60 protein-coding genes and 3 pseudogenes (2 of these 63 running past the window's edge) are annotated in these 57,671 nt (G+C 35.4%); 41 read left to right on the top strand and 22 right to left on the bottom strand.

What is annotated here, in order from left to right; genetic code table 11:
- From B5P40_RS07705 to B5P40_RS07665, 8 genes and pseudogenes are all read left to right on the top strand, one after another.
- A protein-coding gene (locus B5P40_RS07705) for a sulfate/molybdate ABC transporter ATP-binding protein (RefSeq protein ID WP_113709057.1) crosses the window boundary here: on the top strand, positions 1–531 show its final stretch. The gene continues 543 nt to the left of window position 1, outside the view; only the last 531 of its 1,074 coding nucleotides appear in the window; its start codon lies beyond the left edge, outside the window; it ends in the stop codon at positions 529–531.
- Between the two features lie 246 nt (positions 532–777).
- A pseudogene (locus tag B5P40_RS34340) lies at positions 778–921 on the top strand (Wall associated protein); the annotation flags it as partial.
- Between the two features lie 85 nt (positions 922–1,006).
- Complete coding sequence (locus B5P40_RS07695) at positions 1,007–1,936, top strand: hypothetical protein (RefSeq protein WP_113709056.1); 930 nt, start codon at positions 1,007–1,009, stop codon at positions 1,934–1,936.
- Positions 1,937–2,190: 254 nt separating this feature from the next.
- Positions 2,191–2,673: a WapI family immunity protein gene (locus tag B5P40_RS07690; RefSeq protein WP_113709055.1), complete on the top strand. Its 483-nt coding sequence runs from the start codon at positions 2,191–2,193 to the stop codon at positions 2,671–2,673.
- A gap of 110 nt (positions 2,674–2,783) precedes the next feature.
- Positions 2,784–3,632, top strand: coding sequence for a hypothetical protein (locus B5P40_RS07685; protein WP_113709054.1), 849 nt, complete (start codon positions 2,784–2,786; stop codon positions 3,630–3,632).
- 716 nt (positions 3,633–4,348) lie between these two features.
- Positions 4,349–4,528 carry a hypothetical protein gene (locus tag B5P40_RS07675; RefSeq protein WP_206772092.1) on the top strand — a complete coding sequence of 60 codons (180 nt, stop codon included), beginning with the start codon at positions 4,349–4,351 and terminating at the stop codon, positions 4,526–4,528.
- Positions 4,529–4,723: 195 nt separating this feature from the next.
- Complete coding sequence (locus B5P40_RS07670; RefSeq protein ID WP_113709051.1) at positions 4,724–5,830, top strand: metallophosphoesterase; 1,107 nt, start codon at positions 4,724–4,726, stop codon at positions 5,828–5,830.
- Between the two features lie 239 nt (positions 5,831–6,069).
- Entirely contained in the window at positions 6,070–7,047 is a 978-nt protein-coding gene (locus B5P40_RS07665) for an HD domain-containing protein (protein WP_113709050.1), read from the top strand.
- A 43-nt stretch (positions 7,048–7,090) separates the two neighbouring features.
- On the opposite strand, the gene B5P40_RS07660 is transcribed toward B5P40_RS07665, so the two are convergent.
- Together B5P40_RS07660 and B5P40_RS07655 are read right to left on the bottom strand one after the other, a co-directional pair.
- The gene (locus B5P40_RS07660; protein WP_113709049.1) at positions 7,091–8,215 is read right to left on the bottom strand and encodes an anti-sigma factor; all 1,125 of its coding nucleotides are present in this window, start codon (positions 8,213–8,215) and stop codon (positions 7,091–7,093) included.
- A gap of 5 nt (positions 8,216–8,220) precedes the next feature.
- Complete coding sequence (locus tag B5P40_RS07655; RefSeq protein WP_113709048.1) at positions 8,221–8,706, bottom strand: RNA polymerase sigma factor; 486 nt, start codon at positions 8,704–8,706, stop codon at positions 8,221–8,223.
- A gap of 135 nt (positions 8,707–8,841) precedes the next feature.
- Between B5P40_RS07655 and B5P40_RS07645 the strand changes: the two genes are divergently transcribed.
- Positions 8,842–9,744 (top strand): AraC family transcriptional regulator, encoded by a 903-nt coding sequence (locus B5P40_RS07645; protein ID WP_113709047.1) that lies wholly within the window; start codon positions 8,842–8,844, stop codon positions 9,742–9,744.
- 162 nt (positions 9,745–9,906) lie between these two features.
- On the opposite strand, the gene B5P40_RS07640 is transcribed toward B5P40_RS07645, so the two are convergent.
- Together B5P40_RS07640 and B5P40_RS07635 are read right to left on the bottom strand one after the other, a co-directional pair.
- Complete coding sequence (locus B5P40_RS07640) at positions 9,907–11,643, bottom strand: ATP-binding response regulator (protein WP_113709046.1); 1,737 nt, start codon at positions 11,641–11,643, stop codon at positions 9,907–9,909.
- A 9-nt stretch (positions 11,644–11,652) separates the two neighbouring features.
- Positions 11,653–12,357, bottom strand: a complete 705-nt coding sequence (locus B5P40_RS07635) for a response regulator transcription factor (RefSeq protein WP_113709045.1) — start codon at positions 12,355–12,357, stop codon at positions 11,653–11,655.
- 140 nt (positions 12,358–12,497) lie between these two features.
- Here B5P40_RS07635 and B5P40_RS07630 point away from each other — a divergent pair, with 140 nt between their 5' ends.
- The 11 genes from B5P40_RS07630 to aceA all read left to right on the top strand — a co-directional run bounded on the left by B5P40_RS07630 (position 12,498) and on the right by aceA (position 22,853).
- Positions 12,498–13,346: a CPBP family intramembrane glutamic endopeptidase gene (locus tag B5P40_RS07630; protein WP_113709044.1), complete on the top strand. Its 849-nt coding sequence runs from the start codon at positions 12,498–12,500 to the stop codon at positions 13,344–13,346.
- 1 nt (position 13,347) lies between these two features.
- Positions 13,348–13,704: a hypothetical protein gene (locus B5P40_RS07625; protein WP_113709043.1), complete on the top strand. Its 357-nt coding sequence runs from the start codon at positions 13,348–13,350 to the stop codon at positions 13,702–13,704.
- Between the two features lie 31 nt (positions 13,705–13,735).
- Positions 13,736–14,035, top strand: a complete 300-nt coding sequence (locus B5P40_RS07620) for a DUF2101 family protein (protein ID WP_002201425.1) — start codon at positions 13,736–13,738, stop codon at positions 14,033–14,035.
- A 242-nt stretch (positions 14,036–14,277) separates the two neighbouring features.
- Entirely contained in the window at positions 14,278–15,543 is a 1,266-nt protein-coding gene (locus tag B5P40_RS07615) for a M48 family metallopeptidase (RefSeq protein ID WP_113709042.1), read from the top strand.
- 96 nt (positions 15,544–15,639) lie between these two features.
- The gene (locus tag B5P40_RS07610) at positions 15,640–16,548 is read left to right on the top strand and encodes a DMT family transporter (RefSeq protein WP_002140789.1); all 909 of its coding nucleotides are present in this window, start codon (positions 15,640–15,642) and stop codon (positions 16,546–16,548) included.
- Positions 16,549–16,625: 77 nt separating this feature from the next.
- Positions 16,626–17,303, top strand: coding sequence for an S-layer homology domain-containing protein (locus B5P40_RS07605; protein WP_113709041.1), 678 nt, complete (start codon positions 16,626–16,628; stop codon positions 17,301–17,303).
- Positions 17,304–17,378: 75 nt separating this feature from the next.
- On the top strand, positions 17,379–17,543 hold the full coding sequence (locus B5P40_RS07600) for an S-layer homology domain-containing protein (protein WP_080784638.1): 165 nt from the start codon (positions 17,379–17,381) through the stop codon (positions 17,541–17,543).
- Between the two features lie 388 nt (positions 17,544–17,931).
- Positions 17,932–18,582: an S-layer homology domain-containing protein gene (locus B5P40_RS07590; RefSeq protein ID WP_002011291.1), complete on the top strand. Its 651-nt coding sequence runs from the start codon at positions 17,932–17,934 to the stop codon at positions 18,580–18,582.
- A 362-nt stretch (positions 18,583–18,944) separates the two neighbouring features.
- Complete coding sequence (locus B5P40_RS07585) at positions 18,945–19,619, top strand: S-layer homology domain-containing protein (protein WP_002064191.1); 675 nt, start codon at positions 18,945–18,947, stop codon at positions 19,617–19,619.
- A gap of 341 nt (positions 19,620–19,960) precedes the next feature.
- A complete protein-coding gene (gene aceB, locus B5P40_RS07580; RefSeq protein WP_002166160.1) occupies positions 19,961–21,550 on the top strand; it encodes a malate synthase A in 1,590 nt (529 codons plus the stop codon).
- A 25-nt stretch (positions 21,551–21,575) separates the two neighbouring features.
- Positions 21,576–22,853, top strand: coding sequence for an isocitrate lyase (gene aceA, locus B5P40_RS07575; protein WP_002134911.1), 1,278 nt, complete (start codon positions 21,576–21,578; stop codon positions 22,851–22,853).
- Positions 22,854–22,989: 136 nt separating this feature from the next.
- Here the strand turns inward: aceA and B5P40_RS07570 are convergent, their stop codons facing one another.
- The gene (locus tag B5P40_RS07570) at positions 22,990–23,484 is read right to left on the bottom strand and encodes a DUF6584 family protein (RefSeq protein ID WP_002011284.1); all 495 of its coding nucleotides are present in this window, start codon (positions 23,482–23,484) and stop codon (positions 22,990–22,992) included.
- Positions 23,485–23,763: 279 nt separating this feature from the next.
- Here B5P40_RS07570 and cspA point away from each other — a divergent pair, with 279 nt between their 5' ends.
- Complete coding sequence (cspA, locus tag B5P40_RS07565) at positions 23,764–23,967, top strand: RNA chaperone/antiterminator CspA (RefSeq protein ID WP_002011282.1); 204 nt, start codon at positions 23,764–23,766, stop codon at positions 23,965–23,967.
- Between the two features lie 116 nt (positions 23,968–24,083).
- Here the strand turns inward: cspA and B5P40_RS07560 are convergent, their stop codons facing one another.
- Complete coding sequence (locus B5P40_RS07560) at positions 24,084–24,269, bottom strand: hypothetical protein (protein ID WP_002064194.1); 186 nt, start codon at positions 24,267–24,269, stop codon at positions 24,084–24,086.
- 257 nt (positions 24,270–24,526) lie between these two features.
- On the opposite strand from B5P40_RS07560, the gene B5P40_RS07555 reads away from it, so the two are divergent.
- The 7 genes from B5P40_RS07555 to B5P40_RS07525 all read left to right on the top strand — a co-directional run bounded on the left by B5P40_RS07555 (position 24,527) and on the right by B5P40_RS07525 (position 35,392).
- Positions 24,527–25,108: a competence protein ComK gene (locus tag B5P40_RS07555; protein WP_002011279.1), complete on the top strand. Its 582-nt coding sequence runs from the start codon at positions 24,527–24,529 to the stop codon at positions 25,106–25,108.
- Positions 25,109–25,442: 334 nt separating this feature from the next.
- Positions 25,443–26,036, top strand: coding sequence for a TVP38/TMEM64 family protein (locus tag B5P40_RS07550; RefSeq protein ID WP_002011278.1), 594 nt, complete (start codon positions 25,443–25,445; stop codon positions 26,034–26,036).
- Between the two features lie 210 nt (positions 26,037–26,246).
- The gene (gene lepB, locus B5P40_RS07545) at positions 26,247–26,810 is read left to right on the top strand and encodes a signal peptidase I (protein ID WP_002011277.1); all 564 of its coding nucleotides are present in this window, start codon (positions 26,247–26,249) and stop codon (positions 26,808–26,810) included.
- A gap of 117 nt (positions 26,811–26,927) precedes the next feature.
- Complete coding sequence (addB, locus tag B5P40_RS07540; RefSeq protein ID WP_113709040.1) at positions 26,928–30,443, top strand: helicase-exonuclease AddAB subunit AddB; 3,516 nt, start codon at positions 26,928–26,930, stop codon at positions 30,441–30,443.
- The gene (gene addA, locus B5P40_RS07535; RefSeq protein WP_113709039.1) at positions 30,440–34,165 is read left to right on the top strand and encodes a helicase-exonuclease AddAB subunit AddA; all 3,726 of its coding nucleotides are present in this window, start codon (positions 30,440–30,442) and stop codon (positions 34,163–34,165) included. The genes addB and addA overlap by 4 nt, the downstream gene beginning before the upstream one ends.
- A 23-nt stretch (positions 34,166–34,188) precedes the next feature.
- Positions 34,189–34,467, top strand: coding sequence for an RNA polymerase alpha subunit C-terminal domain-containing protein (locus B5P40_RS07530; protein ID WP_002011271.1), 279 nt, complete (start codon positions 34,189–34,191; stop codon positions 34,465–34,467).
- A 217-nt stretch (positions 34,468–34,684) separates the two neighbouring features.
- Complete coding sequence (locus B5P40_RS07525; RefSeq protein ID WP_113709038.1) at positions 34,685–35,392, top strand: DNA alkylation repair protein; 708 nt, start codon at positions 34,685–34,687, stop codon at positions 35,390–35,392.
- Between the two features lie 50 nt (positions 35,393–35,442).
- Here B5P40_RS07525 and gerPF read toward each other — a convergent pair whose 3' ends face one another.
- The 7 genes from gerPF to B5P40_RS07490 all read right to left on the bottom strand — a co-directional run bounded on the left by gerPF (position 35,443) and on the right by B5P40_RS07490 (position 37,703).
- Entirely contained in the window at positions 35,443–35,658 is a 216-nt protein-coding gene (gene gerPF / locus B5P40_RS07520; protein ID WP_001141570.1) for a spore germination protein GerPF, read from the bottom strand.
- 42 nt (positions 35,659–35,700) lie between these two features.
- Positions 35,701–36,087, bottom strand: a complete 387-nt coding sequence (locus B5P40_RS07515; RefSeq protein ID WP_002125894.1) for a spore germination protein GerPE — start codon at positions 36,085–36,087, stop codon at positions 35,701–35,703.
- A 14-nt stretch (positions 36,088–36,101) separates the two neighbouring features.
- Entirely contained in the window at positions 36,102–36,296 is a 195-nt protein-coding gene (gene gerPD / locus B5P40_RS07510; RefSeq protein WP_001052805.1) for a spore germination protein GerPD, read from the bottom strand.
- A 6-nt stretch (positions 36,297–36,302) separates the two neighbouring features.
- On the bottom strand, positions 36,303–36,917 hold the full coding sequence (gerPC, locus tag B5P40_RS07505; RefSeq protein ID WP_001070757.1) for a spore germination protein GerPC: 615 nt from the start codon (positions 36,915–36,917) through the stop codon (positions 36,303–36,305).
- Positions 36,918–36,984: 67 nt separating this feature from the next.
- Positions 36,985–37,191 carry a spore germination protein GerPB gene (gerPB, locus tag B5P40_RS07500; protein ID WP_001012505.1) on the bottom strand — a complete coding sequence of 69 codons (207 nt, stop codon included), beginning with the start codon at positions 37,189–37,191 and terminating at the stop codon, positions 36,985–36,987.
- 14 nt (positions 37,192–37,205) lie between these two features.
- Positions 37,206–37,427 (bottom strand): spore germination protein GerPA, encoded by a 222-nt coding sequence (gene gerPA, locus B5P40_RS07495; protein ID WP_001111190.1) that lies wholly within the window; start codon positions 37,425–37,427, stop codon positions 37,206–37,208.
- 96 nt (positions 37,428–37,523) lie between these two features.
- A complete protein-coding gene (locus B5P40_RS07490; protein WP_002087032.1) occupies positions 37,524–37,703 on the bottom strand; it encodes an aspartyl-phosphate phosphatase Spo0E family protein in 180 nt (59 codons plus the stop codon).
- Positions 37,704–37,949: 246 nt separating this feature from the next.
- Between B5P40_RS07490 and B5P40_RS07485 the strand changes: the two genes are divergently transcribed.
- Positions 37,950–38,849, top strand: coding sequence for a fumarylacetoacetate hydrolase family protein (locus tag B5P40_RS07485; RefSeq protein ID WP_113709157.1), 900 nt, complete (start codon positions 37,950–37,952; stop codon positions 38,847–38,849).
- Positions 38,850–38,883: 34 nt separating this feature from the next.
- Here B5P40_RS07485 and B5P40_RS07480 read toward each other — a convergent pair whose 3' ends face one another.
- Together B5P40_RS07480 and rocD are read right to left on the bottom strand one after the other, a co-directional pair.
- On the bottom strand, positions 38,884–39,168 hold the full coding sequence (locus tag B5P40_RS07480) for a hypothetical protein (RefSeq protein WP_000925332.1): 285 nt from the start codon (positions 39,166–39,168) through the stop codon (positions 38,884–38,886).
- Between the two features lie 106 nt (positions 39,169–39,274).
- Complete coding sequence (gene rocD, locus B5P40_RS07475) at positions 39,275–40,465, bottom strand: ornithine aminotransferase (RefSeq protein WP_000616665.1); 1,191 nt, start codon at positions 40,463–40,465, stop codon at positions 39,275–39,277.
- Positions 40,466–40,615: 150 nt separating this feature from the next.
- Between rocD and B5P40_RS07470 the strand changes: the two genes are divergently transcribed.
- Positions 40,616–40,981: a YisL family protein gene (locus tag B5P40_RS07470; protein WP_000233497.1), complete on the top strand. Its 366-nt coding sequence runs from the start codon at positions 40,616–40,618 to the stop codon at positions 40,979–40,981.
- A 57-nt stretch (positions 40,982–41,038) separates the two neighbouring features.
- Here B5P40_RS07470 and B5P40_RS07465 read toward each other — a convergent pair whose 3' ends face one another.
- Positions 41,039–41,593: a DUF2777 domain-containing protein gene (locus B5P40_RS07465; protein WP_002030292.1), complete on the bottom strand. Its 555-nt coding sequence runs from the start codon at positions 41,591–41,593 to the stop codon at positions 41,039–41,041.
- Positions 41,594–41,835: 242 nt separating this feature from the next.
- Between B5P40_RS07465 and asnB the strand changes: the two genes are divergently transcribed.
- The 3 genes and pseudogenes from asnB to katB all read left to right on the top strand — a co-directional run bounded on the left by asnB (position 41,836) and on the right by katB (position 45,854).
- A complete protein-coding gene (asnB, locus tag B5P40_RS07460) occupies positions 41,836–43,683 on the top strand; it encodes an asparagine synthase (glutamine-hydrolyzing) (RefSeq protein WP_113709037.1) in 1,848 nt (615 codons plus the stop codon).
- A 189-nt stretch (positions 43,684–43,872) separates the two neighbouring features.
- A pseudogene (locus B5P40_RS07455) lies at positions 43,873–44,328 on the top strand (ferrochelatase).
- Between the two features lie 59 nt (positions 44,329–44,387).
- Positions 44,388–45,854 (top strand): catalase KatB, encoded by a 1,467-nt coding sequence (gene katB, locus B5P40_RS07450; protein WP_061688967.1) that lies wholly within the window; start codon positions 44,388–44,390, stop codon positions 45,852–45,854.
- A 181-nt stretch (positions 45,855–46,035) separates the two neighbouring features.
- On the opposite strand, the gene B5P40_RS07445 is transcribed toward katB, so the two are convergent.
- A complete protein-coding gene (locus tag B5P40_RS07445) occupies positions 46,036–47,268 on the bottom strand; it encodes an ammonium transporter (RefSeq protein WP_002011245.1) in 1,233 nt (410 codons plus the stop codon).
- Between the two features lie 212 nt (positions 47,269–47,480).
- Between B5P40_RS07445 and B5P40_RS07440 the strand changes: the two genes are divergently transcribed.
- Positions 47,481–48,788, top strand: coding sequence for an alpha-amylase family glycosyl hydrolase (locus B5P40_RS07440; RefSeq protein WP_113709036.1), 1,308 nt, complete (start codon positions 47,481–47,483; stop codon positions 48,786–48,788).
- 18 nt (positions 48,789–48,806) lie between these two features.
- Here the strand turns inward: B5P40_RS07440 and B5P40_RS07435 are convergent, their stop codons facing one another.
- A complete protein-coding gene (locus tag B5P40_RS07435; RefSeq protein WP_002030284.1) occupies positions 48,807–49,298 on the bottom strand; it encodes a YajQ family cyclic di-GMP-binding protein in 492 nt (163 codons plus the stop codon).
- Between the two features lie 284 nt (positions 49,299–49,582).
- Here B5P40_RS07435 and B5P40_RS07430 point away from each other — a divergent pair, with 284 nt between their 5' ends.
- The gene (locus B5P40_RS07430; protein WP_113709035.1) at positions 49,583–50,437 is read left to right on the top strand and encodes a CvfB family protein; all 855 of its coding nucleotides are present in this window, start codon (positions 49,583–49,585) and stop codon (positions 50,435–50,437) included.
- Between the two features lie 266 nt (positions 50,438–50,703).
- Here B5P40_RS07430 and B5P40_RS07425 read toward each other — a convergent pair whose 3' ends face one another.
- Positions 50,704–51,003 (bottom strand): hypothetical protein, encoded by a 300-nt coding sequence (locus B5P40_RS07425; RefSeq protein ID WP_002030282.1) that lies wholly within the window; start codon positions 51,001–51,003, stop codon positions 50,704–50,706.
- Positions 51,004–51,634: 631 nt separating this feature from the next.
- Here B5P40_RS07425 and B5P40_RS07420 point away from each other — a divergent pair.
- From B5P40_RS07420 to B5P40_RS07405, 4 genes and pseudogenes are all read left to right on the top strand, one after another.
- Entirely contained in the window at positions 51,635–52,543 is a 909-nt protein-coding gene (locus B5P40_RS07420; RefSeq protein WP_061688964.1) for an acyl-ACP desaturase, read from the top strand.
- 195 nt (positions 52,544–52,738) lie between these two features.
- Positions 52,739–53,200: a CarD family transcriptional regulator gene (locus tag B5P40_RS07415; protein WP_002166152.1), complete on the top strand. Its 462-nt coding sequence runs from the start codon at positions 52,739–52,741 to the stop codon at positions 53,198–53,200.
- An 815-nt stretch (positions 53,201–54,015) separates the two neighbouring features.
- On the top strand, positions 54,016–54,249 hold the full coding sequence (locus B5P40_RS07410; RefSeq protein WP_002030277.1) for a hypothetical protein: 234 nt from the start codon (positions 54,016–54,018) through the stop codon (positions 54,247–54,249).
- Positions 54,250–54,487: 238 nt separating this feature from the next.
- Positions 54,488–54,720, top strand: a pseudogene (locus tag B5P40_RS07405) (DUF2642 domain-containing protein).
- A 67-nt stretch (positions 54,721–54,787) separates the two neighbouring features.
- On the opposite strand, the gene B5P40_RS07400 reads toward B5P40_RS07405, so the two are convergent.
- A complete protein-coding gene (locus tag B5P40_RS07400) occupies positions 54,788–55,063 on the bottom strand; it encodes a hypothetical protein (RefSeq protein WP_002166150.1) in 276 nt (91 codons plus the stop codon).
- Between the two features lie 277 nt (positions 55,064–55,340).
- Between B5P40_RS07400 and B5P40_RS07395 the strand changes: the two genes are divergently transcribed.
- Entirely contained in the window at positions 55,341–55,604 is a 264-nt protein-coding gene (locus B5P40_RS07395) for a hypothetical protein (RefSeq protein WP_002030276.1), read from the top strand.
- Positions 55,605–55,739: 135 nt separating this feature from the next.
- Here the strand turns inward: B5P40_RS07395 and prsA are convergent, their stop codons facing one another.
- Positions 55,740–56,597, bottom strand: coding sequence for a peptidylprolyl isomerase PrsA (gene prsA / locus B5P40_RS07390; protein WP_113709034.1), 858 nt, complete (start codon positions 56,595–56,597; stop codon positions 55,740–55,742).
- A gap of 130 nt (positions 56,598–56,727) precedes the next feature.
- Entirely contained in the window at positions 56,728–56,859 is a 132-nt protein-coding gene (locus B5P40_RS07385) for a DUF3941 domain-containing protein (protein WP_001120851.1), read from the bottom strand.
- A 100-nt stretch (positions 56,860–56,959) separates the two neighbouring features.
- On the opposite strand from B5P40_RS07385, the gene B5P40_RS07380 reads away from it, so the two are divergent.
- Positions 56,960–57,671: the 5' portion of a YitT family protein gene (locus B5P40_RS07380; protein WP_002125914.1), read on the top strand. The gene runs 146 nt beyond the window's last position; only the first 712 of its 858 coding nucleotides appear in the window; the start codon lies at positions 56,960–56,962; its stop codon lies beyond the right edge, outside the window.

Raw genomic sequence — 57,671 nt, 5'->3', positions numbered from 1 at the left:
CTACATGACGAATTTCAAATTACGAGCGTATTCGTAACGCATGACCAAGAAGAAGCGTTAGACGTTGCGGACCGCATCGTTGTAATGAATGAAGGACGTATTGAACAAATGGGAACACCGGAAGAAGTATATGAAAAACCGGCAAGCCCGTTCGTATACGACTTTTTAGGAAACGTGAATTTATTTCACGGCCGCGTTCATAAAGGTAAGCTAAATGTAGGATCAGTGGAGCTAGAAGCACCAGAGCATAAGCACGTTTCAAACGTAGACGGAGTGGGATATGTAAGACCACACCACCTATCAATCGATCGTACGAAACAAAGTATAGATGCCATCCCTGCGAAAGTAACATACTCTCACGCAGTTGGCCCTGTCGTATATGTAGAATTGAAGCGCGACGGAACAGATGAGTATCTAGAAGCAGAAATTAGTAAAGAACAGTTTAGACAGTTAGGCATTCAAACAGGTGAGTTTGTATACGTACATCCGAGAGAAGTGAAAGTGTTTATTCCGGAGGATTTTGTTATTTAATAATAAGGTGCAGTCCCTATATGAGTACGTATAGGGGCTGCATTTTTTTGTTTTTGGGATAAGGATTTTTAGGGAAAAATTGATGCTACTGATCGGTATATTAAGGGGAATAGGTAATGAAGGAAAGTTATTTTATGGGTTTAATTTCTTGTATTTCCATTATTCATTCATCGCAAATAAGATAGATAGTACACCTTGTTTGATGTTTATTCGTATAAGAAAATATTTTAATTCATTTGCGCTAACGTTTTAAACGCGACATTACAAAATGGAAGAAGTAAATCTTGCACATATGATAGTTTTAGAAACCGTATAAGTGTTAAAGTTGTAGAGAATGGAAAAGAAATAAAGTCTGTAACAGCAACATTCAGTGATGGAAATCAGCTTGTATCGATTGTAAAAGTATAAATATAAAGAAGGTTTTCAGGAGTGATAGGAATTAGATTATTATTGATTCATTGGAGGTTTGTTAGTTGTGGGAAAACTAGTATTTAATAAGCGGATGGATTTTTCATATATAGAAGGAGAAATTCTCTGCATTACAACGGGAAACAAACAAGATATTATAATTTTAGTATTGGATAAAAAGGTTACAGAAACTTATTATTATAAAATTATACACGCGTTGAAATCTGGCGTTTTGAAACAATATACTATAGAAAATAATCAATATTTTAACTTCATTCAACCTTTAGGAGAAAATTGGATTTTGGTTAAAAGTTTCGTTGAGAAAAAGGAAGATACAACGGCTACAATTTTTGATAAAAAAGGAAACATCATTGCTTCATATTACTTAGGAAATGGAATAAAATATTTTCAAGTTGATGAAGAAGAACATTTATTGGTTAGGTATAGTGAAGAAGGTATATTTACTTCTGTAGAGGAATTGTTTATTTCAGATGAAGAGTTTGATTCGATAGATTGGGAAAATATATATGATATTAATAAATTTGAAAAGGGCGGATTAGCTATTTTCTCTAAGAATGGCGATTTAATTACTAATGAATTTAATAATTCAATAAAGAGATCTGTCTGTGATTGTACAGCGATACATATACAGAAGACAGGTGATATTTTAATGTCTTACTATAACGAGCAAGGAACGTATTCATTCACACAGATTAATAAAGAACGATGCGAACAAGTTATTCTGTATGAAACAACATTGAATCATACATCACTATATTCAAAAGTACAAAATAATAGTATCTTTGGTGTAGATAACAATCAAATACATGCATATTCACTTGTAAATAAAAAATTAGCAACTCTGTTAACAGTAGATAGCGATGGAAATCCTATTCAATTTGAGTATATTTTTTCAAGGGATCAAACAATATATGCTGTTAAAGGGAAACGAATATTTTGTTGGGAGCAATATGGGATTTTAGAAGAGGGAGAATAAATAGAGAAGTGATTGAGAGAGAGAAAAGCTGATGTAGATTTTTCTCTCTTTTGTACACATTAATTTTTGTTGGCTATAAAAACATAAGGATAAACGCTATACTATCATTATAATTCTAAAGCAAAAAAAGGTCAGACACCTTCATTACCAATAAGAGATTAGATGAACTTATAAATATAAATTTTCCACAATTATACTTTAGATTAGTTATTTATTAGCCAAGCTGTTATACGTATTATAGGGAGGTATAAATAATGGAATGTTTTCATATAGGCGAGCAGGATGATAATTTCATCAAGATTGTTATAACTGACTTTTCAGGTGAAGGAGATAGTTATTTTGGTGGAGCTTATTTCAAAGGAGAATGTGAACTAGGTTGTTCTGGTTTTAAAGTGAAAACGACATCATTTTATTTTGACAATAATGATATATATCACTTTTACAAAGACCTTCAAAAAATATATACCTTGGGATCCGGAACAGTACATTTTAAATCAGAATCAAATGAGTTATCTTTAACTTGTCACTTGGATATTGATACATCTTTCAAAATTTCAGTTAGTTTTAAAGAGCTTGAAGGAGATAGCACGCTAAGTTGTTATATATATGAATTCCATGAATATATACTTAGTATTAAAAGTCAGCTTTCTTCATTTTTAAACACTTTTAAATTTAATGGAAATGAGTCTTGGAGGTTTTTCTGCCGCACCAATCTGGGAGTGGGATTAGGAGAATGAAAGGGTAGTATTTAAAATAATAATTGAGAGCGAGCGTCAAACTTATTAAAAGTATAGAAGTTTGACGCTTATTTTTATGTTTAGAATCAATGAGAGGGTTTTTGATATATATGAAAGATATTGTATGTAAAGAGTTAATAAGTTTTAAGTCTATTGTTGAAGCCTATCAATTTAAAAAAATGAGTTTGGATTATAAACAAAATGTGATTTTACTAGTACAAGATAATACGAATCAACCTTGTATTATTTATTTGGATAAAAATAATGTGAATATAAGTAAATTTAATTTAAACGTAGATATCGATGTTGAATCTGTGCGATGTATGCAACGAATCGGAGAGAAATGGTTACTTATATTTAATTATGAAGATGATAATGCGGTTATTTATAATTCGGACGGAAGTGAACATTGTAAGTTTTATGCCGGAGAAGGGATTCAAGATTGTCAGGTTGATGTGAATGAAGATATATGGGTTAGTTATTGTGATGAAGGGGTTTTCGGAGAGTGCCCAATTGGAGTAAATGGTATAGTTGCTTTTGATTCTACAGGTCAATTGATTTTTGATAGTTATGATCAATATGTAGAAAAATATAATATACCTTATATAGATGATTGTTATGCAATGAACGTTATAGATGGAGACGTTTGGCTCTATTATTATTCAGAATTTCCTTTAGTTCAAATGAAAGATAAAAATTTTCATATGTCGTGGAATGAAATCAATGTAACTAGGGAAATATGGTCGGAAAGTTTTGCGGTTGTTCAAGATAAAGTAGTATTCATTACTCGAGATAAAAAGTTGGTTGTTTATGATTTAAACAATAATCATGTGCATGATATGAATCTTCGTAATGAACTAGGAGAACCGATTCAATTTGTTACTTATTATAGCCGCGGATCTGTTATGTATTTTCAGACGGATGATACGCTGTATTATGTTGAGTTACTTAATACATGAGGGGATAAACGTGAGCGAACGTTTAAAGAGAATTGCAATGTTAAGAGAAAGGATTGTCTTTATACGCAGGGTTTTATCTTTGGTATTCTACAGGTAAACATAATTATAAACAGCAAAATAGGCCAGCCTATAACAAGGAATATGTGAATAAAGCTGCTAGAAAAGCAGGTTAAAATTAGGTCTCAAAGCATTTGTGGGCGTTAGATTAATAGAAAATGCTTATGTTTTGAACAGGCAGTATACAAAGGACATAAACAAACATATAAAAACTAGCGTTAAAATAATAAAAAATCCAGAAAGTGATTTTGGTGAATTTGATGATGAATTTTAATAGTGTAGATAATTTATTTTCGATACTTTTAAAGTATCCAGTACGTATAATTTTAATATGTATTGGAATCGGCTGGATTTTTAAATGTATCAAACAAGGTTTCTTATTTTCAGCCGCACTTATGTTAACGATACTTACACTACTTTTTATTGTTACATTTACAGACATATTAGCGTCTGTTTTAAATGGTATTCCCCTTGCTATACAATATAGTGGTGTAGTATTTTTGATAATACTATCATGTATTATATTTGACTATGAATCTTCTCGTCAGTAAACTACTCACCACTTATCGTTCTTGCAGACTGTTTTTCTATGTAGGTGTGTTGGTATAGCCAGTGGGATTTTATAAAAGAAAAGTAGTTCTTATAATTAAGTGAAAATAATGAAAAATATAGCGAAATCAGCGGTCAAAGGAGCGCTATTCACTGGTAGTAAAGCTGTTGGAGGGATAGGACTGATTCCGGACGCGGCGGTTTTTGTAGATGGATACTATAAGGTGTATAAAAAAGGATATACGGATTATAGACCGAAAAAAACTAATTCTAAGAAAAGGTGGTTTTAATATATCAGTTACAAAAAAATGTCCGATTTAATGCAAGAGGATCACAAATAGCAGGTTACTATAAAGAAAACCTGTAAAAATAACTTTGTGCTGTAGCAGATAAAGCAGCTTATTACGGTCCGTTTGGAATGCTTACTATTTACGTTATTGGCACATAACAAGATATAATAGAAGAAATCAATAAGGAGGCTAGCAGTGAAAAATTTTCGTTATCTCAATATATTCACTATTTTAATTGTATACACACTACTCATGTTTTACATCGGCTGGAACGGATGGGTTTGGCTCAGTACGGTGTTCGGCTGGGAATCTTGGGGATATTACGCTTTCGTAGTTGGCTTCATTTCATATGCGTATATTCTCGTACAAGTGTTTAAATTCCTTCCTTTCCTGCGAACGGTCGGTTCAATTTGGTTTGCGGTTATACAATACGCGCTTATGTTATTGCCGTTAGCCGATATTGCCGTCTTATTATTACAGTTTTCAGTGGAGAAAGAGACGGCAATTATTTGGACAGGAACGGTCGTTTTACTCGTATTCATCTTTATCTTTGCATATGGAGTATTCAACGCATATAGTCCAGTAGTAAGAAAGTACGAAGTGCACATACCGAAAAGAGTAGAAGGGCGTAAAAGTTTACGCATTGCGATGGCCTCTGATATGCATTTCGGTAAACTGTCTGGAGTTGCTCATTTAAAGAGACTCGTTCGTCATGTAAATGAAATGAAACCCGATATTATTTTACTGCCTGGTGATATTATCGACGATCATCCAGGTGTGTTCATTCAAAAAAATATGGGACCAATCATGAAACAGATGAAAGCTCCATTAGGCGTATATGGTGTGTTAGGAAACCATGAATATTACGGCCGAGCTGTTCCTGAGTTTTTACAAGAGATGGATAAGATTGATATTCGTATTCTTTTAGATGAAGTCATTACAATTGAAGATGATTTTTATCTCGTTGGAAGAAGGGATAAAACAGAGCGAGATCGTCAAAGCTTTGAAAATCTAATGAGTACGGTAGATAAATCGCTTCCTGTTATCGCAATGGACCACCAACCATTTGAATTAAAACAAGCAGCGGACGCCGGCGTTGATTTATTATTATCCGGTCACACGCATCGTGGACAAATGGCGCCGAACCATATTGTGACGAGAAGAATGTACGAACTAGACTGGGGATACGCACAAAAAGGTGCATTCCACGCAATTGTTTCTTCTGGATTTGGATTCTGGGGACCACCGCTTAGACTGGGAAGTAGATCTGAGATTGTGCAGGTTGAAGTTACATTTGAATAGGATTGTGAAATAGAGGGCTGAGTGCTCTCTATTTTTTAAAATGAAAAAAGGCTCCATATAAGGAGCGCTCAATAAAAACAAATGAATTAAAACAAATAACAGACATTTATAATATATATAAATAAACGTAAAATCAATATATTTTTAATTATAGATATATAAGAGCGGAATGTCCGTATTTACTCTCCTTGGAAAAAGAGATACTATAAGAAGACTCTGCTTGAAAAGGGGGATTTTAAGTGATCATATTAGATGTCATATACGGTGAGTTTAAAGTAGATAAAGTGTTAGAAGAATTAATTTTAAGTAAACCTGTGCAAAGGCTGAAAGGGGTTCATCAGGCCGGAGCAAGTTACTTAATGAATGAGAAATGGAATGTAACGCGCTTTGATCATTCAGTTGGTGCTATGTTGTTAATTAAAAAACTTGGTGGTTCAGTAGAAGAACAGATTGCTGGCTTACTACATGATGTATCGCATACTGCTTTTTCCCATGTGATCGATTACGTTTTTGATAACGAAAACGAAAGTTATCATGAAGAAATATTTAGTTCTGTCGTGAAAAACTCGGAAATCCCGGCGATTCTTTCAAAACATGGTTATAACTATGAAGATATTTTGTTAGATGATTCGAAGTGGACATTACTTGAAAAATCTGCGCCAGAATTATGTGCAGACCGAGTGGATTACACATTACGGGATATGTTTACATATGGATATATTTCTTTAGAAGAAGCTCAAGACTTTTTAAATGATTTAATCGAAGTTAATGGGAAAATGGTTCTTCAAAATATTGAAATTGCAGAATGGTTTACGAAGACGTATTACAAAGAAGTAATTGATTTCTTTATGAAACCAATGAATATTTATGGAAACGATATGTTAGCTAAAACGTTAAAATTAGCTCTTCATAAAAAGGTTATTCATGCAGATGATTTTCTTCTTGAAGATCATGAACTTATAGTGAAATTGCAGCAATGTAACGATCAGGAAATACATGCTTTATTAAGCAAGGTTCATCCAAATGTAAAAGTAAAAGAAGATGGAAACGATTATGATTTATATCAGAAAAATAAAGTACGCCTTATTGATCCGCCGTTACTTCATAAGGGTGAAGTTGTTCAATCGTCTGTTGTGTCAGAAAATATAGGCCAGATGAGAGATGTCGCTTATGAAAAAGCGGTGAAAGGGATGTATGTGAAAGTGATTTCGAATTAAAAAAGAAGTAGCGCACCGTTTCTAAAGCGCTACTTCTTTTTTATTAATGATCAAACCAATTCCAAACCTCAATATCTCCAAGAGTAGCATAACGTATGTGAGGGGAGTTTTGTAATTTTAATAACTCTTTCGACGGTCCAGTAATGACAATGCCGTATACTTTTACGCCGTTATCTTTTACATATTTATAACGTTTATCTAAGTTTAGTTCGCTTTCAGGAAGCATAGCAACTGTACTTACAGTTTTTTTATGTGTAGAAAGAATACGCATCATTTCAATTACTTTGTCTTCTTGCGTTTTCTGTTTTTCTGTTTCATCATCAAGGAATCCTATATGTTCTGGAAATCCTATAAAGTCGCTTCCAGATAGTATGAAATCTTCTTCATTTATTCTTTCTTGTCCTGTGTCTAAAGCGTACCATACAGGAGTTGGAGGGAGTTCTTGTGCTTCAAATACGCTATATAAAAGTGGTTCTAATTCTTTTAAAGTGTAAGCTTTGTCAAAAGAAATTGCTACTTCTGCAACTGTTCCCTCATGTACCTTTGCAAGTGTATCCCAAACCTTTTTAGATGCTTCTTTCAAATAATCACCTTGTTTTATTTTTGGATGAACAAAGTGGATGTTCGGCTGATAGTGCATATTCACCCAAGATTTATTTGTGATATTTAAAGAAGATAAGAAGCTGCTCGTTTCTATTGTACCGAGTGGCATTTCTTTTTTACCAATCGTTTTTACTAAATCAAATTGGCTGTTTGTTCGAAAGAAAGCTTCTACACTTGTTCCGCCGCCCATAACGCGGCTGTTTGGGATAGTTGCTTCAAGTGCAAGAGAAGGAACATCTCGTATTTCTTTTAGTCGTTTATCATTATCAGCTTGAAAATAAAAGGCAGATAATACTCCGCCAATCATATATATAACGAGGCAAATTGCTAGTATAAAGCCAAGCGTTTGTAACCGATGTTTCCACTTAATTCTCCAAAAAGGAACTTTAAGATCTTTTGGCGGTAATTTTTTCTTTACGGGTTCACTCTTCGCAAGCAATTCATCTAAATGAGCTTCACATTCTGCACAAGTTTCTATATGACTTTCTAACTTTTCTTGTTCGTCATGTGTGAGTGTACCGTTTTCATATTTTTCCCATAGTTTTTTAAACTCTGCACAAACCATCTGCATCACTCCTTTATGCTTTTTGCTGCTTTTCGTCCTCGGTGTAATTCAATTTTTACTTTTGCTAACGAGAGACCAGTCATTTCTGCTATTTCCTTATAAGAGAATCCATAGTAATCTCGTAGTAGTAACACATTTCGTCTTTCGAGCGGAAGAGAGGATATACTTTGTAACCAACTAGCAATCTCATGTTTTACGAAATAAGAGTGTTCTGTACTTGGCACGTTTGGTAAATGGAATTCTTCAATTTGCGTTGTTTTATACTTCTTTTCTTTTCGGTACCAATCGATAAAGGCGTTGTAGGCGATTGGAAATAACCACGGCCTAATTTCTTCTCCTTTATAATAATCAATGTGGACGAGCATTCGGTAAAACGTTTCCTGCATGAGATCTTCAGCATAGTGAGAATCTCCGGTTAGGGAGAGAAGATAGCGAAATAAATCATGCATGTGCTCTGAGTAAATTTCTTCTAATGATTGTTTGCGTTTCACTAATTTCCCTCCCTTCATACATAACAACGAAATACATATAAAAAAGTTACAATTTTTATGGAATTATAGTAAAAAACGTCAAGAATTGGATAGGATTCTCTTTTATCATAATACATATAAGGCGGGTGAACAGAGATGGAAAGCTATGAAACACAAATTCAAAGGTCAATTGATTATATTGAGGAAGATGTAATGGAAAAACAAACGCTGCGTAATTTAGCACGTGTTGCAGGTTTTTCTGAGTCGCATTTTCATCGTGTATTCCAGGCGTTAGTAGGCGATACAGTAATGGAGTATGTTCGAAAGAGGAGGTTAGCCCGGGCAGCTTATCAACTTTCTCATACGGATGAAAAAGTTATTGATATCGCATTTGAGCATGGCTTTCAATCTCACGAAACGTTCACGAGAGCCTTTAAAAAATTATTTCAAATGACACCGAGTGAATATCGAAAACAAGAAATAGAAACACCGATGTATTACAGAGTGAATGTAAAACAAAGAAAATTAAATCCGTATTTAGGGGGCATACAAATGGAATATCGTATTGTAAATAAACCAGAATTTTTAATGGCAGGTTATGAACTGAAGACGACAAGTAAAGAAGGGAAAAACCATCAAGACATTCCAGCATTTTGGCAAGAATATTTACAAAAAGATCTTGGAACGACAATTCCGAATCGTAAAGATACGAGTCAATGGGTAGAGCTTGGATTATGTACTGATTTTAATTTAGAAACAGGGGACTTCACTTATATTATCGGAATGGAAGTTACAGACTTTGAAAATGTACCAAATGAAATTGCAAAGCGTACATTCCCATCCGCAACGTATGCCGTATTTACAACGCCGAAAGTTCCTCATGAAGAAATGGTATCGTCTATTCACCAAACGTGGAATGCAGTATTCTCAGAATGGTTCCCGCATTCAGGATATGAACATTGCGGAGTTACAGAGTTTGAACAGTACGATGAGCGTTGCCATGCAGATAAGAGTGAGTTTGCTCAAGTAGAGCTTTGGATACCGGTGAAGAAAAAATAATAGAAAAGAGACCGTCCTAAAAATATTTTGGGACGGTCTCTTTTATTAATAAATTGCTAATATTGTTTGTAGTTAAGTCGATATAATTTCATGTACTGTTACGTTCTTGCTTAATAAAAAATAACTCCAAAATTAATTGTACATTTTGGAGTTATTTGGCGTTTACAATGGAAATACAAGTATAATCGTCGTTCCTTGTCCAAGCTCACTATCAATGGAAATCGTTCCGTTATGGGCATGAACGAGCTGTTTTGTAATGGCGAGACCAAGTCCAGTTCCGATGTTGCTTTCTTCTGTATTCGTTCCTCTGTAATATCGCTCGAATAGAAGTTCTTTCGTTTTATCATCCATACCTTTTCCGTTATCTGAAATAGATAGTGTAAAGAAGTTAGCATTTTGCGAAAGTTTTACGATTACGTTTGTCGTTTCATTATTATGTTTTACAGCGTTTGCTAATAAGTTTTCGATAATACGCTGGAACCATTTTTCTTCAATAAAATATTGGATTTTGCTTGAACTTGGCACGAATTCAATGTTTTGATTTTGTAGTGTCGGGTTATTAATAAATTGTAACAGTACTTTTCGGACGAACTGATTAATTTCAACATTTACGTGTTGCGCAGGAAGAGTATCATTTTTTAATTGATATGTTAAGCTTAAGTCGTCAATTAATGTAGTCATATATTGAGATTTTTCTTTCATTACATGGCCGAATTGTTGAATGTCTTGATCAGTCCAATTATATTGCTTCGATTCTAGTAATAATGCATAGCCGTATATAGAGCTAAGCGGTGTTTTTAGATCATGCGTCAGGCCGGTAATCCACTCTTCACGTGTTTGTTGCAAAACTTTTCTCATTGCATCGTTCTTTTTCAAAGTAATAGAAAGGTGCTCTAGTGAGTTTGTAACATCTTTAAATATGCGGAACGACCATTTTTCTTTACCGGAGCGCCGGAACCGAACAGGTTTGCCTTTTTTACTAACAGGTTCTTCATATTTTCCTCCGGCTATGTTTTTAAGCCAGCGCATCGTGTGTAATAAAGGCTTTCCAAACTTATTTCCATACCAAATTGAAAGAATGACTAAATAAACAAACACAATAAGGAGGATTAAGCTGCATCCGATTAGAAGTTTCTTGGTAAATACATCATCTAATACATCATCTGGATAATAATGAGCATTTGGGGCGGATACAACGACGAGATGACCGCTATTTGAATCGTAAAAACTAGATGTATTTTCTTTATAATTCCACGGTTCTTTTTCATTAAGAGCCGTTTTTATAGCCGAAAATGTTTTTTTCTTCCCAGTCGGATAGGAAAAAACTTCTTCGCCATTGTTATTAAATATTTGCAGTGTTGCTTTTTCTTTAGACATTAATTGCTTTTCTTGTTCAGTTAATGCAAATTCATTTAATGATAAAGAAGGATGTCCTTGTTGTATCGTTTTTAGTAATGCATTACTTTTTAGTTTGGCACCGTAAATAACGATCACTGGTTTCTTTTCTAATTTAATTTCCCAATAGTTAAATTTATAAATATTATTGCTGCTATTCTGTAAATACGTAAGTAAGGATGTCTTTGTGTAAGAGGTAGGAACATCGTTAGGCGTATTAAAGTTGTAAAGGACCTTTCCATCTTCATCTACAATTTGAAGCCAATCACTCTTTTCTGTTATTAAATCTTTTACCTCAGATTTTAAAGTAATGTTATTGTCTTCAGAAGAAATATATTCGGAGATTGTAAAGGTATCATAATCAGAAATATTAGGTTCATATAAAGTACTATTAAGAAGAAAAATTAAATAAGAAAAAGAAGCAACTACTGCGATAAGTAACGTAACTAAGACAAAAACGTGTTGTAAGATAAACTGGATTATAAGTCTCTTATTAAAATTCATATCTTTAACCTACTTTGTAATGAACTTATAGCCAAGTCCACGAACTGTTTTTATGTATTCTGGTTTACTTGGATCTTGTTCAATTTTTTCACGTAGTTTTCGAATGTGAACCATAACAGTATTATCATCTCCATTATAGGCAGGTGCTCCCCAAACTTTTTCGTATATTTCTTCTTTCGAAAATACGTAGTTCGGATTCTCGCAAAAGAAGAGTAGTAGTTGAAACAGTTGGGCGGAACATTCGACAACGTGTCCATTTACTGTAAGTTCTGCGGAATGTTGATCAATTTCAAATCTCCCAAATGAAATGGAGTGTGCGTTTTGTTCGTGTGGTACTGTTTGTTTCATATGTCTTCGAAGTTGTGCTTTCATACGAGCTACGACTTCTAATGGATTAAATGGCTTCGTAATATAATCATCTGCACCGTATGAAAATCCAGATATTTTATCTAAATCAGATGCCTTCGCTGATAGGAAGAAAATCGGACAATCTGTTTGTTGGCGAATAATCGGACAAATATCAAAACCAGATTGTCCAGGAAGCATGACATCTAAAATAATTAAATCGTAATTGTTTTGCTTGGTGAGAGATAAAGCTAATTCAGCTGATGTTGCAGTTGTAATATGAGAAAAACCTTCTTTTTCAAGAATGGTAGTTAGTAGTTGTAAAATTGCTGTTTCATCATCGACGAGTAATATATTTGCTTGATACATAAGAATCCCCCTTAATTTTCTCGAATATCATATCATCTTTTTGTAACATATGGAATTTTTAAGGAAAATTTAAGGTTTTCTTTCACAAAAAATTAAGATTCAAATGATATGATAAAAGTAACATAGGGGAGGAGATGAGTGTGAATCCGTTTCAAACGATGCGAGCTAGATATTTTTTAATTGTATTTGCATTATTAATTTTAGTAGCACGAAATAGTAATGAATTGCTAGAAAATACATTTCATATACAAAATTATTCTTTTATAAATATTTTTATATTTTATATTCTTCCAATAATATGGCTGTTTTACGGATATAGAAAGCATCGTGTTTCATTTTCATTATTTATTAATAGAAACGAAACATTTAACCTAGTGCAAGTTTTGTACATCGCGATTATGCTATGTATTTTTAGTTACGGCTATCTTATTTTGTATATGTACAGCTTTGCATGGATTACACCAGATTTTATTATGAATGCCTTGCATGAACCGATTATAGATAGTACCGGAGGATATGTATATCAATTTATCATGGTTGTATTTATCGCGCCTATTGTCGGAGAATTTGTTTTTCGAGGATTTTTACTTCAGCGTTTTGCAGCAAAATGGGGAACGAGTATAGCGATGATTGCAGTGGCACTTTTATTTGCGATATTACATGTCGATTTTCTCGGTGCCGCCGTATTTAGTATCGTATTATCAATCGTATATATTCGTACGAAAAGCTTACTCATGCCAATTGTGATACATATGTTAAACAATACATTTGTACTCTGTGCATCTTTCCTAGTAAGTAGAGGAAAGATCATGAGTTTTGCAGATTTCTCAAACTATACGACGTTCTTTCCAGGACTTATTATTTTTATAACAGGATTAAATTTAGTACTCATTTTTTTATTTGTTAACCGCAAATACTGGAGTAAAGAAGTGCCAGTTATATATGCAGAGCAGGTAAAGAGTTTTGCAGATGTAGTGGGAGATAAATGAGATGAAGAAGACGTTTGAGAAAATATTGAAAGATATTATAGATGCTACGTCTATTACTGATATGTGTGATAAAAGCTTTTGTAATTGGATTCAACCTGTAGTAGATACAATTGTGTTTCCAGAGTATTACTTGTTTTCTAGTACTCATTTAAAAGAAAATATTATTTCTCTTCTTATTGTGTTAGGGATTTTAATAATATTCGGTCTAATTTTAGAAGCAATGATGAAGCGCATCTTCAGAAAAAATGAAGAGAAGTATGTGTGGGTTCATAAAGTATTCGCGAAAGTAATGGGGGCTTTCCTTTTGTTTTATGGTATGAAAACAATCATTTACTTTATAGCTTTGAAACATCATTAATTCTAAATTTGAAAGGAATGTATAAAATTATATGAATGAAACAATATCATCAAATAAGTTTTTTTATTTGATTTTACTTAGCATAGTGCTAATAACGACAGTAAATGTTATTCTCCGCTGGGAGGAAGCCTACTTTTTCATGTATTTAGCGCTCCATTTATTAGGGGTTTTATGTATAAGTGGTGGCATGGTTACTGAAAAAAAGAGTGACGAAAGTGTTAACTATATGTGTGTGATCGGTCTTGTTTTACTTTTAGCTGTACAAGGTATTATGAAATATAGTTCTTTTTCTGTACAAGATTTCAGTTTGTTAATAGATGTACTGCCTTAAGAAGGATTTTAAGGGTTATGAATATATAGGATATGTAAAAGGAGCTTGTTTGTAAGTACATTTCTTATACCAGATTATGAGCCGAAGAAAATATTTGAAAATAGGTGAAACTCTTCTTGTAATAGAAGAGTTTTTTTATGTAAATTGAACGGGCTAGAACAATTCTCACGATTAGCTTGTTCTAATTTTGAAAGTACGAACTTACAATAATAATAGACAGGCAGCATAGAGGAGGGAATAGCGTGAGGAAAGTTATTGGGTGGTCGCTTTTTTTGTACGTTGGGTTTGCGTTACTTATATATTGGTATTTATTTGGATGGAATCATGAACTCATTCCGGACATGTATAAAGGAACGAGTGCAGATCCAGAAACCTTTATGAATGCGAGGGAGCTTACGCTAAGTCAAGATTATTCGCGTGTGAAAAATTTACTGTTCTTTTTAGCGACGCCTCTTGAATGGATTATTTTATTATTTGTACTCGTGCTCGGTATTTCAAAAAAGTTTGAGAAATGGTCGAAGGAAACGACCAAAATAAATGTCTTACAAGTTGCGATTTATTTCTTTTATTTATCACTACTAACAACAGTTCTTGCATTACCGATGCAATGGATCGGGCGTAAAGTGTCCGTTGATTACGGCATTTCCACGCAAAGTACACAAAGCTGGATAAAAGATCATGTTATCGATTTTTGGGTGAATTATGCGACTATGTTACTCATTGTTACGGTTTTGTTATGGCTCATCCGTAAATTCCCGAAGAGATGGTGGCTAGCAGGATGGGCGCTCTCTGTTCCGTTTACGCTTTTCTTAACGTTTGTGCAACCTGTTGTAATTGATCCACTTTATAATGATTTTTCAACGCTGAAAAATAAGGAATTAGAAACGAAAATTTTAGCGATCGCAGATAAAGCTGATATTCCATCTGAACATGTATATGAAGTAAATATGTCGGAAAAAACGAATGCGTTAAATGCATATGTAACAGGAATTGGAAAAAACCTTCGTATTGTAATGTGGGATACAACACTTCAGCAATTAAAAGATAAAGAGATTTTATTTATTATGGCCCATGAAATGGGACATTACGTAATGAAACATATATATTGGGGCGTTGCGAGTTATATTTTCATATCGTTTATAGGTATGTATTTAATTAGTCGTATTTTAAATATGTGTATTCGAAAATGGGGAGATACGCTGCAAATTCCAAAATTAGCATGTTTCTCAATTTTACCTTTATTTTTCTTAATTTCCTCTTTATTATCTTTTGCAGCACAACCAGCAACAAACTACGTTTCTCGTATAGAAGAACGAGCGGCAGATCAATACGCTTTAGATATGACGAAAGATGGAAATTCAGGTGTGAAAACTTTTCAATACTTATCAAAAACAAGTTTAAGCCAAGTAAATCCACCTGCGTTAGTAAAGTTTTTCTTATATACACATCCACCAATTTTCGAAAGAATTCATACGTTTGAACAATATGAAAAAGAGAAGAAGCAGTAGTGTACTGCTTCTTTTTATTGTGGATGATTCGAGTTTTGGAAAATTATAGTGTATAATACGTAGAATATTCAGTTAAATATTTAGGAGGTTAATATTTTGTTTCATTCAAAATCAATGCCGGCTATAAAAATGATTCTTTCGATGTCTATTTTCGGATCGATTGGATTTTTTTCTGTCCAAACGGGTTTACCATCTTTTGAATTAGTATTTATTCGTTGTATTTGTGCGACTTTATTTTTAACGCTATGTTGGTTTGCAACAGGACAATATAAAAATGAGAAATGGAATAAAAAAGAAATTGTGCAAATATTAGCGTGTGGCGTATTTCTCGTTTTTAACTGGGTGTTTTTATTTAAAGCGTTTGAACTCATGTCGATTACAATTGCGATTTCAGTGTATCATCTCGCTCCAATTATCGTATTAATGATCGGTAGTATCGTATTTAAAGAGAGACTTACAGTATTTGCTGTTATGTCCATTGTTATTTGTTTTATCGGCACAGTGTTAGTAGCTGGAGTGGACGGTAGTATGTCGCTTGAGAAATTAATGTCATCTGGAATGGTATGGGCACTTCTTGCGGCTTTATTTTATGCTTTTACCACGTTACTAGGAAAGGGGATTCAGCATACGAGTGCATATGCGATGACCTTTTTACAAACGTTTTTAGGCATATTTTTATTGCTACCATTCGTAGATTTCGGACATTTTCAAGGATTAACAGAGATGAACTGGATGATGATTACTGCGACAGGACTTATACATACTGGGTTTGTATATTACTTATTTTTTGACAGTTTAAGAGATTTACCGACGAGACTTATTTCTGTATTAGTGTTTTTAGATCCTGCTGTTGCAATTTTGTTAGATACGATCTTTACCGGTTTTAGACCGACTAGTATGCAAATTGTAGGGATTATTCTTATATTTGTAGGAATGGCGTTTACTTTTCGAAAAACGAGGGATGAAAAAGTAGTGGTAAAAGAAAATACGTATTATGAAGTGTGAAAAATTACCTCCTATCGTATTGAGAATTTTCTTATTTTTTGTACAATATAAAAGTAGGAAAATAAAGGAAGAGGCGGATGAGAGAGATGAAAAAGTTATTAAAGATAGCGACATCATTAACTTTAATAGGGGGGATATTTGTTAGCGGTAATATTGTTTCAGCAAATACAGATGGAATTCAACAATCTCCACCTCCACCTGATATTATGCTAGAATTTGATGATTTAGCAAATGATCATTGGGCTTATAATGAAATTATGAATTTAGTGTATCACCGGATTATGTATGGCTACGGAAATGGGAAATTTGGTGTAGAAGATAATGTAACCCGTGAACAAGCAGCAGCAGTACTGTATCGCGCACTAGATTTGAAACGAAATGTACATATTGAAAATCCATATGGAGATATTGACGGGAAATCAACAATGTTTCCTTATGAAATTTTACACTTAACAAAGATCGGTATTTTTAAAGGAGACGAAAATCAGAACTTCCGTCCAAAAGATACGTTAACTCGTGCGGAACTAGCGCAAATTTTGGTAAAAGCATATAATCTGAAAGCAAAACGACATCATACATTTACAGACGTATCAGAGGATTATTGGGCAAGAGATGCGATTAGTGCGCTGCAATCTAATAACGTTGTAGCAGGAACAGGCGCTGGGAAATTTGAACCTGAAATGCTTGTAACACGCGGGCAATTTGCGAAATTCTTAAAAAAGGCAATCGATAATTCGCCAGGGAAAATGGAATAAATAAGAGCTACATTATTATGTAGTAAAAGTGCAAATAGATCATATTTGTACCTTTTGTATGAAAAGTGAAATGACATATCAGAAAATCATTGGGCTAAAGATTTGATTAGCGCCTTACAGTCTAATAAAGCTATAGTTGGAACGGGTAATGGTTTATTTGAACCAGAAAAACTTGTAACCCGTGAACAGTATGCGAAGTTCTTAAATAATGCACTTCATAGATTCTACGCAAACGATTAATCTATGAAGCTCGAAAAAAGCGCAAATATGATATTTGCGCTTTTTTTGTCTATAAAGTGAAATTTTTATAAGTGAAGGACTTGATTAGTAGATAGTAGAATATTGTATATATAACATCTTTGCAAAAGCTTTTGTTTATCCTTTTTGAAAATCAAACAGAGAAACTAGAGCGCAAAGATGAGAATATATCTTCAAATGATTTGCATGCAATTCAGAATACCAATTGGAATTGAGAGCGAATTGGCTCTCCTAGTAATCTTCAAAATAATAGATGTTAAAAATGCAATATATTACATAGGGCTTGCAAATACAGCATATGTAATATGGGGAAAGAATTTAGTCTATTATGTTCCACTTTTAATAAAGTGGAAATGAAGGAGCGAGGACTATGAAGAAAAAAATGTTCCGTATAATGGCGGCAGCGACTATTATGGGTGGATTATTGGTAAGTGCAAATGTTCCTAACATAAAAGCAGAAGAATATCCTGAAATGATTGTATTTGACGATGTCCCAGTAAACCATTGGGCATATGATTATATTCTAGATGCGGCATATAATAAAATTATGCTAGGTTATGGAAATGGAAAGTTTGGTGTAGGTGATAACGTAACACGTGAACAAGTGGCGGCAATACTGTATCGCGCACTTAATATAAAACATGAAGGACCGTTAAAAAATCCGTATAATGATATTTCTGAAAGATCAACAATGTTTCCAAATGAAATTTTAGCATTAACAGAACGCGGTATTTTTAAAGGTGATGAGAAGGGGAACTTTAGACCTAGAGAAACAATAACACGTGCAGAAGTAGCGCAAGTTCTTACACAGACATATTCCTTTGAAGTGAAGCAACAGCATACATTTAAAGATGTACCAAATAATTACTGGGCGAAAAATGCAATTAGTGCCTTGCAATCTAATAATGTCATAGTAGGAACAGGAAATGGAAAGTTTGAACCGCATAAAATTGTAACACGTGAGCAATATGCAACATTTTTATATAAAGCTATTATTAATTTTCATTTGAAAGATGAATAACATGAAACGGAAGTTTTTAAAAATATAGTACAAGAAAAATAAAATTATATTAATATATCATATTTCTTTAAAAAAAAGCGCGGAAATTACGCGCTTTTTTCTTATTTTAAATTGTTTATCTGTATATTTATTCTGCTGTTCATAGTTCGGCGGTTAGTATTTATGGAAAAAAAAGGTTAATTATAGTTACTTTTTATGGGGAAAAAGTATGATTTAGTAACTTTATTGTTAATTAAGTATAAAGATAAGTATATGAAATACAGTTCACAAACTAGACAAACATTATATGGATAAGTGTATTGTTACTTTTCCATAAATTCTTTATATTAGAAAAAAATATGTTTTTTTAGGGAGAGAATACAGTGAAGAAAAAGATTTTAAAAGTAGCAACAGCTTTAACAATTATGGGTGGAATTGGGTTAAGCGGACAAGGTACTACAGCAAATGCTGAAGTAGCTGTGAAACAACAACAAGCTGCTCCTGTTACATTTAAAGATGTACCGAAAGGGCATTGGTCTTATGGAGCGATCCAAAATCTAGCAGATTGGGGAATTATTGCTGGTTACGGAGATGGAAGATTCGGTTTTGGTGATAATGTAACACGTGAGCAAGTAGCGGCGTTAATTTACCGTACAATTGATGGGGACCAATACTTTGATGAAGATCATGAGTTTGTAAGTACATATAAAGATATCGTTGATGATAACTCAACAATGTTCCCAATTGAAATTTTAGCATTAACAGAATTAGAAATCTTTAAAGGTGATGGTAGTGGAAACTTCAGACCAAAAGATACGTTAACACGTGCAGAAATGGCACAAATTTTAACGGAAACATTTGAGTTACAAGTAAAAAGTACACCAGGATTTAAAGATGTACCAGCAGGACATTGGGCCGCTAAAGCAATTAATGCAGTAGGTTCAAATGGCATTTCAGCAGGTGATGGTTCAGGTAACTTTGCACCAGGTATGAAAGTAACACGTGAACAATATGCACAGTTCCTATACAAAGCAATTTTAAATGATCAGCAACAATAATTTATCCCGCTATTTGAGGGCAGTAAAACTCCCACCTCAAAATTCGGCTGGAGCAAAGAAGTTAGGTGGGAGATCAACTGTCCGTAAAAGCCCGATTGGTGAAGGCTAATAATCAGTGAGGGATGAACAAAACCCCCACTGATTATAGTTTCACTTTATAAAAAAGAGCCAGTGTTATATAACACTGGCTCTTTTTTTGCTTGAAATCATAATGGATAAACACAGTTTTGTAAAAAAAACATTAAATTTTCAAAAAAAACTTCCTTTTCTGAAGATTTGTTATATAATATAAAACATAAAATCAAATCTGTTATAAGACAGTTTAAGAAGGGGATGCTAATATGTCGACGCAAACTTCACGGGTTACACTGGCCGGAGAAATGTTACCAGCGTACAACGAAATATTGACACCTGAGGCGCTTAGTTTTTTAAAGGAACTGCATGAAAATTTCAATGAACGCCGCACGGAACTTTTAAAAAAGCGTGTGGAGAAACAAAAAAGAATTGATGCAGGGGAGTTTCCTAAGTTTTTAGAAGAAACAAAGCATATACGTGAAGGGGATTGGACAATCGCCCAGCTTCCGAAAGATTTAGAGGATCGCCGCGTGGAGATTACTGGGCCGGTGGATAGAAAGATGGTCATTAACGCTTTAAATTCAGGAGCACATCTTTTTATGGCAGACTTTGAAGATTCGAATGCACCAACTTGGAGAAATGCTGTCGAAGGTCAAATTAACTTACGAGATGCGAGTAAGGGAACGATCTCACATAAAAATGAAAACGGAAAAGAATATCGTTTAAATAGTAAAACAGCTGTATTAATTGTGCGTCCGAGAGGGTGGCATTTAGAAGAAAAACATATGCAAGTTGACGGCAAGAACATGTCTGGCAGTTTAGTAGATTTTGGCTTGTACTTTTTCCATAATGCAAAGGTGCTTTTAGCAAAAGGAAGTGGCCCGTACTTTTACTTACCGAAAATGGAAAGTTACTTAGAGGCAAGATTATGGAATGACGTTTTCATATTCGCTCAAAAGTATATCGGCATTCCGAACGGAACGATTAAAGCGACTGTGTTAATAGAAACGATTCACGCTTCATTTGAAATGGATGAAATTTTGTATGAACTAAGAGATCATTCTGCTGGTTTAAACTGCGGACGATGGGATTATATATTTAGTTTCTTAAAGAGCTTCCGTAATCATAATGAATTTTTACTTCCGGATAGAGCGCAAGTCACGATGACAGCGCCGTTTATGCGCGCGTATTCTTTGAAAGTTATTCAAACGTGTCATCGTCGTAACGCGCCAGCAATCGGAGGGATGGCGGCGCAAATCCCAATTAAAAATGATCCAGAAGCAAATGAGGCTGCTTTCGAGAAAGTGCGTGCTGATAAGGAGCGCGAAGCTTTAGACGGTCATGATGGGACTTGGGTTGCCCACCCGGGACTTGTACCGGTTGCAATGGAAGTATTTAATCACATAATGAAAACGCCAAATCAAATTTTTAGAAAGCGTGAAGAAATACGTGTAACAGAAAATGATTTATTAGAAGTACCGATGGGAACGATTACAGAAGGTGGTCTTCGCACGAATATTAACGTCGGTATTCAATATATTGCATCTTGGTTAAGCGGGAGAGGAGCAGCTCCAATTTATAACTTAATGGAAGATGCGGCAACAGCGGAAATATCAAGAGCACAAGTATGGCAGTGGATTCGTCATGAGGGTGGAAAGCTAAGTGATGGCCGTAATATCACTTTTAAATTGATGGAAGAATTGAAAGAAGAAGAACTAGCAAAAATAGAAAGAGAGATTGGTCAGGAAGCATTTAATAAGGGGAGATTTGAAGAAGCTACAAAACTGTTTACAAACCTTGTTCGTAATAACGAGTTCATGCCGTTTTTAACATTACCGGGTTATGAAATTTTATAAGAAACAAGAAAAGGGGATGGAACATATGAAAAACGAAAGAATTGATAAATTGCAGGAAAGCTGGGAACTAGATACGCGCTGGAAAGGGGTAACACGTCCATATACAGCTGAAGATGTAATTCGTCTGCGCGGATCGATTGATATTGAACATACGTTAGCGCGCTGCGGTGCAGAGAAGCTTTGGAAATCACTTCATACAGAAGATTATATTAATGCACTTGGGGCATTAACAGGAAACCAAGCGATGCAACAAGTGAAGGCTGGATTAAAAGCAATTTATTTAAGCGGTTGGCAAGTAGCGGCAGATGCGAACCTTTCTGGACATATGTATCCTGACCAAAGCTTATACCCGGCGAACAGTGTGCCAGCTGTTGTAAAACGAATTAACCAAACACTTCAACGTGCTGATCAAATTCAGCATATGGAAGGTAGGGGTGATACGGATTATTTCGTCCCAATTGTGGCGGATGCTGAAGCTGGGTTTGGTGGACAGTTAAACGTATTTGAATTAATGAAAGGGATGATTGAAGCGGGTGCATCTGGCGTGCACTTTGAAGACCAATTATCTTCAGAGAAAAAATGCGGGCATTTAGGCGGGAAAGTATTATTACCGACGCAAACAGCGGTGCGTAATTTAATTTCGGCACGTCTTGCTGCGGATGTAATGGGTGTACCAACAATTATCGTCGCAAGAACAGATGCAGATGCGGCAGATTTAATTACGAGCGATATCGATCCAGTTGATCAAGAGTTTATTACAGGTGAAAGAACGCCAGAAGGGTTTTATCATACGAAAGCAGGTCTTGATCAAGCAATTGCACGTGGTTTAGCGTATGCGCCGTATGCAGATCTCGTTTGGTGTGAAACGTCGGAGCCAAATTTAGAAGATGCAAAACGCTTTGCGGACGCAATTCATAAGAAATATCCAGGGAAGCTACTTGCTTACAACTGTTCCCCTTCTTTTAACTGGAAACAAAAATTAGATGAAAAAACGATTGCAAGCTTCCAAAAAGAAATTGCATCGTACGGTTATAAATTCCAGTTCGTAACGCTTGCTGGATTCCATTCATTAAATTACGGCATGTTTGAATTAGCGCGTGGTTATAAAGAGCGCGGCATGGCAGCGTACTCTGAATTACAACAAGCAGAGTTCGCAGCAGAGAAATACGGTTACTCTGCAACGCGCCATCAACGCGAAGTAGGAACAGGATACTTTGATGAAGTAGCACAAGTGATTACAGGCGGTACTTCATCAACGACTGCTCTAAAAGGATCCACAGAAGAAGAACAGTTTACGAAATAAAGGTATAAGTAGGTGCCCAAAAAAATATTTTTGGGGCACCTTTCTTATTTATTATTACGTCGCTGACATTGTTAAACTTTGTCGGAAAGTTGATGTAATTTTATTTGTCGTCGTATTGTGGGACGTTCACTTCTATTTAAAATATCCAATCCAATATAGTGAATATACCAACGATAGCAGTAAAAAGAAGAAATGCGAATAATGATAGACAGCCCCATGTAAATAGTTTGTCTTTCCATGTTTCTTCATAATCATCAATTAGTTCCTCTATCACTTTTTTCTGCAATGGCTGTAAGGGACGTTCGGTGTGTAGTCCTGTAATAATGTTACGATCTCCTTTGAATTTTAAAGCACGTACAATATGATAAGAGTCGTTTCCCATCGATTTTTCAAATTGTAGACATGCCGCGTGCATAACATCTGTTTTCTCTTTTTCAAGATACCAATACCGTCCAGCCATTTCTGGGTATTGTAATGTAAAGTAAATGTCACCGAGTTTTTTCCTAAGTGCTAATTCATTCGGATAAGTAGTGATTAATCCGTGTAATCTATCTCTTGCTTTTCCAAGGTTGTTATTTTCAATATCTTTTTCAATTCTCTTTAATGTTTTTTTAGGGATTATTTCTGTCATACAAGCCTCCTTATTAGAATAGGTGTGGTTATATTTTATAAGAAATACTAAAATTTAGAAATTTTATTTTTAAAAAGGATTGTACATTCTATTTTAAGTATGCTATGATAATACCAGTTGAATAATTAAATTAAGCAATCCATATATTATCAAATGCCGAAAACAAACGGGAAAAAGTATGTGAGAACTAGTTTATGTTTCGTATTTGATAATGTGTGGATTCTTTTTTTATACATGAAGACTAAATAATAAAATGTATTTTCTTAGGAGGAAATAATTATGACAGTTACAGGACAAGTAAAATGGTTTAACAACGAAAAAGGCTTCGGTTTCATCGAAGTTCCAGGCGAAAACGATGTATTCGTACATTTCTCTGCAATCGAAACTGACGGTTTCAAATCTTTAGAAGAAGGCCAAAAAGTTAGCTTCGAAATCGAAGATGGCAACCGTGGACCTCAAGCTAAAAACGTAATCAAACTATAATTTTATAGTTTATTATAGAAAAAAGGATGGCTTATGCCATCCTTTTTTTTGTTGAATATGAAGAACAATGAACTGATAATCGATATGTAAAAAGGCTTTCCGTAAAGGAAAGCCTTTTAGTGTTCTTTCACAGCTTTTTTCTTTTCGCGTTTCTTACATTCTGGACATTTAGATTTACGAAAAGGCTTCGAGAAGAACAGTAAAATAAAAAATAAACCGAATATAATACTCGCTGAATTTTTTACGATAACAATGCTACTATTTTTCATTTGAATTGTTGGATGATCTTGCTTTTCTTCCATGAGAGACCTCCGTATATTTGATTTATATTTTAATTATAGCAAAGTTGATTGTTGTAATGATGTGAAAAGAGGCGGCGATTATAAATAATTTTTATATAGTCATTAACGTGTTTATTTTCATATTATTATTTTGAGATTTATAAAATGTTTGATAAATGATTGTAAAAAAGCGTAATCTGTAAACCATTTCCTTTTCATAGGTGCTAAAATTATATATGCAGCTGCTAATATAAATGGAAAAAAGGAGACAGTAGACTATGGAAAGTAAAGTAGAACGTTATGTCGAAAACTATGTTGTAAGCAAAAATACAATGGCCTTACTTCCTGTTGTTCTAGGAGAAAAGAAAGTTGTTACGCGAATTGTAGAAATGGAAGATTCTTTTTTCGTATTTCAAAAGCCTCTTGATATTATAGAGAGAAGTTGCCGGAAGCATGGTTCTAGTTTCTTTGGAAGAAAAGAAGGAACGAAGGAGTTAACGCGTATTACACATAAAGCTCCTATCGCAATTAGCCCGACAGATCAACTTTATTTTTTCCCTACGTATTCTTATTCTCGAAAAGAGTGTGCGTGGTTATCTCATTTTCATATTGAAGATAATAAAGAATTAAAAGATGGAAATCTTATTATTAGATTTATAAATGGTTTCGCTGTGAAACTAGAAATGTCAAAAAGTAGCTTTGAAAATCAGCAAAATCGTACAGCGAAATTACGGACAGAGTATGAAGATCGTAAGAAAAAACAAGGAAATCCTTGCTTTAAAGAGATTGATAAAAATGAAGAATCTAAATTAACACCAGCATATGAGAAAGTGTATTTTGTGAAGGAAGGCGAAGTGTGAGAGGGAAAGGATGGGGAGACTCATCCTTTTTATTTGTCTGTTTTTGTCGGAAAGTCGATAAAAATCAAATTGTGGTCGATGTATTCAGAAAATCACCGGTGTAATTTCATTTACCGAAAAAATCATCAAAAAATATTGTTCCTCAAACAACCAAACGTACAACAAACCTTGTCGAATATTGAAAGATTATCATAGCATAATAATGAAGGAATTCTAGCGAATGATATGGAAACTTTAATAAATACATCTCCATATGTCGTATCTACCATTTCCTCTTTCATTTAAGCAATGATACAGTAGAGGTAGTAATTAGAGTAAAGGGGTAAAGTGTAGAATGGATTTTCAAACGATCAAAGAGTATTTTTCACCAGAAAATATGGATCATATTGTTGAAAGTTATCGTGCGTTCGGACCGCTTCTCGGTATTGGCTTACCGATGATAGAGGCGCTTATTCCGGCATTGCCACTCATTGTGTTTGTGTTGGCGAATGCTGTTGCATTTGGTTTTTGGTTCGGTTTTCTTTATTCATGGATTGGGTCAGTAATTGGTGCAATGCTTGTATTTTTCATTATTCGTAGCTTTGGAAGAAGTCGTTTCTTTTCTTTTGTAAATAAGCATGAGAGAGTGCGAAAAGCGATGGGATGGATTGAAAGAAAAGGGTTCGCGCCAATCTTTGTTATATTTTGTTTTCCATTCACACCATCTGCGCTTATAAACGTTGTAGCTGGTTTATCTCGCATTAGCGTAAAACAGTTTGGACTAGCATTAGCATTTGGAAAGCTTGTTATGATCTTTATTTTAACGTATATCGGTCATGATTTAGTGTCATTTATTCATAAGCCGGTGAAATCGGTTATTGTGGGCGTTGTTATTTTTATTTTATGGTATGTCGGTAAAAAAATTGAAGTAAAGTTAGAACTACATTAGGAAAAGTCTTCTTTGTCCCGCTATTTGAGGGCAGTAAAACTCCCACCAAAAAATTCGACTGAAGCAAAGAAGTTAGGTGGGAGATCAAACTGCCCGTAAATGCCCGATTGGTGCGGGCTAATAATCGGTGGGGGATGAACAAAACCCCCACCGATTAAGTTTCACTTTATAAATGCAAGCTTCATCATTAAAGGGCGAGGGGAGAAGCGAATGAAGAAAACTTTGAAAAAAGAAGGGCTAGAGTGGGTAAGAACAATTTTAATTGGTGTACTATTAGCTGTATTTTTTCGAACGTTTTTCTTTTCAACGTACGTTGTAGAGGGGAAGTCAATGATGCCGACATTGCAAGATGGAAATATGCTCGTTGTGAATAAGGTGAGTTATCAAGTAGGGGACTTGAATCGATTTGATGTCGTCGTTTTTCATGCGAATAAAAAAGAGGACTATGTAAAGCGAATTATCGGTTTACCTGGGGATCATATCGAATATAAGCATGATAAATTATATATAAACGGACAATTCGTGGATGAACCTTATTTAGAGACGTATAAGAAAGAGACAAATGGACGGCAATTAACAGGCGATTTTAAACTAGAAGAGTTAACGAAAGAAAAGTTTGTACCACCCGGTTCTATTTTTGTAGTTGGTGACAACCGCCTTGGTAGCTGGGATAGTAGGCACTTCGGCTTTGTGAAAGCTGATACAGTTGTCGGTAAAGTTGATTTACGATATTGGCCGATTCAAGAGGTACAAACGAATTTCTCAAAAGGCTGATATAATAAAATGAAGTATAAGGAAAAGACAAACGAGTATGTTTGTCTTTTTTATCGTCCTATAATACAATTGTGATAGCAAACTAACGTTCGTTATGTAAGTGAAAGGTGGGGTTTCATGTCACTTCGATTTGTGATTGGTAGAGCTGGAAGTGGAAAAAGTACACTTTGTTTACACGAAGTGCAAGAAGAGTTAAAACAGCGCCCAAGAGGGAAAACAATATTATATCTTGTGCCAGAACAGATGACATTCCAAACGCAGCAGGCGTTAATTGGGAGCGAAGATGTAAGAGGTTCTATTCGGGCACAAGTTTTTAGTTTTTCGCGATTAGCGTGGAAGGTACTGCAAGAAGTTGGTGGAGCGAGTCGTCTTCATATTGATGAAGCTGGTGTACATATGTTGCTTCGTAAAATTGTAGAATCTCGTAAAGATGGACTATCTGTGTTTCAAAAAGCAGCGGAGCAAAACGGTTTCTTTGAACATCTTGGTAGTATGATTGCTGAGTTTAAACGTTACAATGTGACGCCGTCTAACGTATATGAAATGTGGCAACAATTAGACACGCATAGCAGTAGTGCAGAGCAAAAGCTACTAGCGAATAAAGTGTATGATTTACAGTTATTATATGATGATTTTGAACGTGCTTTAATCGGAAAGTATTTAGATTCAGAAGACTACTTACAATTATTAATTGAGAAGCTTTCAGACTCTGAGTATGTAAAAGGCGCGGAAATTTATATAGATGGATTCCATTCATTTTCTCCTCAAGAGCTAGAAATCGTTAGAGGGCTAATGAGATTAGGAACAAGAGTAACAATAACATTAACGATAGATGAAAAAACGTTAGCGCAGCCAGTGAATGAACTAGATTTATTTTATGAAACGACGTTAACGTATGAAAAAATAAAACAAGTAGCGCGTGAAGAGAAAATAGAAATTGAAAAAACAATTCCACTTATGGAACAACCGCGTTTTCATTCTCCAGCATTAGCTCATTTAGAAACGTATTATGAAGCGCGTCCGAATGAAAAGTATCATGGTGAAGCGAGTGTAACAATTAGTACAGCAGCTAATTTACGAGCTGAAGTAGAAGGTGTAGCTCGTGAAATTAGAAGACTTGTGGCGGATGAAGACTATCGTTACCGAGATATCGCAGTCCTTCTTCGTAACGGAGAAAGTTATTACGACGTAATGCGAACGTTATTTACGGATTATAATATCCCGCATTTCATCGATGAAAAACGCCCAATGTCACATCATCCGCTAGTAGAATGTATTCGTTCTGCACTCGAGATTATTAGCGGGAATTGGCGTTATGATGCAGTATTCCGCTGCGTGAAAACAGAGCTTTTATATCCATTAGATGTAAGAAAAGAAGCGATGCGCGAAGAGATGGATGAGTTTGAAAACTACTGTTTAGCGTACGGTGTACAAGGGAAGAGATGGACTTCTGAAGATCCGTGGATGTATCGTCGTTATCGTTCTCTTGATGATGCGAGCGAAATGATAACAGACAGTGAGCGTGAAATGGAAGAGAAAATAAATCGACTTCGCGACGTTGTAAGAACGCCAGTTATTCGTATGCAAAAAAGACTGAAACGTGCTGGAACAGTTATGCAAATGTGCGAAGCGGTATATTTATTTTTAGAGGAGCTTGACGTTCCGAAAAAACTAGAAGAATTACGTGTTCGTGCAGAAGAAAATGGAGATTTCTTATTTGCGACAGACCATGAGCAAGTATGGGAAGAAGTGATGAATCTTCTTGATACGTTCGTTGAGATGCTTGGCGAAGAGAAGATGTCCCTTTCAATGTTTACGGAGGTTATGTCGACAGGTCTTGAGGCACTTCAATTTGCGAACATTCCGCCGTCACTAGATCAAGTGTTAGTTGCTAACATTGATCATTCTAGATTATCAGATATTAAAGCGACGTTCATTATTGGAGTAAATGAAGGAGTGATTCCAGCAGCGCCTATGGATGAAGGTATGCTTTCTGATGAGGAAAGAAATGTTCTCACCGCTGCAGGTATCGAATTAGCACCAACGACGAGACAAACTTTATTAGAAGAACAGTTCGTTATGTATCAAATGGTGACGAGAGCATCTGAGAAGTTATACATTTCTTGTCCGCTTGCGGATGAAGAAGGAAAGACGTTACTTGCTTCTAGTTTTATTAAAAAAATAAAAAGAATGTTCCCTGATGTGAAAGAATCGTTTATTACGAATGATGTAAATGACTTATCGCGTTCGGAACAAATCTCATATGTAGCAACGCCAGAAGTAACGTTGTCTTATGTCATGCAGCAACTGCAAACGTGGAAGCGATACGGATTTGAAGGGAATTTAGACTTTTGGTGGGACGTATATAACTTCTACGTTACTTCAGATGAATGGAAGCAAAAAAGTAGCCGTGTGTTATCAAGTTTATTCTACCGAAATCGTGCACAGAAACTAAGTACAGATGTAAGTAGGGATTTATATGGAGATACAATTAAGGGAAGCGTTTCTCGTATGGAACTATTTAATCGCTGTGCGTACGCTCATTTTGCCCAGCACGGTTTATCGCTAAGAGAGCGTGATATTTTCAAACTTGATGCGCCAGATATCGGTGAATTATTCCATGCAGCGCTGAAGAGAATTGCAGACAAGCTATTACGTGAAAATCGGACTTGGGCGGATTTATCAATAAAAGAGTGTGAACACCTTTCTGCTTTAGTAATAGAAGAAATTGCACCGTTATTACAAAGACAAATTTTATTAAGTTCGAACCGTCATTTCTATTTAAAGCAAAAACTACAACAAATCATTTTCCGTACGTCACTTATTCTTCGTGAACATGCGAAGTCGAGTGGATTTGTACCAGTTGATTTAGAAGTACCGTTCGGTATGGGCGGGACTGGATCTCTTCCGCCAATGGAATTTGCGTTGCCAAATGGTGTGAAGATGGAAGTAGTTGGCCGTATTGACCGTGTTGATAAGGCGGAAGATGAGAGTGGTACGTTCCTTCGTATTATTGATTATAAATCAAGTTCGAAAGCGTTAGATTTAACAGAAGTGTATTACGGACTCGCACTTCAAATGTTAACGTATTTAGATGTTGTTACTTCAAATGCACATATGTGGATGAAAAAGGGCAGTACTGCATCACCGGCGGGTGTATTGTATTTCCATATTCATAACCCGATTGTTGAGATGAAAGGCGATGCATCTGAAGAAGAAATTGAGAAAGAAATTTTAAAGAAATTTAAAATGAAAGGTCTCGTACTAGGAGATGCTGACGTTGTGCGTTTAATGGATAATAAACTTTCAACAGGAAGCTCTGATATTATTTCTGCTGGTCTGAAAAAAGATGGTAGTTTTAGTGCGCGTTCTAGCATTGCAAGTGAACAAGAGTTTAACGTACTTCAAAAATATGTACACCACTCGTTTGAAAATATCGGAAAAGACATTACAGAAGGTGTTATTGATATTGCTCCTTACAAAAAGGGGAATAAAGCGGCATGTACGTTCTGTAACTTCAAATCTGTTTGTCAATTTGATGAATCACTTGAAGATAACCAATTCCGTACGTTAAAAGATATGAAAGATAGCGAAGCGATGGAGAAAATTAGAGAGGAGGTTGGCGGAGAATGATAGAAAATTGGCCTCAGAAACCAGAAGGTAGTCAATGGACAGATGACCAGTGGAAAGCGGTTGTAGCGAACGGACGTGATATTTTAGTCGCAGCGGCAGCTGGATCAGGGAAAACAGCGGTATTAGTTGAACGTATTATTAAAAAGATTATAAGTGAGGAAAATCCAGTCGATGTCGACCGCCTGCTCGTTGTAACATTTACGAATGCAGCGGCGCAAGAAATGAAAAATCGAATTGGGGAAGCGTTAGAAAAAGTATTAATTGATGGGCCAGGTTCACAGCATATAAGAAAGCAGCTTAGCTTATTAAATAAAGCTTCCATTTCTACAATTCATTCATTTTGTTTACAAGTTATTAGAGGATATTATTACATGCTTGATGTCGATCCTCGTTTTCGTATTGCGAACCAAACAGAAAATGAGTTATTAAAAGAAGAAGTGCTAGATGACATATTAGAAGAAGAATATGGAATCGAAGATAATAGTATTTTCTTTGAACTAGTTGATCGTTATACGAGTGACCGTAGTGACGATGACTTACAACGAATGATTTTAGCGCTTCATACAGAATCAAGAGCGCATCCAAACCCGGAGAAGTGGCTTGATAAATTAGTAGAAGCATACGACGTTGAAGGAAAGACGATTGAAGATTTAGTGTACGCTTCTTACTTATTAGAAGATGTGAAGTTTCAGCTTGAAACAGCGGAAAAGCATATTCGTAAGGCGACTGAACTCGCAATGCTTCCTGATGGTCCAGCGCCTCGCGTTGAAACTTTACAAGCGGATTTAGCTTTACTTGGAACGTTATCCTCAGCAGCTCGTGGATCGTGGACAAGCGTTTATGAAGCGATGCAAAATGTATCGTGGCAAACGTTAAAGCGTATTAAAAAAAGTGATTACAACGAAGATGTTGTAAAACAAGTAGATTCTCTTCGTAATAAAGCGAAAGATGAAGTGAAGAAATTACAAGAAGAGCTATTTAGCCGCAGACCCGAAAGTTTCTTACGAGATTTTCAAGATATGCATCCTGTATTAGAAAAACTCGTGAAGCTTGTAAAAGTATTTACAGAGCGTTTCCAAGCGATTAAGCGAGATAAAGGAATGGTCGATTTCACAGATTTAGAGCATTTCTGTTTGCAAATTTTAAGCGAGCAAAGTGAAGGCGGTGAAATGAAGCCGTCAGCAGTAGCACTTCAATATCGTAATAAATTTGCTGAAGTACTAGTTGATGAATATCAAGATACGAACTTCGTACAGGAATCAATTATTAAATTCGTAACGAAAGATTCTGAGAGTGAAGGAAACTTGTTCATGGTAGGTGACGTAAAACAGTCAATCTATCGTTTCCGACTAGCAGAGCCTGGTTTATTCTTAGGAAAATATAAACGTTTCACACAAGAAGGATCGGGCGGCGGAATGAAGATTGACTTAGCGAAAAACTTCCGTAGCCGTCATGAAGTGCTAGCAGGTACGAACTTTATTTTCAAACAAATTATGGGCGAAGAAGTCGGCGAAATCGATTATGATGCTGACGCTGAATTAAAGCTAGGTGCTAGCTATCCAGAAGGTGAAGATGTAGCGGCAGAGCTATTATGTATTCAGCAAACTGAGGAAGAAGTGCAAGACGGTGAAGAAGGTGCCGAAGTAGAAAAAGCGCAGCTCGAAGCTCGTCTTATGGCGCAGCGTATTAAAGCAATGGTCGATTCAGGCTATGAAGTGTATGATCGTAAAACTGATAGTATGCGCCCAGTGCAATATCGTGATTTCGTTATTTTACTTCGCTCGATGCCATGGGCGCCGCAAATTATGGAAGAGTTAAAACTACAAGGAATTCCGGTATATGCTGACCTTGCGACTGGTTACTTTGAAGCGACAGAAGTAAATATTATGATGAACGTATTCCGCGTCATTGATAACCCGATGCAAGATATTCCGCTTGCAGCTGTACTTCGTTCACCGATCGTTGGACTAAATGACGAAGAACTTGCGACGCTTCGTGCTCATGGAAAGAAAGGCTCGTTTTATGAAGTGATGAGCTCATTCTTAAAGGGAGCGCCGCTTGAAGAAGAACAAGAACTGCATGATAAATTAGAGTGGTTTTATAAATTACTGCAAGGGTGGCGTGAATTTGCGCGTCAACAATCTCTTTCTGATTTAATTTGGAAAGTGTACGGTGAGACAGGCTATTACGACTTTGTCGGCGGTTTACCAGCCGGAAAGCAAAGGCAGGCAAACTTACGCGTACTATATGACCGTGCAAGACAATATGAAGCAACATCGTTTAGAGGATTATTCCGCTTCTTGCGCTTTATTGAGCGTATTTTAGAACGCGGAGATGATATGGGAACGGCGAGAGCCCTCGGAGAACAAGAAGATGTTGTTCGCATTATGACGATTCATAAAAGTAAAGGGCTAGAGTTCCCAGTCGTATTTGTAGCTGGACTTGGTCGCCGTTTTAATACACAAGATTTAATGAAGCGTTTCTTACTTCATAAAGATTTCGGTTTCGGTTCACAATTTATCGATCCTCGTAAACGAATTAAATATACGACATTATCGCAACTAGCGATTAAGCGTAAAATGAAGATGGAATTAATTGCGGAAGAAATGCGCGTACTATACGTAGCGTTAACACGTGCAAAAGAGAAGTTAATTTTAATTGGAACAGTTAAAGATGCCAATAAAGAAATGGAAAAATGGCTCGATGCAAGAGAGCATAGTGAATGGTTATTACCAGACCATATTCGTGCCGGAGCGTCTTGCTACTTAGACTGGATTGCACCTTCCTTATATAGACACCGTGATAGTGAAATGCTTCTTGAATTAGGACAAGGAAATATTCCAGGCGAAATTTATGAATATAGTGCTAGCTGGAAAGTAGAAGTTGTTGAAGGAAAAGATTTACTTGCACCAGAACCAGTTCAAGAAGAGAAACAAGAGTTATTAGAAGCGCTTCGCGATAAAAAAGCTGTTCCGTTAGAAAGTGAACGGAAAGAAGAAGTGTACGACAGATTGATGTGGGAATACGGGTATGCGGACGCGACATCTCACCGTGCGAAACAGTCTGTTACAGAAATAAAGAGAAATTATCAATCTGAAGAAGGTAGCGATAACGCCTTTATTAAAAAACTTCGTGCACCAATTAAAACACGTCCGCGCTTTATGGAGAAAAAAGGGCTAACATACGCAGAGCGAGGGACAGCAGTCCATGCCGTTATGCAGCATGTAGATTTGAAGAAACCAATTACGATTGAAGTTCTTCAAGAACAAATTGCAAGAATGGTAAATAAAGAACTATTAACATTTGAACAAGCTGAAGAAATAGCGATTGAAAAGGTAATTTCATTCTTTGACAGTGACTTAGGTAAAAGGGTATTAGCAGCAAAAAGTGTTGAGCGCGAAGTACCATTTACGATGATGCTTTCAGCAGAAGAAGCGTATCAAGATTGGCAAGGGAAGAAAGGCGAATCAATACTTGTCCAAGGGGTTATCGACTGCATGATCGAAGAGGAAGACGGAATTACTTTAATCGACTTTAAAACAGATACGATTGAAGGAAAGTTCCCAGGCGGATTTGATCAAGCGAAACCAATTTTAGAAGACCGATACAAAGTACAGCTTTCACTATATGCAAAAGCACTCGAGAAAAGCTTAAAACATCCTGTGAAAGAGAAATGTTTATATTTCTTTGATGGAAATCATGTTGTAAATATTGACGAATAGAGCTTAGAAAGGGGTTATGGATTATGGCGACGTTAAGAACTTGTGATCAAGGACACGAGTACTACAAAAGTAGCGATTGTCCAACTTGCCCAACCTGTGAGAAAGAGAGAAAGCCAAAAGAAGGCTTTCTTTCTCTTCTTTCAGCACCAGCAAGGCGAGCGTTAGAGCACCATGGAATAACGACTGAAGCAGAACTTTCAAAGTATAGTGAAAAAGAAATTTTGAAACTGCACGGTATAGGGCCAGCATCTTTACCTAAATTGAGAGCGGCTTTAGAAGATAAGGGATTATCATTTAAATAAAGAAAAACTAATCATTAGTGAGGAGTGGCATCTTAACTAATGATTAGTTTATATAATCGGTATTAATTAGCTGGATAAACGCATATAACGAAATCTCATTTTGAAAATCTTAAATCGATGGACAAAACGCTTTAACAGATGAATTTATGAAGTGTAGAGAACTTGATAAAGAATATAAGTGAATTGATTATAATAGTAAGGAAGGAAGTGCAACACGATGGATTTTGAAACAGTAATGCAAGAGCTTGAAACTCTCAGTAAGGAACGAACTAAAAAAATATACATATCCAATGGTGCAAAGGAGCCACTTTTTGGAGTAGCTACAGGTGCTATGAAACCAATCGCGAAGAAAATAAAAATCAATCAAGGTTTAGCTGAAGAGCTTTATGCTACAGGTAACTATGATGCGATGTACTTTGCAGGCATTATTGCAGATCCAAAAACTATGAAAGAATCGGATTTTGATCGTTGGATGGATGGGGCGTACTTTTATATGCTGTCCGATTATGTGGTAGCAGTAACTTTATCAGAGTCAGATTTTGCACAAGACGTTGCTGATAAATGGATTGCAAGTGGTGACGAGCTAAGAATGTCCGCGGGATGGAGTTGCTACTGCTGGCTTTTAGGGAATCGAAAAGACAATGAATTTTCCGAAAGTAAGATTGCCAATATGCTAGAAGTTGTGAAAAATACAATTCACGATGCGCCAGAACGAACGAAATCCGCTATGAATAATTTTCTAAACACCGTGGGGATTTCATATGTGCCGCTACATGAAAAGGCAGTTGAAACCGCAAAGGAAGTAGGCATAGTAGAACTAAAACGGGACAACAAGAAAAGCAGTTTTCTAAACGCTTACGAAAGTATTCATAAAGGACTTGATAGAGGAAGACTGGGGTTCAAACGTAAATATGTAAGGTGTTAAAAAACAGAAGGAAAAGCATTAGCTCTATACAAGAAGAGCTAATGCTTTTTTTACGCTGTTCCAATTTGATCTTGGTCTGCAACGTCCGAATCAAATGTATTTGTTGCGCTAACGCCGCTAAAAGTGTTGACGACAAATCCGACATTGGAAGCTCCAGAGCCGTTATAAGCTTTCGTATTTTCTTTCGGAGACACGTTATAAAAATCTCCTAAGTTGAAAGAGCCGTTACTGTTTTGAACGACAAGATTTCCTACAACCGAAGGCATACCATCCACCTACTTTACTAAGCTTTTTAATTACTATATGAATTATTTAGAGGAAGGTTCATCAGTAATAAATTGGCGGATTTGTAGCGTGCGAGAATTATTAAAAACATAGTCAACATTGCCGATTTGGAAGCACGCGGAATTTAAAAGGGTTCGCAAGTGAACATCATTTACTTCAATAAAAGGGCACTCATTTACAATATTTAGTTTTACATCTGTTGTTCGCTTTGGAATTGTAATGTACTCATCTGTAAAGATTTCAAACGCATCAAAACGACCTTCACCTTTTATATAACAAGGGATTTCTCGATGAACGATAAGTGCTCTATTTTTTAATTCTATTTGATTAGAATCCCCGGCCTGGAAGACAGCTGCAACCCCCATAGAAACGATAGAAACATTTTGTACAATTGAAGTATGACGGAGCATAATTTTTCCTCTCCTCAACCTGGAGTCGGAGGGACATCTGTTACTAATGGTACAAATGGTCCCTCTGTAACAGATTCGAATGGCGTATCAAGAATAGAAGAAAGGATGAGAAGGTTTGCATCTCCAATTAAAAATAATGCGGAAGAAGAAACCCCGTTCATTTTAATCTGGCCTACTTTTAACTCGCGGTTTACAACATTTAAATTCATGCATACTCACTCCTTTCGGAAATTGCCCGGTATGTGTTGAATAAAGGAAAGGAACGCCTTGTCAATATCTTGTTTCATCGCTTGAATAATGATGTCTCGTAAATAATCGGGATCTGTGGAAATACCCTCATACGATTGAACTTGTGATAAATAATATGGAAGTCTATGTTCCATCTGTTTTTTTATGTCATCCACCATCATTTGTCGATACATCTCATCAAGCGGCGTTCTCTCTTCTTGTTCAAAATGGAGAATTCGACTATATGCTTCTTCATCTAAATAGCGATGCATTTCTTGGAGGATACCTTGATAAAAGTCTGGATTTGTTTCTGTTTCAGGATTTACTTTTAATGTTTCTGTATCCACTTGAAAATCTTCAATTTGTTGCCCTTTTGTTGAAAATGGATTCAAGCCAATATTTAAAGTGCCGTTTAAATTTTCTACTTTTAATTGATCGAATTTATATTCCACTTTTCCTATAGAAGAGGAGGGACGACTTTTTAACTCATTAAGCTCTTCTTGTAGTAGGCGAACTTGCTCTTCAAGGTTTAGAATAGTTTGCTGCTGTATTTGGAGAGCTTGTTGAAGTTGGTGTAGGTAAGTATATATATCTTGATTCATTTGTGAAACCTCCTTTTCAATAGGGAGGGGAAATATATTCCTGCTATATATTTATGACAAGGATACCTTAAGAAGAACTAGTTGATGGTTTGATGGAAATAATTTGTCCTTTCGCATGTAAAGGGCGAAGCGGTTCTGTAAATCCGCCAGAATTTGAGAATTTAGAAAGAGCTTTAATACTACCTGCAGTTCCAATTTGAAAAACGGAAGAGGTCGTAATGCTATCGATTTTAATGCTGTTAATGATGATACTTTGGTTCACATAAAAATTCAATGCAATCGCCCCCTTTAGTTCGAACCAATTATTGCTTGATCAATTACATCTGAATCATTGACGGTCGTTGAGCTTTGATAATTGTAGACAGAGACGTTATCCCCAACATTAAATGAACCGGCTCCGGCAAAAGCGCGTGAATAACTAATAGGCCTAATCGCAAATACATCTCCAATATGAAAAATACCACTTGATCCAATATTAACGATACGAATATGTCCGACCATAGCTGGCATACAAAACACCTTTCGTTTTTAAAATTTTCTTTTCTACTATTGTATGGGCGTTTTCAATAAAATGTGTATTTTTTCGAAATAAAAGAAACACATACGTTATTGCGTATGTGTTTCGAACATTTGAGTATGTGTGCAATCTGTATGTATAGGCCAAACAACATTTAAGAGCCTGTCCAATTCCTGGCTACAATCTACTGTTTTTTGAGAAGTCATTCCGTAGCGTTCAGCAAAATAGATCATTTTTTCGCGTTTTTTTTCGATAGCTTGCTCAAACATTGAAATCGGCTCCATCTCTCAATAAATTTTATGTATATATGTAGTACATATTATACAAAAATCCCATAAAAAAGAAACATCTTCGCTAAAAAAAGTATAATTTCTACATTTTATGTCAAATAACGGATGAGGAACAAATATAATAACGGTTGAATATTGTAAAAATTAGCGTGTATAAGAAGGTTTTTTTCTTAAGGATGCGAATACAATTAAAGGGTATGAGTTTTAGGATGGAGAGTGGAAGTATTGCGTTTTGTAACGGCTAAGAAAGAAGAAAAAGTATTTGTAGGTATTGTGGATGAAGAGGAAGAAAAGGTATTACATTTAAGAGAAGCGCAAAGACAAAAAGGGGAAAAGGTTACTATCCCAATTACCATGTTAGAGTGTATTGAAAGAGGAAGCGAATGTCTTGAGAAAGTGTACGATATTGTAAATTGGGCGAAGGAAAATTCGGGATCGGCGTATTATCCGTTAGCAGAGGTGAAAATATTAGCACCGATTCCAAGGCCGAGAAAAAATATTCTTTGTGTTGGAAAGAACTATCGTGAGCATGCGGTAGAAATGGGCGGAGTAGAGTCTATCCCTGAAAATATAATGATTTTTACAAAGGCGCCAACAACAGTGATTGGAATTGATGAGCAAATTAATGGTCACCCTCACGCGACGAATGAACTTGATTACGAAGGTGAACTAGCAATCGTTATCGGTAAGCGAGGGAAACAAATAAAAATAGAAAAAGCTCTTGATCATGTTTTTGGATATACAGTTATAAATGATGTAACTGCTCGAGATATTCAAAGAAAACATAAACAATTTTTCCTAGGGAAAAGTTTCGATACATTTTGTCCGATGGGACCGTATTTAATTCATAAATCGATGGTTAGAACGCCGAATGCATTACACATTGAAACAGTGGTAAATGGAGAAGTAAGGCAAACTTCAAATACGAGAGAAATGATTTTTTCAGTAGAAGAAATTATTTCAACTATAAGTAAAGGCATGACATTAGAGCCAGGAGATATCATTGCAACAGGGACACCAGCTGGTGTTGGTAAAGGTTTTGCACCACCGAAGTTTTTACATGCTGGTGATGAAGTTGTTATTACAGTAGAGGGAATTGGTACGTTAAGAAATATAGTGAAATGAAAAAAGAGCTATCTTGTGAAAAGATAGCTCTTTTCTATGGGCGTGGATTAACGGAGTAATCTATGATGGCGAAAATATACAATCCGATTAATGCTAAAGTACAAATTCCAATTAGCATAACTGCAAGTGCGCTTCTCTCACGGCCAAAACCGATAATTGTAAGGAAAACAGCAGCCCAAAATGATGTTTTGAGTAGTGTGAATGTATTAGGAGTTGAATAATGACTGAGTAAAGTTGTAGATAATATGAAGCCGATGAATGTCATAGAAATAAAAATTGTAGCTAAATTATTAATGTGTTTACCGTATTTCAATAGCATACAGTTACCCCCTTTTTAACGAAAAACAGAATATTCAATTTTATTTTACGATAAACTACTAAAAAAAGAAAGAGGTTGTCCTATACTTAGGACAACCTCACTATGATTAAGATAGTACAGCTTTAATTTTTTGGAACGCCCACTCTAAATCTTCTTCAGAGATTACTAGAGGTGGTGCAATACGAATTACGTTTTCGTGTGTTTCTTTACATAATAGACCAGCTGCTTTTAGTTGTTCACAGTAAGGACGAGCTGGCTCGTTTAATTCGATACCGATGAATAAACCTTTACCGCGAATGTCAGTAATCATTGGGTTATCAATTTCTTTTAATTGCCCAACTAGTTTTTCTCCTAATTGAAGAGAACGCTCTGTTAATTTTTCTTCTTCTAATACTTCAAGAGCTGCAATAGAAACAGCACATGCAAGTGGGTTACCACCGAATGTAGAACCGTGAGAACCTGGCTCAAATACACCTAAAATGTCGCTGTTTGCTGCAACACAAGAGATTGGGAATACGCCGCCGCCAAGTGCTTTACCAAGTATGTACATGTCAGGAGTTACATTGTCCCAGTCGCAAGCAAATACTTTACCCGTACGGCCTAAGCCTGTTTGGATTTCATCTGCTACGAATAAAACGTTTTCTTTTTTACATACTTCAAAAGCTTCTTGTAAGAAACCAGCTGGTGGAATGTTAATTCCTGCTTCACCTTGGATTGGCTCTAAAATGAATGCAGCTGTATTTGGTGTAATCGCAGCTTTTAACGCTTCTAAATCACCATAAGGAATTACAATAATGCCAGGAAGCATTGGACCGAAGCCGCGCTTGTACTCTTCGTTTGATGACATAGAAACAGCACCCATTGTACGTCCGTGGAAGTTATCTTCACAAACGATGATTTCTGCACGGTTTGCTTCTACCTTTTTCACATCATAAGCCCAGCGACGAGCTGTTTTAATTGCAGTTTCAACAGCCTCTGCACCTGTATTCATAGGAAGTACCATATTTTTATTTGTTAGTTTCGCAACTTTTTCGTACCAAGGACCTAATTGATCGCTATGGAAAGCACGAGAAGTTAACGTCACTCGATTAGCTTGGTCAATTAAAGCGTTAATGATTTTTGGATGACGATGACCTTGGTTTACTGCAGAATATGCACTTAATAAGTCCATATAGCGGTTTCCTTCAGGATCTTCTACCCAAACGCCTTCTGCTTTAGAAATAACGATTGGAAGTGGATGGTAGTTATTTGCCCCGTATGTGTCTGTAAGTTCGATAATATCCTTAGTTTGAATCATGATTGTTCCCCCTTTTGTTATTACAAGAAGTTTGTAAATACTCTAAATATTATAGCATTTAAATATAAAAAAGCGAAACATTTCCTGAAAATATATGAACATGTTATCATATAGAGTGAAAAAGTGTGAAAAAGAGGAGGCAGGGATACGATGGTACATATGCATATTACAGCATGGGCGTTAGGATTAATTTTATTCTTCGTTGCGTATTCACTTTATTCAGCAGGAAGAAAAGGTAAAGGTGTACATATGGGGCTTCGCCTTATGTACATTATCATTATTGTGACAGGTTTCATGTTGTACATGAGTATTGTGAAGACGGCAACAGGTAGCATGCACATGTGGTACGGCATGAAAATGCTAGCTGGTATATTAGTAATCGCTGGAATGGAAATGGTTCTTGTGAAAATGAGCAAGAACAAAGCAACAGGGGCATTTTGGGGATTATTTATTGTTGCACTAGTAGCGGTATTTTACCTTGGACTGAAATTACCGATTGGTTGGCAAGTATTCTAATAAAAAATAAAACCACCTTATGATCTCAAATATTTGGGAGATAAGGTGGTTTTTATTTTATGTCGCATCAATATGCAACTCTTCTCCGTTTACTTTCGTAAATCGCAAAATATTTTTATTAGAGGAAGAGTGGCGTACAAAATGATGCTGCAATGTACAAATCATCTCTTCATTATCAAATAAAAGAATATTTACTCCTTCGCATGCTTCCTCTTTTGGCAAGAAGGATAAATAATTATGACAATACATGCAATCATATAAAGAGTAATGAAGCGATTGTAATGCCTCAGTTAATAATGTAAAGACAGAGTCAGGTAATTCCTCAAGCCATTCATTATAGCTAAGAAGTAATTTTTTACGAATTCGTATCATTTCTCCGTTTTGGAGAGAATGTTGTTCATTTGCAATTTGTAATATGTCTTGTTCATAAAAACGAGCTGGTAGCCAATTGTTGTTATATAAAATTTCAAAACCATCTTCAGCAATATCTTCTAATAGAAAAGCCTCATCATTTTCATCATCAAAGAATACCCATTCTTTGTTTATATATTCTACATTACCGACTGTATGAGCGCGCGGTTGGTTATACAAAATATGTTTGCGTTGTATCATAGTTCATTTCTCCTTTTATAGAAATAGTTATTCTTGTTATGGACAGTTCGTACGTTCTTTATAACTAGACACACCTAAAGATAGATGGGCATACAATAAAACACGCTTTACACTGTGAAACTGCTATTCCATATATGGATAGTTAGTTATCGTCAAGTTTGTTGTTTTTATGTATCCGCACTCATAGGGTGGGGATTACTGCACGTTCAGAAACAGATATTAGATTAGGAAGGATGATTCTTATGTGCGGGATTACAGGATGGGTGGATTATAAACGCTCATTAGAAGGGGAAAGGGACATCGTGACGAAGATGGCGGAAACGCTAGCGAAACGCGGTCCAGATGATAATAAAGTTTGGATTAAAGGGAACGTCGCATTTGGGCATAAACGGTTAATCGTTGTAGATCCTGAAGGTGGTAAACAACCCATGACTTGTTTAAAAGACGAAACGAGTTATGCGATTTGCTATAACGGAGAGCTCTACAATACAGAAGATATTCGCAAAGAGTTATTAAGAAGAGGTTATACATTTAAAGGGCATTCCGATACAGAAGTACTATTGGCATCTTATATTGAATGGAAAGAAGAATGTGTCGATCATTTAAACGGTATATATGCGTTTGCAGTATGGGATGAGAAAAATGAACGAGTCTTTATTGCCAGAGATAGATTAGGTGTAAAACCGCTTTTTTATAAATATGATAGCGGACGATTATTATTTGGTTCAGAGTTAAAAGCGATACTAGCGCATCCAGATGTGAAGGCGGAAGTAACGTTAGAAGGGTTGTCAGAAATATTTGGCCTCGGACCATCTAGAACGCCTGGTCACGGTGTATATGCTGGTATTCAAGAACTGCGTCCGGGTCATGCAATGACGTTCTCAAAAGACGGTTTATGCATATGGAGATATTGGAATGTAGAAAGTAAAAAACATGAAGATTCATTTGAAGAAACAGTAGAGAAAACTCGTTTTTTATTACAAGATGCGATTACGAGACAATTAGTTTCTGACGTACCACTATGCACTTTTTTATCAGGAGGTGTAGATTCAAGTGCTATAACAGCAATTGCCGCGAAAGAGTATGAAAGATCAGGGAAAGGTCAATTGCACACGTATTCTGTTGACTATGAAGATAACGACAAATATTTTAAAGCGAATGCGTTTCAGCCGAATTCAGATGCACCATTTATTAATTTAATGACAGAGACATTTCAAACAATTCATCATCGCTGCGTCATTTCTAATGAACAACTAGCACAGTATTTAACAGAAGCAGTACTCGTTCGCGATTTGCCTGGTATGGCAGATATTGATTCTTCATTATTATGGTTTTGCCGTGAAATAAAACAAGATTTTGTCGTCGGTTTATCTGGAGAATGTGCAGATGAAATATTCGGAGGTTATCCGTGGTTTTATAGAGAAGATGATTTACAATTAAGTGCATTTCCATGGATGCGTTCTACAGAAGCGCGTGAACAACTTCTGAAGAAAGAATGGAGAAATAAATTAAATTTACAACAATATGTACAACAACGCTATGAAGAATCCATTCAAGAAGTTCCTATTTTAGAGGGAGAAAGCCCATTAGAAGCGAAGAGACGACAATTATTTTATTTAAACATGGTATGGTTTATGACAACATTATTAGACAGAAAAGACCGTATGAGTATGGGGGCAAGCTTAGAAGTACGCGTTCCATTTGCGGACCACCGACTTGTCGAATATGCGTGGAATATTCCTTGGGAAATGAAAATGTATAAAAACCGCGAAAAAGGTCTATTGCGTAAGGCTTTAGAAGGATTACTTCCAAATGATATATTGTATAGAAAGAAAAGTCCGTATCCGAAAACGCATAACCCGCACTATACGAAAGCAGTCACAGTATGGCTCCAAGATTTATTAACGGATAAAGGCTCAATTTTGCATGAATTGTTCGATAAGGAGCAATTGAGCGGATTGATCCAGTCTGGCGGCAGTGCATTTCAAAAACCATGGTTTGGTCAATTAATGACTGGGCCGCAGCTTTTAGCTCATTTAGCGCAAATTCATGTTTGGTTTAAAGAGTATGGGGTGAATATTAAGGAATAGGGAAAGAGCGGCTTATATTTATGTGAGCCGCTCTTTTTCTTAAATAAATTGTCATATAAAATTCGGGATCATATTAGAAATAATACTTATTTAGAATTATTATTTTGACGTACTTATTATTGCTTGTTATAATTGGAAACAAATGTTCTTGAAAAAGATTCTCATTTCCAAAATTGAGGTGCTATATAGATGACGAAGAAGAAAATAGGTTTGCTTGTAATGGCATATGGAACACCGGAGTCATTAGATGATGTAGAAGCTTATTATACTCACATTCGTCATGGGCGTAAGCCATCTCTGAAGAAGCGCTCCAAAATTTAATCGGACGGTATAAAGCAATTAGTGGAATTTCACCGCTTGGGAAAATAATGAAAGAGCAGGCGCATAAATTAACAGATTCAATGAATAAAATGTTTACAGAGTATGAATTTGTTTGTTACTTAGGTTTAAAACACATTGCTCGATTTAGGAGTTTTATATGACACCGATTATGAATGTAAAGTTGTAACTGATGAATTAAATGCCGCATATTTTAGACTAAATATGCCCAATTCACAATCTGTATTTATTGATTGTTTAGCTGAAATTGTTTCCAAAAAAATGAAGGAAATAGTTGACAAGGATTTATTTTTGAATAATAATTAGTTTATAATAATTTTAAATAAATAATAATTACTATGAAGGAAAGAGGAGGATCACCCTTGATGAATCCAAATAAGCGCTTAACAACAAACCAAGGTGCTCCAGTTGGAGATAACCAAAACTCTCGTACAGCTGGTCGCCGTGGACCGGTATTGTTAGAAGACTATCATTTAGTAGAAAAACTTGCTCACTTTGATCGTGAACGTATTCCTGAGCGTGTTGTGCATGCACGTGGTGCAGGTGCTCACGGTGTATTCGTAACGAAAAACAGCATGAAGCAATATACGAAAGCAGCGTTTTTACAAAATGAAGGAACTGAAACACCTGTATTCGTTCGTTTCTCAACGGTTATTCATGGTCAAGGTTCTCCAGAGACAGCTCGTGATCCGCGTGGGTTCGCTGTTAAATTTTATACAGAAGAAGGAAACTACGATATCGTAGGTAACCACTTACCAGTTTTCTTCATTCGTGACGCAATTAAATTCCCTGACATGGTGCATTCTTTAAAGCCAGCACCTGATACAAATGTTCAAACGCCAGATCGTTACTGGGATTTCATGACGTTAACTCCAGAATCTACACATATGATGACATGGGTATTTTCTGATTATGGTACACCGGCAAACTACCGTGAAATGGAAGGTTTCGGCGTACATTCATTTAAATGGATTAATGCAGAAGGTAAAATCGTTTACATTAAATATCATTGGAAGCCACAGCAAGGTGTGCGTAACTTAAGTGCAAAAGAAGTCGAGCAAGTGCAAGGTAAAGACTTCAATCATGCAACTCGTGATTTATTCGATGCAATCGAAAAAGGAAACTATCCGAAATGGGATTTACACGTACAAGTAATGCAACTAGATGAAACGGATTCTTTAGATTTCGATCCACTAGATCCGACGAAAGTATGGCCGGAAGATCGCTTCCCATTAATTGAAGTAGGGACAATGACGTTAAATCGTAACCCGAAAAACTTCTTTGCGGAAGTAGAACAAGCGGCGTTTACTCCAAGTGCAACTGTAAATGGTATTGAACCATCTGAAGATAAATTATTACAAGGTCGTTTATTCTCTTACCCAGATACGCAGCGTTATCGCCTTGGTGCAAACTATTTACAAATTCCTGTAAACTGCCCATACGCTGCTGTTCGTAATCAACAACGTGATGGTGCGATGCAAGTGGATCAAAACCCATCTACAATAAACTACGAACCGAGCCGTCATACTGAAAATCCAGTTGAAGATCCAGCTTACCGCGATTCAACTATGAAAGTAGAAGGCTACGTATCTCGTGAAAAAATTGAAAAACCAAATGACTTCAAACAAGCGGGTGAGCGTTACCGTTCATTCTCTAAAGAAGAGCAAGACAACTTAATTGCGAACTTAACAAACGACTTAAAAGGCGTAAATGAGCAAACGAAATTACTAGCTATTTGCAACTTCTTCCGCGCAGATCATGACTACGGAATGCGTTTAGCAGGGGCGTTAAATGTTGATATTACGCAGTATGTAGGGAATGTTCCGAAGTAAATAGGAAAAGACGACTGTTAAACGGTCGTCTTTTTTGTGTAAAATCATGCAGGGTATTTTGCGTTTTAGCTATGTCGGAATTCGTCGGTAAATCGATATATTTATGGAAATACAGGGTGGGGTATGCTAATCAGTGCGATAAAAGAGATGCAATCTACTATTAATAGATTGCATCTCTTTTTTAATTTACTCGCTCAGTATACTCATAAGCTTTCTCCCCATGCATCGAAATATCAAGCCCCATTTGTTCTTCGTGCTCATCGACGCGAACAGGAAGGAAGAAGTTAATAGCCTTAATAATGGCGTACGTCATTATGATTGTGAATGCATATGTTGCTCCGATTGCTACAAGTTGTTTGAAAAGGAGAGTGGCGTTTCCGTAAAATAATCCGTTAGCACCATCGCTATTTATAGTAGTAGTAGCAAATAGTCCAGTTGCAATACCGCCCCAAGTTCCTCCAATGCCGTGGCATCCAAATGCATCGAGTGTATCGTCGTATCCGAATTTGTTTTTTAAGAAGAAGACAGCTCCGAAGCATAATATACCGCCGATTGCTCCGATAAGAAGAGCGGAGAAAGGTGTAACGAATCCACAAGCCGGCGTAATTGCGACTAAACCAGAAACAACCCCGGAAGCAGCTCCCATCGCAGTCGGTTTTGATTGGAAGAACCATTCAGAAAGCATCCAAGTTAGAGCTGAGGCAGCGGCGGCTATATTTGTATTAATAAATGCAGTTAAAGCTACGTCATTTAAAGATAATGCACTACCGACGTTGAAACCGAACCAGCCGAACCAGAGTAAGCCTGCGCCTAACATTGTAAATGGTAAATGATGAGGGGAGGTACCGCTTATGTTTTTTCGTTTTCCAAGGAAAATAGCTAATACAAGACCAGCAACGCCAGATGTGATATGAACGACATTACCACCAGCGAAGTCTAACGCGCCGAGTTCTCTCAGCCATCCGCCAACGCCCCATACCCAATGTGCGACAGGATTGTAAACGATTGTTGTCCAAAGAAGGATAAAAATAAGAAAGGCAGAAAATCGCATTCTTTCGGCGAATGCCCCTGAAATTAAAGCGGGAGTTAAAATAGCGAACATGAGTTGGAACATCATAAATAAATTGTGAGGAATAGTAGATGAGTAGTCTGGGTTTGGTGCGTAGGTAACTCCGTTTAGACCGAACCAATCGAGATTGCCAATAAGTCCGTGCCAATCTGGTCCGAATGATAAAGAATAACCGATAACAATCCATTGAATCGAAACGATAGCCATTGCGCTATAACTGTGCATTGTCGTGCTGAGTACGTTTTTACTGCGAACCATACCCCCATAAAAAAGTGCCAATCCTGGTGTCATCAACATGACCATTACTGTCGTTACAAAAATAAAAACTGTATCTCCCGTATTCATTCTCTCTCCTCCTATGATGTTAGAAAAAATAACATCTATATGTTATGTTTCATATCATATTCGAAATAAAAAGAAAAATCAACTAAAAATTCAGAAAACTTTTTAAGTGATGTCAGAAAACCTAACATGATGTATTTTTTTGGGGATAAAATCAACGTATGCGATTTGCTCTAAAAATTGGTATAATATTCTTACAATTGTAAATTTGGGGGATGCGTGTGAAAAAAATATGGACTAAGGAACTATTCATTTGTTTTTGTTTAGCTGTTATTTTGTTTGTACCAGTACATACTTTTGCGGAAGAAAAAAGGGAATGGCGAGATGAAGTTATATATTCCATTATGATTGATCGCTTTAATAACGGAGAATCGAAAAATGACAAACAGTTAGACGTTGGTAATTTAGAAGGGTATCAGGGCGGAGATATACGTGGGATTATAAAAAGATTGGACTACATAAAAGAAATGGGATTTACTACTATTATGCTTTCGCCACTTTTTGAAAGTGAAAAGTATGACGGGTTAAGCGTTCGAAATTTTCGAAAAGTAAATGAGCATTTCGGAACAGAAAATGATGTGAAAGAACTTGTAAATGAGGCTCACAAAAAAGGAATGAAAGTTGTCTTTCAATTTCCGTATGAAGAAAATGAACAACAATTAATAGACTCGATGAAATGGTGGATAAAAGAAGTCGATTTAGACGGAAGTTATGTGATACATAGTGAAAAAAAGCCGCGTGCTTTTTGGGATGAAGTGCAAAAGGATTTGCAGAAGGTAAAGAAAGATTTTCACATTATGACAAAGGAAGATAATGAGTACTATAAAAAAATAGTAGAGTCATTTTCAAAAGCAGATATGTCTGTGAAACCTTTATATGATGTGAGTGGAAAAGAAGAGGAATTCGCTACGTTTTTAGATAATCAAGAAACAAAGCGATTTGCACGTATTGCAAAAGAAAATATGTATTACCCACCGTCTCGTTTAAAACTAGCGATCACTTACTTATTAACATCCCCGGGGATACCGAATTTTTATTACGGAACTGAAATCGCATTAGATGGGGGAGATGCTCCAGATAATAGACGATTAATGGATTTCAAATCTGATGAAAAGTTTATGCAGCACATAACGAAGCTAGGTGAACTTAGACAAGCGAGACCATCTTTACGACGTGGTACGTTTGAACTTCTATATGATAAAGATGGAATGAGTATATTAAAACGAAAGTATAAAGATGAAGTAACACTAGTAGCGATTAATAATACGAAAGAAACGCAAAAGGTCTCCTTACCTGTAAGTGCAATTGGTGAAAAACAAGAGTTAAGAGGATTGTTAGAAGACGAAATTATAAGAGAAGAAAACGGAAAGTTTTATCTTGTTTTAAAGCGCGAAGAGTCGAATGTGTATAAAGTTAGCGAAGAAACAGGTGTGAATTGGTTGTTTATCTCCTTAATAGTCGGTGTGAACGTATTATTTATTGCTTTTTTAAGTGCGGTTAAAAAGAAAAGATCCTCTGTATAGATAGAGGATCTTTTTTTCTTAGCGGTAGTTAATGAACTGTACGTCGATTGGTAAGTCGACGCTGCGAACGGCTGCGATTACTGCTTGTAAGTCATCACGGCTTTTCGCTGTTACGCGTACTTGGTCATCTTGTACTTGCGTTTTTACTTTTAATTTCATTTCTTTAATGATGTTGTTAATTTTTTTCGCGTTATCTTTATCGATACCTTGTTGCAGAGTTGCACGTTGGCGAACAGTATTACCAGATGCAGTTTCAACTTTTCCGTAGTCCAAGTTTTTAATTGGAACGTTACGTTTTACAAGTTTAGAAATTAGAACGTCTTTTACTTGGTCTAATTTGAACTCGTCATCAGAAGTTAAAACAAGTACTTCTTTTTCTAATTTAATATCACTTTTACTACCTTTAAAGTCATATCGGTTTTGGATTTCCTTTAATGCGATGTTAATTGCGTTTGTTACTTCAGGTAATTCTACTTTCGAAACGATGTCAAAAGAACTCTCTTTTGCCATAGTTAGCACCTCCAAATAAATTTCTATCTTTTCATGTACCTAAATAGGCTATGTAATATACATATTAAAGTATAGCGGAAAATACATCGATTAGATAGAGTGTTGCAACTTAAGTGTTTTGACGGGTCATCCGTAGGGGAATATAGTCCTATAGATACAGTCTTTATTTAATTATAGTGAATTTTGGGCAGTTGGACAAATAAAGGAAAAATCGTGTTATAATTAACTTTTGTTTGGAATGATAAAAAAGATAATTTTATATATATAGAAGGGAATTAAAAAATATGTATTTGCAATTAGGATCGATTGAACAGGTAACTGTTTTACGCGAAACGGAAATCGGATATATGGTTGGAAACGAAGAGGAAGAAATCTTCCTACATAAAAACGAATTAGCTGGAGAAATTGCAGAAGGCGATACGATCGATGTATTCTTATACCTTGATCACCAAAATCGTATTTCAGCAACAATGAAGGAACCAATTATTACAACACATGATTGGAATTGGGTAAAGGTTGTAGAAGTTATTCCTAGTTTAGGTGTGTTTGTTGATATTGGTGTATCAAAAGATATACTAATTCCACTTGATGAGTTTCCAATTTATATGCCAGTATGGCCTCAGGAAGGCGACGAATTATATTGTACGTTAAAATTAACGAATCGTGATCGTTTAATTGCTCTTCCGGCAAGAGACAGTGATATGCAAGAAATTATCGTAGATGCAACGCCATCTATGCGTAATAAAAACGTAAATGGACGTGTGTATCGCTCACTTCAAGTTGGTTCATTCATACTAACTGACGAGCATTTCCGTGCTTTCTTACACCATACAGAAAGAAAAGAACAAGTCCGCATCGGTGAGCGCGTAACAGGTCGTATTATTGACGTGAAAGACGACGGTACAATTAACATTTCACTTCTTCCTCGTAAAGAAGAAGGAATGGAAGATGATGCAGCAGTACTTTATGCATATATGGAAGAACGAGACGGAGCAATGCCGTTTTGGGATAAGAGCAACCCAGAAGACATTAAAGAACGTTTCAATATGAGTAAGGCTGCATTTAAGCGTGCACTTGGTAAACTGATGAAAGAAGAAAAGATTTACCAAGAAGAAGGCTGGACTTACTTTAAGAAATAAGATAAATGAAAAAGAACTATTTTTTCTCTTAATTTTTAAGAGAAGAGATAATTCTTTTTTTTATTATAAAGTACATAAAAAGTAAATAAGGTGTAATAAAATTCACAAAATCTGAAGATATACAAACGACTAGAATACGTTATGGTTTTTATTATAACAAGAAAGAAGAGTATTTCGAATAAAAAGAATATTAAAATGAGTTTTTGGGCTTTTAGTTAACAAAGTTTCGAAAATAAACACTTTATAAAGGTTTCCTTTAAATATGATTATTGTGTTTCGAGGGTTTCCTTATAAATCTTAGCTATATATTTTACAAAATCAATGATGGGATAGTGTATGAGCGAGCGGTGCTGCGTAAAACGAACTCCTGATTTTTCCATTTTCGAAATGATTTGTTCAATTTCCAACTCTTTTTGTTGTATCTTATTATAATTTTGATATACAATGTTTTTCCATTGATAGGAAGAACCATGAAAATAACTCTCTCCTTTTACCCTGTGATTAAATATTATTTCTATTTTTTCTCTACGTTGTCTTTCCTTCATATACGATTCCGTTGACTGCATGGTTATCGCCTCTTTCCTTTGTATTGTATACTGTTTCCGAAAATTCGGTCTAACTCATCATAGCCAATGTACAGTGATTTTGTTGGGGATTGTCGTTTAAGGCTATCTTATCAACTGTATATATTTTGCAATTTCTTAATCTAATATCTTATATCTAAATAAATTGTTAGTGTGTATAAAACGCCATTAATCTTTTAAGTTTTTGCTACCAATAACAAAATTAGAAAGTAACGAAAACGGATGAAAGATAAATTGTTTATCAATCTTTATTATAAAACGATTCTTTATGGATATGCACCTTTTTATACTCACCAAGATTTACAATATGACGAGTATCTTCATCCATGAATGTTATCCTCTATTTGCTGAGGATAGTTTTTTTATTTAGGCTAAGCAACATATCGTATGCCTCAGAACCCTTTTTATAAAAAATGACAATATATGTAACGGTTTCCCTTTTGATATGAAAAAAATCATATAGAAATAAAGCGTTCTTAAAGTGGTTTGTTAAAAATTTGTTGTATTTGACTTAAAAAAAGGAAAGTAATATTTATTTGTAGAAAATTTTTAAGGATACAAATGAATGTAAAAATAGAATGACTATCTACGATAAAAAAGGGGGCACTTATATATGCTAACAAATGATTTAGATTTCCGATTAGAACCACGTTTAAAAGAACTGTATGAACAACATAAAATAAGAGCGCAGAAGATAGACTGGGGTTATCATGAGTTTTTACCATGGGATAAGGGAATGGACTTTAAAAGAGTTCCTTGGGATGAAAGTCAAGTTACTCTTCCTTCTGGTGTAATTACGGCTATTGAGACAGCTTTATTAACAGAAGTGAATTTACCATGGTTTACAACGTATTTATCGGCGACCTTTAAAGGATCCCTTTCTGTTATTACAGACTTTATTCATACTTGGACCTCAGAAGAGGATCAACATTCGAATTTATTGGAGACATATTTACTACTCACTCGAAGTGTGAACCCTAAACGAATACATGATTTAAGAAAGTCAGTCGTTGAGGGTGGATTTGAGCCTGATTTTCATACACCAATCGAAGCAATGACGTATACGACGCTACAAGAACTTGCAACGCTGGTGTTTTATAATAACGTAGCTAAGGTTTCAAGTAAGTATGATCCAGATCTTGCTACATTATTACGTCGTCTCGCCAAAGATGAGACTCTTCATTATGCGTTTTATCGAGACGTCATTCGAACACATTTGGAATTAGAACCTAATTATTGCTATCATATTGCCAATGTGATTAAGAATTTTAAAATGCCAGGTGCCGTCATGCCTGATTTTGAAAATAGAATGGCTGTGATTGCAAAAGAAGCGAATTATGGACCACTACAATATTTTGATCAAGTACTTGATGTAGTGGTTGATTATTGGGGGTTAAAAGACTTACGACCAATTGCACCTTTAGCTGAAAAAGCAAGAATTGAGATTTTGGAATACCACACAAGATTGAAAAAAATACGGGATCGATTTGGTCGTTTTCAAGGGAAAACTGATCTACGTTAATGAGTAGAGATTTCTGAATATAAGCGGGGGAATCTGACACACTCCCTATTGTTTTTGGGGTGTTTTTTACTTAATTTAATTTTTGTCAAAAAAGTAGTTGACGATAAAAACGATTTTATGATATTATAAAATATTTGATAAAAAATCACATATATGTTAAGGTTGAGAAGGTTACCATATATGGAGGTGGATTATATGTTTCAAATTGGCGATAACATTGTTTATCCAATGCACGGAGCAGGTATAATTGAAGCCATAGAAGAAAAAGAATTCTCAGGAAAAAAACAACAGTATTATGTTATAAAAATGTCGATCAGTAATATGCAAGTCATGATTCCTATGGGGAAAATATTAAGTTCGAGTATACGCCCAGTTACTGATATACTTGCATTAAAACACATTATACAAATTTTTCAGCATGGAGAATCAGATAAATTATTGCCGTGGAAACAAAGGTATAAAGTGAACACGGACAAAATAAAAACGGGTGAAATACAAGAAGGTGCTGAAGTTGTACGTGATTTAATGCGTATGAAGAAAGAAAAGGCACTTAATACAAGCGAAAAAAAAATGTTGGATAACGCACATGAATTTTTGATTAGTGAACTAGGATTAATTAAAGGAATCACTGAAAATCAAATAAAAAGTTTCTGTTAAGATTCATTATAGATAATGTATTACATCCCCCGAAAATATCCTGAATTTTTCGGGAATATGATGATTATTAAAAGTAAATCATTTCAAAGACATTCAACTTCTTTAACTCACTTTTAGAGTAGGAACCTCTTTTGTTATTACTTCAATCTAATCCATTTTTATTTTTAAATTTCTTTTACGAACGTTCGAAGTTTCATCAAATAACTCGATTAAATAGTCACTTGATTTTGCAATCCTGATTCACACTGGCACGGACAAGGAGCCGTAAGGATGAAAGAGAGGTAGGGCTTTCATTGTTTTAGGTAATATACTATCTAAGTCATTATTTCTAGAAGAAAAAACAATCAATCTCACCGCTATCTTTAAGAATTTCTTACATCTACTGAGACAGTGAATAGTAATTGTTTATCTTCTTTACGTAAAATTGATAAGCGAACTGGTAACACCATATGGTTAACTACAAAAAATGGTTTCCAGACCAGGAAACCACTTTTAATTTTATTTACATAACAATAGTAAATTNNCAAGAATAGCTAAAAATAGTTGAATGCACGAAGAAAAGGATCAGCCTTTAAGAGAAGGGAGGATCCTTTTTGTTTGCTGCAGCTAATATGGGGTACACATAATTTTCATCTGATGTGTTGGGGTTAATAGGAAGGAGAGGGTCGGGATTATCATAGTGGAAAGCTTAACATTGGTAGGATTTCTTTTCATGTTATATACATTAGTTGCTAAAAAAACAAACTAATTATTTAAATGGACAGATTTTTCTTTTTAAGGTCGGAATTTATTTTATAGTGAAATGGATAATTTAGATGGATGCAAGGAAAGAACGCATAAAATACGAGGAAATGTCAAAGAATTATGACTGTATTTATTTAGTTTCGTTTATCTTATTAATTGTGCTTGTTTGTAGTAGTGTGATTATCATAGGAGCTACAGGGGGGAAATATGGAGTGTTTTTATTGTTAACAATTTTACTTAACGCACGTATTACTAAAGAATCTCAAAAAATGTATGAGCACTATTCTAATAAAGGGCGTATTTAAAATGATACATATCTTGAAAGGAACAGCCTGGATGTACATTCAAAATATCCCTATATCATCACCTATTAACTAGTAAAAGTAACCTTATATAAATAATTTTTTAGCAATTTAGGAATAGAAAACGCACCTTATTAAAATGTTAGTTTCGTTTTTATAATGAAATATCCTTCTAGTATAGTTATAAGATTTATATCATATATTAAGAGGGAAAATGTAAGTTAGAAAGGAGTCCTATAGAATGAGTTTTTTAGAGGCAAATGACTTTAGTGAACAAAATATGGTAAGTGTACCTAATCCCTACGTATATTAGACATTACAATCGGTAATTGGTAAACATGTGGTTATTGAAGCTGTAAGAGGTAATGTAAGAGGAAAGTTAAAGAATGTGAACCGGATCATTTGCTCATTGAAGATAAGGTGCCGCATATTGTACGTATTCAACAAATTGTATGGATTATGCCAAAACAATGATCAAATTACATCTAGTTTGATTTATAACCGATTGGCGTCATAGACGCCCAAATAAAAATACAGGGTTTTATCTCTGTGTTTCTTCAAATTTTCGTTTTTGAATATATGCTTGAGCATGAATGATTTCTTCCTGAAGTGCTTCTAATTCTTCCGTAGATCCTGATTCAATCCTCATATAAGTAGTAACTAAACTAATCATCATATCCATCTTCTCTACTATATTTTGAATGACCTGTTCAGATTGCTCTTTTTTAGGGTGTTGTATTGCTATTAATACATTTTCCATATAATTGTTCTTTCTTTGCTGGATATCATAAATAAACTGTTTTGTGTTTGAGTTCATTTGTTGTTCCTCCTTTTGGATATATTTTCATTCTATCATATTTGAATAGAAAATATTGGATTCCCCTAAATTCACACCTGTCTCGTATATCTCCACAAATATACAAACTAATTCCTTAACGTACAGGGAATAAATTGAAATACGTCAATTTAATGTCTAAATGTACAGTTTTCTTTTTTGGGTATGGTGCCCCCTAATAGCTTCAGTTGAATTTTGTATGCTTTTGTTACAAGAGATTAAGAAAGAATAGATGAGATATTGAAACGGAGGTACGGAAGTGCAAGATAATGTACTTGAACAATTAATAAACCGTCTTTCCATAGTATGCCCTGAAAAAGAACGTGAAATATTAGCGGTGGATTTAAATGATATATATGAGAGTAGTGAAAGATTCGAAAAATTGCTTGAAAATATTATGAAATCTCAGCAAAATAAAGACGACTTAATAGATATATTAATTGAAGTAGAGATAGAACTAGATCACATCAATTGGCATTATAAAAGTCTGAAGAAAAAGCTGAAAGTATTAATGAAAGAATAAAAGAAGTAGGCTGCTCAAGCAGCCTACTTCTTTATGTTGTTAATTTTCGTCGGTAAATCGATATATTCGAAAAAATGCCGATACAATCTCATTTACCATCATGCATACTGTTCAAAAAGTTTGCACCCTCGTTTTTTATTTACCTTTCCCAAAAAGATGAGAAAATGTATCTTTCAAGTCACTATCGTTTATTTTAATATCCGCCTTTTTTAATTCATCTTGTAATAATTTTTGACCGAAGGAAGGGTCGGCGAGACGTTCTTCTTCTAAGTCTTTACGTATAGAGTCTTTCACTTTATCGTAAGGTTGTAAATCTTTTTTATCAGTTAGTTTAATAATGTGATAGCCGTTTGGTGATTTTACGGGATTGCTAATTTGGCCGGGCTTTAATTTGTAGGCAGCTTTTTCAAATTCAGGTGTCATTTTGCCTGCCCCGAAGTATCCGAGGTCTCCGCCATTATCTTTTGATGCTAAATCTTGAGATTCTTGTTTTGCTAATTCTTCAAATGAAGTGCCGGTATCTAATTTCTTCTTTATCTCTTTCGCTTCATTTTCGTTACTTACTAAAATGTGACTAGCTTTAATTTCTGGTTTATAGTGGTCTTTCACATCTTTTTCTGTAACGCTTTGTTTAATCGCTTCATTCAATGCAAGTTTGAATTTAATTTGATTTTTGAAATCTTCTTCATCTTTTAAACGATTATTTTCTAGTGTTGCTTTGAATTGTTCTCCATATTGATCTTTTGCTTTTTCTACTTCTTTATCTACTGCATCATCAGATACTTTATATTTTTTAGTAATAACATCTTGTGCTACCATTTCGTATAGCGTGTCTTTTCCGTATCGATCTTTCAATTGTTTTTCGAAATCGCTCTTCGTAATGGTTGAGTTTGTTGTTGTAGCGATTGTGCCCGAGTCATTTTTTTGTCCGCAAGCAGATAGCATTAATATACTTATTAGTGCAGTGATAATGAATGTACTTTTTCCTTTCATGCTAACACCTCATCCGAATATGTTATCGCTATTGTAGAATATAGAAGTGAACATGAAGTGAATTTTTAATGTTTTTTCCCTGTAAAATGTAAAAAAAGTACATCAACATTAACGTTGATGTACGATGTAATCAAAGGTGATCGGTTTTCTTAGAATATGCACGTTTTCCTTGCTGAATATTTTTTTGCTCTTGTTCATTTTTTTGAGTGCGCTTTGCATTATTGTCGCGTGCTTTTTTGTCGTTATCACTAGTATGTGGCATATGTATCAACTCCATTTCTAAACGTTGTATGTTTATCATTTCCTTTTTCGTAAAGACTATGTATAGCGGTGCATTCATGAATACTAAAGGTGGATTAGAAATGGATTTGAAGCTGAATTATACTGAACTTATTAAGAAGTTAGTCGTTGTAATTATTGCGGGTTTATTAAATGCGATTGGGATGAATTTATTTTTAACACCAGCGAAAGTGTATGCGAGTGGTTTTGCTGGATTGTCTCAATTATTGTCACAAATATTAGGTGACTTTTTATCTATTCATATATCTACGGGGGTATTGTTTAGTTTGTTTAATATTCCTGTCGTTATTTTAGCGTGGAAAAAGGTTGGGAAGGCCTTTACATTTTTTAGTTTTCTTTGTGTTGTATTTATGACTTTGTTTTTAGAAATTATCCCAGTTAGAGCGGTTTCGCACGATATTATATTGAATGCGATTTTTGGTGGTATTATTTCAGCGATTGGGGTAGGGGTTGCTTTAAAGTGGGGGGCTTCTACAGGTGGTCTAGATATTATTGCCATGATTTTATCAAAAATAAAAGATAAGCCTGTCGGCACGTATTTTTTCTTCTTTAATGCACTTATCATTATCGCTGCTGGCTACGTATATGGATGGGAAAAGGCATTATATACTCTAGTCACTTTGTATGTATCAACGAGAATTATTGATGCGATTCATACCCGTCATGTGAAGATTACGGCATTAATTGTTACAAAGAACGGGGCAGATGTGCGAAAAGCGATTCACTCTCGCTTAGTGAGAGGGATTACAACTATACCAGCAACAGGTGCTTATA

This window comes from Bacillus sp. SRB_8, from assembly GCF_003264205.1.
GTDB lineage: Bacteria > Bacillota > Bacilli > Bacillales > Bacillaceae_G > Bacillus_A > Bacillus_A mycoides.
The sequence above is the reverse complement of the archived record's forward strand: the minus strand, read 5'-3'. Positions and strand labels throughout refer to the sequence as shown.

What these genes read in the sequence shown, in the direction of transcription:
- prsA (WP_113709034.1), bottom strand. Translation starts at nt 56,597, where the DNA reads ATGAAAGGAAAAAGTACATTCATTATCACTGCACTAATAAGTATATTA.
- B5P40_RS07430 (WP_113709035.1), top strand. Translation starts at nt 49,583, where the DNA reads ATGTATTTGCAATTAGGATCGATTGAACAGGTAACTGTTTTACGCGAA.
- B5P40_RS07530 (WP_002011271.1), top strand. Translation starts at nt 34,189, where the DNA reads ATGGCGACGTTAAGAACTTGTGATCAAGGACACGAGTACTACAAAAGT.
- B5P40_RS07675 (WP_206772092.1), top strand. Translation starts at nt 4,349, where the DNA reads ATGAAAAATATAGCGAAATCAGCGGTCAAAGGAGCGCTATTCACTGGT.
- gerPD (WP_001052805.1), bottom strand. Translation starts at nt 36,296, where the DNA reads ATGAATTTAAATGTTGTAAACCGCGAGTTAAAAGTAGGCCAGATTAAA.
- B5P40_RS07685 (WP_113709054.1), top strand. Translation starts at nt 2,784, where the DNA reads ATGAAAGATATTGTATGTAAAGAGTTAATAAGTTTTAAGTCTATTGTT.
- cspA (WP_002011282.1), top strand. Translation starts at nt 23,764, where the DNA reads ATGACAGTTACAGGACAAGTAAAATGGTTTAACAACGAAAAAGGCTTC.
- B5P40_RS07550 (WP_002011278.1), top strand. Translation starts at nt 25,443, where the DNA reads ATGGATTTTCAAACGATCAAAGAGTATTTTTCACCAGAAAATATGGAT.
- B5P40_RS07470 (WP_000233497.1), top strand. Translation starts at nt 40,616, where the DNA reads ATGGTACATATGCATATTACAGCATGGGCGTTAGGATTAATTTTATTC.
- B5P40_RS07410 (WP_002030277.1), top strand. Translation starts at nt 54,016, where the DNA reads ATGGATGCAAGGAAAGAACGCATAAAATACGAGGAAATGTCAAAGAAT.
- lepB (WP_002011277.1), top strand. Translation starts at nt 26,247, where the DNA reads ATGAAGAAAACTTTGAAAAAAGAAGGGCTAGAGTGGGTAAGAACAATT.
- B5P40_RS07640 (WP_113709046.1), bottom strand. Translation starts at nt 11,643, where the DNA reads ATGAATTTTAATAAGAGACTTATAATCCAGTTTATCTTACAACACGTT.
- B5P40_RS07465 (WP_002030292.1), bottom strand. Translation starts at nt 41,593, where the DNA reads ATGATACAACGCAAACATATTTTGTATAACCAACCGCGCGCTCATACA.
- B5P40_RS07445 (WP_002011245.1), bottom strand. Translation starts at nt 47,268, where the DNA reads ATGAATACGGGAGATACAGTTTTTATTTTTGTAACGACAGTAATGGTC.
- gerPF (WP_001141570.1), bottom strand. Translation starts at nt 35,658, where the DNA reads ATGCCTTCGGTTGTAGGAAATCTTGTCGTTCAAAACAGTAACGGCTCT.
- B5P40_RS07515 (WP_002125894.1), bottom strand. Translation starts at nt 36,087, where the DNA reads ATGCTCCGTCATACTTCAATTGTACAAAATGTTTCTATCGTTTCTATG.
- B5P40_RS07690 (WP_113709055.1), top strand. Translation starts at nt 2,191, where the DNA reads ATGGAATGTTTTCATATAGGCGAGCAGGATGATAATTTCATCAAGATT.
- B5P40_RS07570 (WP_002011284.1), bottom strand. Translation starts at nt 23,484, where the DNA reads ATGACAGAAATAATCCCTAAAAAAACATTAAAGAGAATTGAAAAAGAT.
- B5P40_RS07660 (WP_113709049.1), bottom strand. Translation starts at nt 8,215, where the DNA reads ATGGTTTGTGCAGAGTTTAAAAAACTATGGGAAAAATATGAAAACGGT.
- B5P40_RS07625 (WP_113709043.1), top strand. Translation starts at nt 13,348, where the DNA reads ATGAAGAAGACGTTTGAGAAAATATTGAAAGATATTATAGATGCTACG.
- B5P40_RS07385 (WP_001120851.1), bottom strand. Translation starts at nt 56,859, where the DNA reads ATGCCACATACTAGTGATAACGACAAAAAAGCACGCGACAATAATGCA.
- B5P40_RS07400 (WP_002166150.1), bottom strand. Translation starts at nt 55,063, where the DNA reads ATGAACTCAAACACAAAACAGTTTATTTATGATATCCAGCAAAGAAAG.
- aceB (WP_002166160.1), top strand. Translation starts at nt 19,961, where the DNA reads ATGTCGACGCAAACTTCACGGGTTACACTGGCCGGAGAAATGTTACCA.
- B5P40_RS07590 (WP_002011291.1), top strand. Translation starts at nt 17,932, where the DNA reads ATGAAGAAAAAAATGTTCCGTATAATGGCGGCAGCGACTATTATGGGT.
- B5P40_RS07555 (WP_002011279.1), top strand. Translation starts at nt 24,527, where the DNA reads ATGGAAAGTAAAGTAGAACGTTATGTCGAAAACTATGTTGTAAGCAAA.
- addA (WP_113709039.1), top strand. Translation starts at nt 30,440, where the DNA reads ATGATAGAAAATTGGCCTCAGAAACCAGAAGGTAGTCAATGGACAGAT.
- B5P40_RS07435 (WP_002030284.1), bottom strand. Translation starts at nt 49,298, where the DNA reads ATGGCAAAAGAGAGTTCTTTTGACATCGTTTCGAAAGTAGAATTACCT.
- B5P40_RS07490 (WP_002087032.1), bottom strand. Translation starts at nt 37,703, where the DNA reads ATGTTTGAGCAAGCTATCGAAAAAAAACGCGAAAAAATGATCTATTTT.
- aceA (WP_002134911.1), top strand. Translation starts at nt 21,576, where the DNA reads ATGAAAAACGAAAGAATTGATAAATTGCAGGAAAGCTGGGAACTAGAT.
- B5P40_RS07440 (WP_113709036.1), top strand. Translation starts at nt 47,481, where the DNA reads ATGCGTGTGAAAAAAATATGGACTAAGGAACTATTCATTTGTTTTTGT.
- B5P40_RS07525 (WP_113709038.1), top strand. Translation starts at nt 34,685, where the DNA reads ATGGATTTTGAAACAGTAATGCAAGAGCTTGAAACTCTCAGTAAGGAA.
- B5P40_RS07415 (WP_002166152.1), top strand. Translation starts at nt 52,739, where the DNA reads ATGTTTCAAATTGGCGATAACATTGTTTATCCAATGCACGGAGCAGGT.
- B5P40_RS07645 (WP_113709047.1), top strand. Translation starts at nt 8,842, where the DNA reads ATGGAAAGCTATGAAACACAAATTCAAAGGTCAATTGATTATATTGAG.
- B5P40_RS07620 (WP_002201425.1), top strand. Translation starts at nt 13,736, where the DNA reads ATGAATGAAACAATATCATCAAATAAGTTTTTTTATTTGATTTTACTT.
- B5P40_RS07560 (WP_002064194.1), bottom strand. Translation starts at nt 24,269, where the DNA reads ATGGAAGAAAAGCAAGATCATCCAACAATTCAAATGAAAAATAGTAGC.
- B5P40_RS07420 (WP_061688964.1), top strand. Translation starts at nt 51,635, where the DNA reads ATGCTAACAAATGATTTAGATTTCCGATTAGAACCACGTTTAAAAGAA.
- B5P40_RS07425 (WP_002030282.1), bottom strand. Translation starts at nt 51,003, where the DNA reads ATGCAGTCAACGGAATCGTATATGAAGGAAAGACAACGTAGAGAAAAA.
- gerPA (WP_001111190.1), bottom strand. Translation starts at nt 37,427, where the DNA reads ATGCCAGCTATGGTCGGACATATTCGTATCGTTAATATTGGATCAAGT.
- B5P40_RS07480 (WP_000925332.1), bottom strand. Translation starts at nt 39,168, where the DNA reads ATGCTATTGAAATACGGTAAACACATTAATAATTTAGCTACAATTTTT.
- asnB (WP_113709037.1), top strand. Translation starts at nt 41,836, where the DNA reads ATGTGCGGGATTACAGGATGGGTGGATTATAAACGCTCATTAGAAGGG.
- rocD (WP_000616665.1), bottom strand. Translation starts at nt 40,465, where the DNA reads ATGATTCAAACTAAGGATATTATCGAACTTACAGACACATACGGGGCA.
- B5P40_RS07635 (WP_113709045.1), bottom strand. Translation starts at nt 12,357, where the DNA reads ATGTATCAAGCAAATATATTACTCGTCGATGATGAAACAGCAATTTTA.
- katB (WP_061688967.1), top strand. Translation starts at nt 44,388, where the DNA reads ATGAATCCAAATAAGCGCTTAACAACAAACCAAGGTGCTCCAGTTGGA.
- gerPC (WP_001070757.1), bottom strand. Translation starts at nt 36,917, where the DNA reads ATGAATCAAGATATATATACTTACCTACACCAACTTCAACAAGCTCTC.
- B5P40_RS07605 (WP_113709041.1), top strand. Translation starts at nt 16,626, where the DNA reads ATGAGAGAGATGAAAAAGTTATTAAAGATAGCGACATCATTAACTTTA.
- addB (WP_113709040.1), top strand. Translation starts at nt 26,928, where the DNA reads ATGTCACTTCGATTTGTGATTGGTAGAGCTGGAAGTGGAAAAAGTACA.